A 52,154-nucleotide genomic window follows, 5' to 3' on the forward strand; every position below is an offset into this window, starting at 1 on the left:
GTCTGATGTAATCAACCGTGCGAACTTGGGAATGGAAGTGATGCACGAGCGCAACGCTCACAACTTCCCGCTTGACTTGGCTGCTGGCGAAGCTGCACCTGTGGCGCTGTCTGCACCTGCAATCAACGGTTAAGTTTTAGTTGATTGAATGCGAAGCCCTCCAGCGATGGGGGGCTTTTTCGTGTTTAAATTGCTTCGTTTGGGACAAGTCAACTAAAGAGCTATGGCTTATCCTGGAAGGCAGTGGTTTGCAAAATGTATTAAGAATGTCTAGCTGGCAGCGATCGTTAATTTTCGGGGGTATCGGTGCAACCCTTTCCCTGTGGTTTTTAGAGAATTTGACACATACTTTGGGCGATTGGCTTCCCGCGATCGTCATTGGTAGCGGAATTGCTTGGGTGGCATTGAAATTTCAGAAAGATGACACTCCGAAAATTCAGGTTGAGCCAGTTACACTGAATCGAGTGCAAACCGAATTAGTTGAAGCAAAGAACTTATTGGATTTGCTGGCGATCGAGTCTCAGGATTTAACGATCGATGGCAGCGCTCAACAATTATCGGATTTGCGATCACAGATTCACCACATCACTTCAGATCTCAATCGAGATGAAATTCGCTTTGCAGTATTGGGCGGAAAATCGGTCGGTAAAACGATGCTCGTGAATCTATTACAAAATCGCTGGGCTGAGGGAATTTCACAGAAGTTAGTTTTACAAGATACGCCAGAATTGTTTGCTGCAACGGATGGCGGAATTATTGCAGAAAGAGATGCTTGGAAATTAGCACGATCGTCAGATGTCGTTCTGTTTGTGACGAATGGTGATTTAACGGCAACTGAACTTCAAGCAATTCAGAAAATAACGGCGGTTGGAAAACGATTACTTCTTATTTTTAATAAACAAGATCAATATCTACCAGAAGCACAGCAGATGATTTTGAATCATTTGCGCGATCGAATGACAGGGATTCTTGCGCCTCAAGATGTGATTGCGATCGCAACGAATCCGAAATCGTTAAAGATTAGACAACACAGAGCGGATGGCACAGTTAAAGAATGGTTAGAGAAGCCAGATCCGCAGATTTCGCCATTGCTCGATCGATTAAATCAAATTCTTTTACACGAAGGACAGCAGCTTGTTTTATCAAGTTCGCTGAGTAATGTGACCGCAGTTCAAGCTGAGGCGAAAACGGCATTAAATCGAGTGAGACGCGATCGAGCAATGCCGAAAATCGATCAAGCTCAGTGGATTGTAGCGGGAACGGCGTTTGCGAATCCATTTCCAGCATTAGATTTGTTAGCAACCGCTGCAATTAATGGGCAAATGGTACTCGATCTGAGCAATCTGTATCAGCGCAAATTCACGTTAGAGCAAGCGAAAACAGTTGCGGCAACGATGGCGAGTGTGATGGTGAAATTGGGACTTGTGGAAGTTTCGACACAAGCGATCGCATCGATTCTAAAAACGAACGCGCTCACTTTTGTTGCAGGTGGATTGATGCAAGGTGTAAGTGCTGCGTATTTGACTCGAATGGCTGGATTGACACTGATTGAATATTTTGAAGGTCAGCCGAGTGGAGAGATTAAACAAGACGTGCTGCAACAAGTGATGCAGAAAGTTTTTGAGCAAAATCGACGGTTGCCCTTTCTGCAAATATTCGTGAAACAGGCTGTAGATCAATTGGTGAAACCTACGATTCAAGCTACTCCTGAACCTGAAGTAGCTCGACCTCTGGATGGCTTACCTGCTCCTCAAGAAGCGCCTCTAGAAATCGGTGCAAAGCTCGAAGAAAATGCGAAACCGCTTCAACCTTTAGCAATTCCTGAACCTGTCTTGGTTGCGAATGAGACACCTCAACTCATCGAGGGCAGAACATCATAGCTGCCAAAGATTTTGAGGGTTTCAGTGCAATTTGCTAATTCTGCGAGTGCAGATTGCATTGCAGCTTCGCAGGTGTCCGCTTCTAAATCCATGAAAAAGACATAATCACCGAGCGATCGCTTAGTCGGTCGCGATTCAATTCGACTTAAATTAATTCCTCGTTCTGCAAAAATCTGAAGCGGTTTGACCAAGACTCCAGGCTGATTTGCGCTCACACTAAAGGCTAGAGAAGTTCGACTGCCACCTTTTGAAGCATCCAAACTGAGAACGAGAAACCGAGTGCAATTTTCGGGATGATCATTAATCGGTGAAGCGAGGATTGGCAAACTGTACAATTGCGCTGCTCTCTGTGAGGAAATTGCTGCGATCGTTTGATCCGCCCCTAAATGCTGTAGTGCTTCAGTCGTCGAATTTGCAGCGATTAATTGAGCATTTGGAAGATGACGATCGAGCCAGTTTTGACATTGAGCCAGGGCTTGAGGATGAGAATAAACTGTTTGAATTTCGTCTAACCGTTCTGCGATCGACAACAAAGCATGATGAATTGGCAGCACGATCGCATGTTGAATTCTAAGTGTATCGAGTCGCCAAAGCGCGTCCATTGTCATCGTTACACTTCCCTCAATCGAGTTTTCGACTGGAACCACAGCGAAATGCGCCTGTCCTTTTGCAACCGCTTCTAGAGATTGTGCAATGCTGGGATAAGGACAGAGAAACGCACTATCATTCGCGGTCTGAGTCAGCCAAGATAAGTATTTTAGTGCTGCTGCTTCTGCATAAGTCCCATGCGGTCCTAAATGCGCGATAGTCTGTGTCATTGTCAATTCCCTAACTTTCAAAACTCTAGTCCTGTTTTATAATCTGCTGAGTTTTGTAAAACAGTAATCTTTTAATCAACTAAATATGTTTATATTTCAAAAGGTGAACGAACAGTTAGAATAAGCCCCTTAAAATTAGTTCATAATTAATAAGAACCTCCTCACAAACTTTCCCTGATGGATATTCGGTTTTCTGCCTCACTGGGAGTTGATCTGGTTGTTCCAGAGCAGCCTATTCATATCACAAATTATTTACGGCAACCGCAACGAGTCGTGAATGCACTCGCCGCATCAAGTCAGATTGAACCAATGGACGACGATGTGTATCGGCTGAAGATGCGGCAGCTCAACTTCATGACGTTGTGCATTCAACCTGTGGTAGATATGCGGGTTTGGTTAACGGAACCTGCAACGATCAATTTAAAGTCGATCGCGTGTGATGTGCGCGGAATTGACTATAACCGAGACAAGTTTTCATTGGATTTAAACGGAAGACTTTCACCCGCCCAACAGCATGGCGTGACTTATCTGAAGGGACAGGCTGATTTGGTTGTACAGGTCGAACTTCCGCCACCGTTCACATTTATGCCGCGCCCTTTGATAGAGACGGCTGGAAATGGTTTGCTGATGAGCGTTTTATCCACGATTAAACAGCGTTTGATGCAGCAGTTATTGAACGATTACCGCAACTGGGTCGCTTTGCAGATGGAGAACAATACGTCAACTGATCCGATCGCAGTTAATCCTCTAAATTGAACGTTAATTGCTCGATCGCTCTTTGCACAGGCGCGTAAGTTCGACGGTGATAAGGCGTGATGCCGAACTGGTCGATCGCTTCTAAATGCTGCTTTGTTCCATAACCTGCATTGCGTTCCCAACCATAATAGGGATAACGTTTTGCAAGTCGCTGCATGAATCGATCGCGTCTTACTTTCGCCACGATCGACGCACACGCGATCGCATAACAAGTCGCATCGCCGTCAATCATTGCAGTATGTGACCCTAACTCTGCTTGTTTGATCGGACGACCATCAATCAAAGCGTGATCGTAAGGTGCAATTCGAGACAAGGCTCGCTGCATTGCCAAGTAGGAAGCACGAAGAACGTTGATTTGTTCAATTTCTTGGACAGTTGCAATTCCGACTCCGACTGCGATCGCGGTCTCTTTAACTTGAATGAAAAGCCGCGATCGAGCCTGAGCAGACAAAAGTTTAGAATCTCGAACGCCTTCGATCAGTCTACACTCAGGCGGCAAGAGAACAGCGGCGGCAACAATCGGACCTGCAAGGCATCCCAAACCCACTTCATCCACACCTGCAACACGAAGCAGTCCTTGCTTCCACAAAGACTGCTCCATTTCAAGGGTCGGATTCTGAGGCACGTTAATCGTTCGCGGTTGCAGACGATCGCCGCCGTCTTCTTCTCACTGGGGCTTCTTCCTCTGGTTCAGCAGATTCGACGGCTACTTCTTCCAGTTCAGGCTTTTCCACTTCGGCTGCAATCTTAGGAAAATCCTCTTTGACTGGAGATTCTTCGACAAGTTCTTCGACAGGCTCTTCGACAGCAGGAACGTCAATCGTCGGTAACGCTTCAACCGGAGCAGTTTGAACCGCTTCAGGTGGAGGAGCTTCACCGGGAAGAAGAACCGACACGAGTGCAGACTTCGGATTCTTCACTTCTTGACTCGATAGAATCAGCGGCGAAATTCCCATCCAGGCGTAAACGTCCTGCTCGTCTGGAGTCATTTCGACATAGACGACTTCAGGCGGTTCAGCCGGAGTCTTGTTAAATCGATCGCGTCTTTGGTTGCGATTATTGCGCCGATCTTCGTAGCGGTTTTCGCGGGGGGCTTCTTCGACGGGAGGATCGATCGCGGGTTCAGGCGTGAATTCGGTCGATCGAGAAACCAAGGTCGGAGCGGGAATCGATCCATTCGGACGACTGCCTGATTCTTCCCAACGGCTCGGTCTAGCGGGCGTTTCCCGAACGGGGGCATCATTGCGCGGAAACTCAGCGCGGGGAGCTTCTTCACCAATTCGAGGACGACGCTGACGCGATCGTGTTCTTGTCGATCGACCGCGTTCTTGATAGCTCGGATGATGCAAGAGTTCGAGATCAGAATCGCCACCTTCGTTTTCTAGATCGTCTCCTTCCCAGAAAGATTCGGTTGCAGGAGCAGGATCGCGCCGGGGTTCAGTGCGTCGAGGGGTGCTGTCATATCGAGCAGCAGGACGGGTATCCAGGCTTTCACCTTCCTCAGCCTCACTTTCTCCGGGTAGGTGAACGACGTGTCCTAAACCGCCACAAGTCGGACAGGGACGACCGAATAATTCGTAAATGTTTTTCCCTTGGCGTTTCCGGGTGAGTTCGACTAAGCCGAGTTCGGAAAGCTGAGAAATTTGCGGTTTCGCTTTGTCCGATCGCAGGGCTTTATTGAAGTGCTCCAGAACTTGCAACTGGTCGCGGCGAGACTCCATATCGATGAAGTCTACGATAATCACACCTGCAATATTTCTAAGGCGTAATTGTCGAGCGATTTCGGTTGCGGCTTCGCAGTTCGTCCAAAGAACGGTTTCTCTTGCGGTTGCCGATCGAGTAAATGATCCAGAGTTGACATCAATTACGGTCAAAGCTTCGGTTCGCTCAATGATGATGTAACCGCCAGAAGGGAGATCGACTCTCGGTTTGAGCGCTTCTCGGATCGCGGCATTGACGCGGAAATAATCGAGGATAGAAATGCGATCGCGGTGATGATCGATCAGAATTCCTTGGGGAGGTTTGCCGCCGCCCCAGTTTAATAACTGTTGTTTAACTCGTTTTAATCCCGTGTGAGAATCGACAACGATTCGGTTGACATCAGAACTGTAGACATCCCGTAGAACTTTTTGAATAAAATCGTCATCGCGATTTAGGAGCGCAGGCGCACGAGTCGAACCTGCTTCTTGTAAAATCGCTTCCCACTGTTTCTGGAGTGCTTCTAAGTCCTCCATGATTGCCTCTTCGGGCATTCCTTCCGCTTCAGTACGGATCACAATTCCCATGCCAGCGGGCTTAATCAGAATCGCTAAGGCTCTGAGACGATTCCGCTCATTTTCGTTGCGAATTCGGCGGGAGAGATTCACTCCGCGACCGTTTGGCATCAGGACTAAATAACGACCGGGCATCGAGATATTTCCGGTGAGGCGCGGACCTTTATTTCCGGTCGGCTCTTTCATCACCTGGACGAGAACTTTTTGCTGTGGGGCAAGCAGTTCTGTAATCGAACCTGCCGATCGCTTTAGTCTTAACGGTCCTAGATCTGAAACGTGAATAAATCCATTTCGTTCAGAATCGCCAATATTGACAAACGCGGCATCGATTCCGGGTAAAACGTTTTCGACAATCCCTAAATAAATGTCGCTCACCTGATGACTTCCGGTGGCAACGATTAATTCTTGGATTTGATCTTCTGAAAATACAGCAGCGATTCTATGCTGCTCAGCAATCACAATTTGCTTTGGCATTCAATTTCCTCAAAACTGGGGATGCGATCGAAGCCTTTGAAGTTTTGCTCCGATCGCAGGGGAAAAAACACAGGAACGTGAAATCTCAATCACGATGAAGTCTGAGTAGTGTTCGACGTGAGAGGGTTTGAAAAAACAACCTCAAACCGATCCTCACTCTGACTCTGAACAGTCAACGAGTGAACTCCGATCAAACAGGCAGCGATCGTATATATTTCGTCCGCTGCATCTGGATGAAGAATTACGAAAATCTGGCTAACAGCCTGAACGAGTCTCTAAGACCAACGCCCGACAGCATTTACGGGGTTCCCTAGCTCGCCACAAACTGTGATGCAAAGCATTATAACGTGCGAATTTGCATCCGTACCAATTTTCACGATTTGATTTTATGTAGGGTGACTACGGAAAGTTTGATTACGCCAAAAACAATTGACTGCGATGAATCGCTAATAGATGTAATTCTTGTCCAGAAACTTGTTCAAGAATCGTAACCATTTGCTCTGGACGTAATAGCGTTCCATCGTTCTGACAGCTACCGATGTATCGCAGAGTGGCTTTCTGTGCGGTTGACTCAAGCAATTGCAGATCAAATAAGCGATCGCGGATATCTAACGGATAAGTTTTGCCCTTTTTGGTGGTTTGCTCTAACCAAATTTCCGATTTCGCCAAAGTTTCATCGATCCAACTCTGCCAATTTGCTTCAGTTTCAGACCCGACCTCGATTCGGTATTCTGCCTTTTGGAGTAGGACAGCGGCGGCGGGTTGTTGTGGATTGACTTCTTCAATTGAATAGATTGGGATTTCTGCGGGAAGTTGGGCACTCAGTCGATCGCGGAATTCTTCAATCTCCATCGATCGAGTTAATTCAAAATCGACAATTTCACCGGAACTGCTGACCCCAAGGGGTAGTGCACTCGCGGGGACAATTCGGGGCGAGGGGTGAAATCCGCCTGTGAATGTCACCGGAATTGATGCGCGACGAACGGCACGATCGAACAATCGCATCATGTCCAAATGACTTAATAATGCCATTTCACCTTCTTTACCCATTCGTACCCGTAGGCGTTGCGCCCGTGTCTGATCTGGCTCAAAATGTCCAGTAAATTCGGGAATTTCAAGCGGTGGAATCACGATATTGTGACCAAAATCAACGCCACAAACGCCACAGTGAGAACAACCCTCGAACGAACAATCAGGAACGATCGCGGCTTCAAGTGCTTTTTGCAAATCTTCCTTCAGCCATTTCTTATCGATCCCTGTATCCAAATGATCCCAAGGCAACGGCGCATCAAGCTCACTCGATTCATCCGACTCGAAAATATTCCATTCCCCGTTTTCGACTTGGCGATATTTCCATGTGACTCCCGCTTCCTCGATCGCTTGTGTCCACGCCCCAAACGCTTTCTCAAGACTTTCCCACCATGAATCCATTCCCGCACCGAGTTCCCAAGCGCGTTGAACGACCGGGGCTAAACGTCGATCGCCTCTTCCGACAAAATCTTCCATCGCCGAAATCCGAGTATCGGTGAAATTGATTTTGACTCCTTTTATCGATCGAAATGCTTCTCTCAGGAGTGCCTGTTTGCGCTTAAATTCCGTTGTCGAAACCGAGTGCCACTGGAATGGCGTATGCGGCTTTGGTGTGAAATTAGAAATGGTTACGTTGAAATCTAACCGTCTGCGCCCTTGTTTCGTGCATTCCCGACGCAACCAGCGAATTGTGTCTGCAATTCCTAACACGTCCGGATCAGTTTCGCCTGGAAGCCCAATCATAAAGTAGAGCTTAATCTTGTCCCAACCCTGCTCGAATGCCGTTTTTACGCCTCGTAGCAATTCTTCATTGGTTAGACCCTTGTTGATAATGTCGCGCATTCGTTGGGTTCCAGCTTCGGGCGCGAATGTGATTCCCGTCTGACGAGTCCCACCGATGATATTGGCAATATTTTCGTCAAAGCGATCGACTCGCTGACTCGGCAAAGACAACGAAATATTTTCCCCTTTCAGCCGATTCTTAATCTCAACTCCAACCGCAGGTAAAGCGAGATAATCCGAGCAACTGAGAGACAGCAGCGAAAATTCGTTGTATCCGGTCGCTCTCATGCCTTCCTCGATCGCGTCTACAACCTGTTCGGGTTCGACATCACGAGCAGGACGAGTCAGCATTCCCGGTTGGCAGAATCGACAGCCTCTCGTACAACCGCGACGAATCTCGATCGTCAATCGATCGTGAACCGTTTGCACATACGGAACTAGCCCGATCGAATAAGCGGGAATTGGAGTTGCAACCCGTCTGAGAATTCGTTTGGGCACGTCTGGACGATTCGGGTGAACTGAGCCGTCTGGAGCCATATCGTAAAATCTGGGCACGTAAACGCCCGGAACTTGAGCGAGATCGAGCAATAATTCTTCGCGGCTCAATCCTGCGGTTTTACCTTCTTCGATTACTAAGCCGATTTCGGGCAAGAGTTCTTCCCCGTCTCCTAACGCCACGAAATCGAAGAAATCTGCATATGGCTCAGGATTCGAGGTTGCGGTCTGTCCGCCTGCAAAAATTAGGGGATCATTCTCCGATCGAGCTTTCCAAGTCAGCGGAATTCCAGCCAAATCCAGCATTTCAAGAATATTCGTCGCTCCAAGTTCGTAACTGAGACTAAATCCGAGAATATCGAAATCAGTCAACGGGCGACGAGATTCGACTGCAAATAAAGGCGTTTTGGTTTCTCGGAGTTTGGCGGCGAGATCGGGTGCAGGGAGATACGCCCGATCGCATAACTGCCGAGGTTGTGTATTCAGAATACTGTAAAGAATGATGTGACCGAGGTTTGAGGCTCCCACTTCGTAGATTTCGGGGTAGGTCAAGACCCAGCGAACGGTCGCATCAGTCCAAGGTTTGTGAACGGCTCCGAGTTCGTTGCCAAGATATCGAGCCGGACGCAGAATATCAGTATTGACGAGAGTTTCAACTGCAATTGTCACGGTTCACCTTGCCTTTCTTGAGCGCGATCGACTTTCCAGTATAGCGACCGATGGCGGAATGAAAAGCAAGGTGAATCAACGAATTCAAGCGATCGCCAGTTCAAACGCGGACAAACTCTCGAAAATCTCGAATACTCGATCGAGTTGTGTCAGTTCAAATACGATTCGGATCGACACTGAAACGGAACAGAGGCTTAATCTTTTTCCATTTGCTTGCGCTAAATTCAGAGTCGAAACCAGAGCCATTAAACCTGCACTGTCTAAAGATTCGACCTGGCTCATGTCGATTAGAAGAGCGCTATGTCGTTCAGAGAGAATCGCGGAGTGAAATTGATGTTGGAAGTCTGTGGCAGTTGCAGCGTTGAGAGAACCGCATGGGCGAATGATGGTAGCTTGTGGACGGACGAGCAAACTCTGCATAACTTTACGATCTCAAACAAGTTTTTCCGGTGGACGCTCTGACGATAACTGCCCTGACTTGAGAACGACTAGGGCAGGTTCGCGGTTTCGCAGAAACTTTATTCGATCGAGCACCTTATTTAAATTTTTCGGTAAGTAGTTTCACTAATAATGTGTGCAAATATACATAATTCTAATCGTGCAAATCTCGTAAAAGTCCTGAAACGTCGTTTAGTAAGGTTTCGTTGTTTGTAACATTAAAAACCCTAATTTTTACAGTGCTTTATTCTCAAACACTTCTGGACGTGCCTGCCAAATCTGCTGAATGAACTGATGTAGATGACGGTGAGATAGCGGATTTCGCTCTTTCGATTCGGCTCCTAACCGGGCTAAAACAGGCAGAACCTCCATATCCAAGGCTTCTCGGAACAAAACGGCAGGACACATCAGATCAGACCCGTCTTGGAGATCTTGCAACGTTAATCGATCGCCATCTGTCCAGTCTCCGTCTGATGTCACTAATGCGATCGGGCGAACCCAACACAGTCCCCTCGATTCCACAAATTGCACCACTTCAGCGTAGAGACGAGCGCCATTGTGTTCGAGAAAAACGATCTGGGAAGAGTGAAACTGCTGAAAATCGGCAGCCATAGACTTTATGAAGGATTTATCAAAGCATTTTCTAATTCTAAGTTTTGGGAGCGATAACCTGCTAGTGTCCCATCTGATTGATTGATCGATTTTCGACGATTTGGATAGAATAGGTAGTAACGCGCATCGTGAAGAAACGCTAAGACGTGATCACGTGCCCGTGTGCTAAAGGCATCCAATCATTACTTGTCTGCCCGGATCTGGAGTTGGACTGAATTCTGTCAGTCTACGATCGAAATCATTAAAATCAATAGGGCGAAACCCCTTGTCTAAATTGTCCCCTAATCGCTAACGGAGAGGATAGAACTGTGTCTGTTGAAACTATTGAAAAGCGTTCAACAACCCGAAAACTTGCACCGCGCTACCGAGTTTTACTGCATAACGACGACTACAACACGATGGAATATGTGGTGCAGGCGTTGATGGAAACGGTTCCGAGTCTGACTCAGCCCCAAGCCGTCAATGTCATGATGGAAACTCACAATAGTGGAGTTGGGTTGGTGATTACGTGCGCTCAAGAACACGCTGAGTTTTATAGCGAAACTCTGAAAATGAAGGGCTTGGATAGTACGATCGAGCCTGACGAATAAAGTTAGAAGCCGCTTGAAATTTAATTTTGCTGCAATTTCTCATCGCCCAACTCCTGTCCGGATTGGGCTATTTGTGTTGATGTTATTTTTAGTATGGCTGCCTCTGAAGATTCCGATCGAATGGGCAGTCAGCGTTTTTTATGGCGTGAACGATGCGGCTCGGAACCTAGCTTCAATTCTGACTCTCATTGGTCTGTATGTAGAATTTATCTTTCTCGTAAAGTTCTGGGGACGATCTGTTTACCGTGAGCCGCTGTTTCGAGTGTACGGACTGAGACAGCCGCGCCAAACGATTCAGAATGTTCTGCAAGGATTAGCGATCGGGCTTGGTAGCTTGCTTTTGATGTTTGCAATTCAAGGAATTTTGGGTTGGGTACAGTGGCAAATTCCTTCGAGCACCTTTCTGCGACTCGCTCTAGAAGGTGGACTAATGGCGATCGCAGTTGGATTCGCTGAAGAATTATTATTTCGCGGCTGGTTGTTAAATGAACTCGATCGCGATTATTCTCCTCAAATTTCGCTTTTAGTCAGTAGTTTTGTTTACGCAGCAGTGCATGGGATTCGTCCACAGATTTTTGCCCTCGTAATTCTGGGAGCGATTCTAGTTTGGGCAAAACGAGCCACACGGGGACGATTGGGATTATCGATCGGCTTTCATGCAGGAATCGTTTGGGGCTATTACCTCGTGAATGTAGGGCAATTGATAACATTCACGAATCGGGTTCCAGCTTGGGTCACAGGAATTGATCGCAATCCGTTAGCGGGGATCATGGGAATTTTGGCACTGAGTACGATCGCGTTTTTTATGCGATCGGCGGCGGTGCAAAATAGAAGCATTGAGTTGAGGCATTGAGATGAAGCGCGATCAAGTCTTGGCGACGTTGAAAGAACATGAAGCGACCTTGAGAAAAATGGGAGTGCGATCGCTTGCCATCTTCGGATCAGTGGCGCGAGATGAGGCTCGTCCTGATAGTGATGTTGATTTGCTAGTCGATCTAGAGCCACCGTTAACGTTTGATTTGTATATGGATGTCAAGTTCTATCTTGAAGACCATTTAGGAACCAAAGTTGATTTAGTTACCCGTACAGGATTGCGGTCACAGATTCGTGAAAATGTTGAGCGCGAGGCGATCTATGTCACGTAGTGTTCGCTTGTACCTGCAAGACATCGTGGATAGCTGTACTAAAATTCTGCAATATGTCGAAGGATTGACGGTGGAAGAATTTTTCGCTGATGTTCGCACTTACGATGCAGTCATGCGAAACCTTCAGATCATCGGAGAAGCGACCAAGAACGTTCCGAACCAACTGCGGGAAAAGTACCCAGAAGTAGATTGGCGAAAAATAGCAGGACTACGGGACATTATTACTCATGCCTATTTTCAGGTTGATGATGAAGTGATCTGGACGGTGGTACAGCAGAGAATCCAACCGCTTCAAACACAGATTCAGAATTTGTTAGTGCAAGAATTTGATGAACAATAGAAGAGGCGAGTTATTGGAAAAAGAATGGGACAGTACGATCGCTTAATTCTGATGGCAGAGGATGAACTGACGCAGTACAGCACAGATGCCCGAAAGATCGAGAAATTGCGGCAAAAAATTGGGTTGTCCGTCTCAGCAGCAGAACAAAAACAGGTCAAAGAGCAACTTTTAGCAGAGATGCCGACTGATCCGATTAATAAACTGATCGCAGATCAGCGTCAAACCGTCGCATTACCGTTCTGGGGAATTGCAGGATTGGGGCTACTGTTTGGGATTTCAATGTCGCAGCCGTTGGATTTTATTGCCACGATCGTAGGAGGCGCGATCGCATTTCAGGTTCAGAAAATCGGCTGGCAACTTCAGGCAAAACGCCTCGTTCTTCAAACGCTAGAAGATATCGAAGAACGAGTGAAGAAGCCGAATTAATTTGAATTTGAGAACTTCGAGCCAGATTCGGAGTTCTCAAAACGCTGGACAAATTCACATCGATTTGATACTGTAAATAACTACGGGCGATTAACTCAGTGGTAGAGTGCATCCTTGACAGGGATGAAGCCACAAGTTCGAATCTTGTATCGCCCATTCAGTTTAGATCTTTTCAAACCACCACGTGTGGAGCGCGAAGACGAAGAATAGAATTCCGCCGATTAGTGTGACGGTACGTTCTGAAATCCGAGACGCGATCAGGCGACCTCCGAATACTGCGATCGCACAACAAATCGCATGTCCTAAAATCGAACCGATCGTTACCCCGATCGCGTTATTTGATGCCGCTAGAACCATTGTATTAATCTGAGTTCGATCGCCCCATTCCGCGATAAACGTCAGTGTAAAAGCTTCCAGAGAAATCGCAAACGGAGTTTTCTTCCGAAGATTCGCCTCCGCCTGAGAAACCGCTTCAAGTGCTTCTTTCTCCGCATCAGACGTACAATCACCACTCGTTGATAAAGAGGTCTGGCGACACTCGATCGGCATCTTACTCGCATCGTAGAGCATCTTGAAACCGAACACGATAAAAAGCACGATCGTGCCGTAGTGAATCACAGGTTTGGGTAGAATTGTTGCAAAATGCCCAACCACAACAGAAATCAGGGTCATCGCTGCCAACGCCAAAATTGCGCCCAAAAAGACGTACCGACGAGAATGCCGCATTGCCAGACACATAGCGATAAAGAAGGTTTTATCGCCCAATTCTGACACGGTGATCAGTAATAAACCTGCTGTGAATGCTGTTAACATAAGCTCCTCTCAGATCGGTGTAGGGATGAACTGAGTGAGCTTGATGCGAGAGAGGTAAACGACTCCACCAAGCTCACGTCACTTCGTGAACTTCGTGAAAGTCTCGCTTACAAAGAAGTCTGTCTTTGTCGCTTGAACCAGGCTCATCGCCAGTATGTTGATTCAAGCGGGCTGAACGAGTCAGCAGCTACTCCCCTTCAAACTGTGTTTATCATACCTGAGAAAGAGGCAGTTTACGATCGCTCTTTTGCTAATTTTTTCTTTGCTTCTTGCCAAAATTGTTCGAGTTCTTCGAGAGAGTAGTCCGATAATGGTCGATCGACCACCGCTTCCATTTGGACTAAACGCTGAATAAAGCGATCGTTCGTTCCCTGAAGGGCTTCCGCTGGATCAAGATCTGCCCATCTCGCTAAGTTGATAATTGTGAATAGTAAATCTCCAAGTTCTGCTTGTTGATTCTCTTTGCCTTCATGCTGAAGTGCGTGTTGAAATTCGGCTAGTTCTTCGTGGAACTTATCCCAAACACCGTCGATCGATTCCCACTCGAATCCTGCTTTCGCCGCTTTCTGAGAAATTTTCATACCCGCCATCAAAGGAGGCAGCGATCGGGCATATTTTCTCAACTTGTCACTTAACGTCGGTTCTTCACCATTCTCAGTTGCTTTAATCCTTTCCCAGTTCTGATGCACTTCATCAATGCTCTGAACTTCTAAATTATTGAAAACGTGAGGATGACGACGAATCAGCTTTGCGGTGATATTTTGAGCAACCGTTGTGAGATCAAATTGTTGTTGATCTTTTGCAACTTGAGCTTGGAGAACAACTTGGAGGAGAAGATCACCGAGTTCATCTGCGATCGCAGCTTCATCTCCACTCCGAAGCGCGTCTACAACCTCATACGCTTCTTCAATCACATAAGGCATCAAACTTTGTGGTGTTTGTGCTAAATCCCAAGGACAGCCCCCTTCTGGGTTTCTCAGTTGCGCCACCACCTCGATCAATTCTTGTAGCGCTTTTAAGGTTTCAGACATTGAAGCATTCATAGATTGTTCACCCAACACTTTAGCGCTTTCGTCGCTTGTTCCAGCGTTTGATCGTAGACCCAATCCAATCACTTAAACTGTGACTCATTGCACCAAGTTCTAATCCAATCATGAGCGCTAAACATTCGATCGAGGCTTTTTGAACAAGTGCGATCGAGGATTGAATTGTTAATGCGATCGTCGATTGTGCAGCGGTTTGCCATTGAGCGGTCATGCCGAGAAACTGTTGAGCGATCGCACTAATGAAAATTCCGGTAATCGCAAATAGAGTAATCCAAATTCCGAGATAAAGAATTCGTCCGATCGTACCGATAATTGCACCATGAGAAAAGATCGATCGATGTCTCATACTTCGGCGGTAAGGCAGCCAAATCCAGCGCAGAATTCCCCAGCGTTTGTACTGTTGCGAGTAGATATCTAGATCGGGACCAAACATCAAGCCAGCAAAAAGGAATCCACCGGAAACGAGTAAGGTGAGATTGCTGCTTTGAGTCAGCCCGAACGTAATGAGAGCTACGATCGGTAAACTCCAGAGAGTAATGCTGTCATGAGTACGACCAGAAGGCATCGCAAAAAATTAAAAATAAATCTGGATCAAATCGTAATCGAGAATCAATTATCTGTTATATTAATCAAGCGCGGGCGATTAGCTCAGTTGGTAGAGCGCCTCCCTTACAAGGAGGACGTCGGGGGTTCGAGTCCCTCATCGCCCATTTCCAGCAAATCATCTCTCTTTGTGTAGGGGTTTCTTCGCCCTAAGACAAATACCCTTATGCCTGTAGGTGATTTGGAAACTATTTTTATGACCTCCATGAATGCCAGCGATCTCGATCAAGCGATCGCCAAGTTTCAAAGTTTGCCCGCTGACGATCAACTCGCTTTATTAGGTCTTCTATTTAAAAATCTTTCTGGCTCAATTCCTGCAACTGCATTCAGTAGTACAAATAGCAGTGAGATGACCGGATTGATTCAAGAAATTCAGGCACAGTCCACTGACGAACAAGTGCAAACGCTAGGCAGCTTTCTTAGAAGCAAGGCGGGACCAGGTGATGAAATTGCACTCGATCCAAATCCAAGCAAAGCCATGCTAGAACTGATTCCTGGTAACAAACAGCCCACTAATTCTGGAGGCGATCGCTACAAGGCAATGGATGGCAATACTCGTTTGGCATTCTGGTATCAACTCGGTCAGCAGTTAGCTAGTGGCATTCCAACAGATGCAACTCTATCCTCGGAAGCAACTCAATTGTTGATGGAGCTACAACCGCTGAGTCCAGAGGAGCAAGCAAGTTTTGTGAGTCAGCTTGCCTAAGAGGATGTTTGAGAAGTACAAAAAGCGGCTTTACTGCGTTGCGAGTTCGCCCGGAGATTCATTTCCGGGCGGGGGAATGCGATGAACGATTGCTTTTCAAACATCCTCTAAGATTAATGCTGTGCGATCGTGCTTCGGTGCGATTGCTGTTCCTGTTACAGAACTTTAACCAAATTGTGGAAACTTCGTTACGAAATAAAACATCCAAAGAAGCGATCGAATAGAACAAGTTAAGCTTGCGACAGCTTTTCATTTGTTCCTAGAAGAAATTATCAAGGCTTCGATATGCGTGTTTTATTGCTCTATCCTGTCTTTCCACAAAGCTTTTGGTCGTTTGAAAAAGCACTAGAGCTTGTCGGTCGAAAAGCCATGTTACCACCGTTGGGGTTGATTACGGTGGCTGCGATTTTGCCGCAAGCATGGGAATTTAAATTGGTCGATCGCAATCTTCGCAACGTCACTGAAGCAGAATGGGAGTGGGCAGATTTAGTGCTGATGTCTGCCATGATTGTGCAGAAGCAGGATCTTCTCACACAAATTCAAGAAGCAAAACGACGAGGAAAGCGAGTTGCGGTTGGAGGTCCTTATGCAACGGCTCTCCCAAATGAAGTGGCTGAAGCAGACTATCTGATTTTGGATGAAGGAGAGATTACCTTACCGAAGTTCATTGAAGCGATCGAGCGAGGCGAAACGAACGGAACCTATCGCTCAGACGGCGATCGACCAGATGTAACGATTACGCCGATTCCTCGATTTGATCTGCTGGATTTTGATGCTTACGATAATATGTCAGTGCAGTTCTCACGCGGTTGTCCATTTCAGTGTGAATTCTGCGACATCATTGTTCTCTATGGGCGCAAACCCCGGACGAAAAGCCCAGAGCAATTGTTAGCAGAACTCGATCGGTTGTATGAACTGGGCTGGCGACGCACGATTTTCATGGTCGATGATAATTTCATTGGCAACAAACGCAATGTGAAACTGCTGCTCAGAGCGATGCAAGACTGGATGAAAGAACATAATTATCCATTCCATCTCAGTACTGAAGCTTCTGTCGATTTGGCACAAGACGACGAACTGATGGAATTGATGGTAGAAGCCAATTTCAATGCGGTGTTCTTAGGAATTGAAACACCGGATGAGGCTAGTTTATCGCTCACGAACAAGCATCAGAACACTCGGAATTCGTTGTCTGATGCGGTCGATGCGATCGCTCGAAAAGGTTTGCGAGTGATGGCAGGCTTCATCATTGGATTTGATGGAGAAACCTCTGGAGCAGGCGATCGAATTGTGCGATTTGTGGAACAGACCACGATTCCGATCGCAATTTTCTCGATGCTGCAAGCTTTACCGGATACTGCACTTTGGCATCGTTTGAAACGGGAAGGTCGCTTAGTCGAGAACAATGCCAATTTGAATCAATCGACTTTGATGAACTTTGTGCCGACTCGTCCGCTTGAAGAAGTTACTCGCGAGTATATTGATGGATTTTGGCGACTGTATGATCCGGTGAATTATCTCGATCGAACTTACCGACATTTCCTCAAGCTAGGTGCGCCAAGACATTCTAAAAAGCTCAGAAAACTCACTTGGAAAGTACTTCAAGCATTTTTAATTGTCTGCTGGCGACAAGGTGTTATCCGAGAAACACGGTGGAAATTCTGGCATCATCTGGTTAGCATTCTCAAACAGAATCCAAAGGTGGCAGAACATTACCTTGCTGTCTGTGCGCTGAATGAGCATTTCTTGGACTATCGCGAAGAAGTTCGTACTAAGATTGAGGCTCAGTTAGCAGACTATCTCGCCCGACAACAACTGAATCAAAGCTTAGAATCTGTTCCTTCAGATGCCCAAACAGTCTAATGGCTTTTCTTACGTTAGTGAGATGAACTGCCGACAGCATTTCCCGAACTATGCCATTAGTTTACAGGTGTAATAGGACATCGATCGTATAACAAGCTAGACGCATTGCCGCGAGCGATATGGTTTTGGCAATGCGTTCTTGTTTGGGCGATTCATGGTCGCAGAAACTGAGATTATTCAGGCGTTTGAGCCTGCTGTCTGAGTTGCTGAATATCTCCGATCGATAATCCGGTCATTTGCGCGATCGACTCATCATCCATCATCGCAAGCATCCGTTGAGCAATCTCTAATTTTGCCTGTCGTTCTCCTTGTTGGAGTCCTTGCTGAATTCCTTGCTGAATTCCTTGTTGGAGTCCTTGCTGAATTCCTTGTTTGATTCCTTTCTCGATCGCACCTCGCTGATCTTGAATGAAAAAGATTTGATGTTCTAACTCGTCCAATTCTTCTGGAGTTAGCGTGGCTTGATTTGCCATCTCAAATGCTTGTTGAATTTCTCTCACCTCGCCCATATTGTCTGGGACAGTGCGTAAATCTGGAGCGTGTTGAAGAAAGTAAATCCATTTGTCTGTCAGCGTTTCTAACTCTTCTAAGGTACGGGTGAACTTTGGCAATTCGACAAACACAAGCTCGATATCCTCGATCGGATGATTCACTAAATATTCTTTTTCCTTAAGAACGAAGTGGGAAATCGGATTGTCAATGTCTTCAAATAGTCTAAAATCTGTGATCGTGAGTGCAATCACCGGATTTAGGCTGGAGTAAGGTTCGCCTGCATTGAGTTGAATAGAATAAGATTTCGCGGCGTTGTAAAGGATTCGTTTCTCAAACCCTTCAACGTTCAACACTTGCATCTCAATAATGACGGTTTCACCGCTACTGAGTAGGGCTTTCACATCGAGATAAGTGTCTTTAACGCCACGAAGCTTGGGTGCTTGATACGGATTTAGAATCGTCAAATCTTGAACGATCGCTTCCCCTTTATAGAGCATGGCGTTCAAAAAACTGATTAGAATTCCGTGACTTTGCTCAGATCCGAAGATTTTTTTGAAAGCGAAGTCTGTTTTAGGATTAATGAAAACCACGATCGCGCTCCCGATACGCTCTGCATCTAGCTTAACGTGCGCGATCGAGGATTGAATTGTTCTGGTTTTACAAGTGGCTTACCCACTGCCACACGCGGTAATCGATGCTTGAATCCACAGAGAATTTCCCAAGAAATTGTTCCTAGCAAATTCGCCCAATCATCCGCCAAAATCTTCTCGTTGCCGTCTTGACCCAATAAGGTGACAACTTCTCCTTCTTGCAAAGCGGGAATGTGACTGACATCAAGCATCAGTTGATCCATCGTGATCGAGCCGATCTGTTTAGCGTGTTGTCCCCGAACAAGCGCAGTCATTCTATTGGATAAATTTCGAGGTACTCCATCTGCGTAACCGATTCCAATTACGGCAATCTGGGTTTCTCGATCGGCAATAAATCGATATCCGTAACTCACACCTGTTCCCGCTTGAATCGTTTTAACTTGAGTCACACGAGCTTTCACTTGCATTACAGGTCGCAAATCTAAAGAGGATCTTAGATGTTCGGCGGGATAAAGTCCGTACAGTAAAAGTCCGGTTCGTACCATGTCATAGTGCAAGCTTGAATCAACGATCGTACCTGCCGAATTTGCTAAATGAAATTTCGGATGTTTGCCATTCAAGTCATAGCCACAAGCACGAATCGCGGTTTCGTATCGCTGCTGTTGTTGTTGGCGAATCGTAGGATCGTGGTCTTCAGCGGTGGCAAGATGCGAATAGATACTTGCGATCGACAAATTCGGCAGTCCTTTGACCAATTTCACAAACTCGATCGCATTTTCCCAAGACGTTCCGAGGCGAGACATTCCGGTATCGAATTTGAGATGAATCGGCAAAGTACGACGAGCAGATTCCGAATAGACCAAAGCTTGTTTCGGTGTACACAGCGTCGGTTGGAGATTCCAATGCTCGATCGCTCGAATTTGTTCAGAAGTATGTGTCGCGCCTAGAACCAAGATCGGCGCTTCAATTCCCGCTTCTCTCAGTTCAATGCCTTCAGGAATCGTTGCGACTCCTAGCCAACTCGCGCCTGATTGCAGAACGGTTTGCGCTACAGTCACGGCTCCATGCCCGTAAGCGTCCGCCTTCACAACCGCCATCAATTCTGTTTTAGGTGAAATTAGGCTGAGAATCTGCTGGACATTATGAGACAGTGCCGCCAGATCAATCTCCACCCAAGCGCGTTCTCGCTGCATCAGCGCAATACTCGAACTTTGATCCCAACTCAACATTCTTTACACTCCTCGATCACACCAATTCAATCGACTCCAGCTAGACGGATGAGGTGGGGAGTGGGGGGTGGGGAATGGAGTAGAAGAATAGTCTTGAGGTTATCTCCCTACTTCCTACTCCCCACTCCCCACTCCCTACCCTTCTCACCGCAACTAACTCCTACCTCTATTTCAACAATTCTTTCAAAATCGGGAAATCTATGAGATAGCTTTATTCCTGATCCTGAAAATGCCGACACCCCAATCTTCAACTCGTCGATTGACTTCACTTTATATCGCTTCACTCGGTACAGTGGCATTTCTCGCCCTTCTCGGTCAAGCGATCGTGCAATCGATGTTATCCCAACAAACGCGCGATTCAAAAGTGATTGAGATTGCCACGCATCAAAAGATTTTAAGTTGGCAACTCCGGGAAGCAGCATTGGCGCTGAAAGTAGAACGCGATCGCGAAAATGCACTCAAGATCCGGGAAATTCAAGATATTCTAACCGCGTGGAATGCTGCCGATCGCAATGTTCAAACGGCGATTCAGAACGCGATGATCTTTAATCACGATCGTTCTGAAATTAAACGTCAGGCGGAAGCGCTGGCTCCTTCTCACCTAAGAATTCAAACCGCTGCTCGATCGATTATTGCCTCGGAATCTCGTCGTCCCAATCTTCAACAAACGCTCAACGATCTGCGAGAAATTCGAGAGGCAGGAAAAGAATTCTCAGACGGCATTAACCAACTGATTCTCACCTACAATCAGCAAGCTCAAGCGGGAATTGCACAGTTACGAATGGTTGAATTTGGACTATTCGGATTATTGCTTTTGATTCTGTTGCTTGAAGGAATTTTGGTATTTCGTCCTGCTGTGGATAAGCTGCAAGTGGCTTTAAATGAATTAGCGATCGCGCTTACCACAAGTCAAAATACCGCCGCCGAACTCGCAGCCGAGCAAGCCCAATCCGAGCGTTTATTGTTGAATATCTTGCCAAGCCCGATCGCGGAACGACTCAAATCTACCCCGGAAACGACTCAGCCGCATATTGCTGATGGATTTAGCGATGTCACGGTTCTGTTTGCCGATATTGTCGGCTTTACGGATATTTCTGCTCGGACTTCTCCGCAAGAACTCGTTTCGTTGTTGAATCAGATTTTTTCTCGGTTCGATCGTTTAGCAGAACATCACGGATTGGAGAAGATTAAAACGATCGGGGATGCTTACATGGTGGTGGGTGGGTTGCCGCATCCGAATAAAGATCATGCGATCGCGGTTGCGAATATGGCGATCGATATGCAAGATGCGATTAATCAATTCAATCGGGATACCGGAGAAGCTTTTAGTATTCGGATTGGTATGAATACGGGAGCCGTGGTTGCTGGAGTGATTGGCATTAAAAAATTCATCTACGATCTCTGGGGCGACACCGTCAATATTGCCAGTCGAATGGAATCTCACGGGGTCGCGGGTGGAATTCAAGTCACCGAAGCAACCTATAAACGATTAACCGATACGCATATTTTTGAGGCGCGCGGAGTCATTCAGGTGAAAGGGCGCGGAGAAATGGCAACCTATTGGTTGAAAGGCAAAAAGCAACTTGTTCCCACCGTTTAAACGACAAAAACTTTTCACCTGAGCTTACAAGAGACATAACCCAAACCAATCGCTTAACCTCGCACAAATCCCCGAATCGATCAACAAGTTTCGTACTAAGTTGCAACCCCCGAATCGAATGGATATGTTAGCATCAGTGCAAATAAGCGCGTCTTAAACAATCCGAATGGGAAAGGTTCTGGTGCTCAATGCCTCTTATGAACCGCTCAATATTACCAGTTGGCGGCGAGCAGTTGTCCTGCTTATCAAAGGCAAAGCTGAGCAAGTCGAGCATAATGGAAAGTTTGTTTATTCGGGGTTTCCACTCCCCACAGTGATTCGCCTGCGCCATTACGTGCGCGTTCCTTACAAGGAGATTCCGCTCACTCGCAAGAATCTCTTACACCGCGACGGGCATTCCTGTCAGTACTGCGCCTATACCGGGGACGATCTGACGCTGGATCACGTGATTCCTCGATCGAGAGGCGGTGGCGATTCTTGGGAAAATATTGTCACGGCTTGCGTCCGCTGCAACGTCAAGAAGGGCAATCGTACCCCAAAAGAAGCCGCAATGCCATTGCGGAATCCACCTCATCGCCCGCACAGCAGTCTCTACTTTGAAGTGACAAAGCACGTAAAGAACGGTGTAAACCAGGAATGGCAAAAATATGTCATCGGGGGAGTGCGCGAAGAATAGGCTTCTGGTAGGGATTTCCTGATCCAGATCGGGATTCTCTCTATCAAATGAGGGAAACTAGATAAATCGCTCTGCCGTTTTTTGAAGTTTTTTGCGAAGATCAGGAAGTGCCTTCGATCGAATTGTCTCGATCGATCAGGCTGGTTCTATTTTTCGCACAATTTCAAGTATGCAATCTGATTCGACTGTGCCATTCACTTCACTCATTACAATGGAACCAGACTCTGGCATTTCTGGGCTGAATCCAACTGAATTCCATCCGATCGAGGTGTCTTCTAAACCCTCGTCGAATGGCGCGAGTTATGACCATCGAGGACGCTTCCCCTACGATGTGATGCGTTCTCCCGAACAAGAACAAAAAATTGAGGCTTTTCGCCAAGTTCTAGAACGGCATAGAGGCGATCGACAATTAATCATCCTACAAGACTTTCCTGATCCCGATGCACTTTCTTCCGCTTGGGCGTACAAATTAATTGCTCAAAAGTTCGAGATCCAGGCTGAAATTGTCTACGCTGGAACACTTTCGCATCAAGAAAACATCGCGCTGGTGAAGTTAACCTCGCTTCCGCTGCAACGATTAACGACCCAAACCGCAAAAACAAAAGATTTCTCGCTCTATAAAGGCTGTGTGCTGATTGACAACCAGGGAACAACGAGCCAGTTGCTTACGTCCGTTCAGCAGGCGAATATCCCGATTACGGTTGTGATCGATCACCACAGTATGCAGGACGAACTCAAGGCTGAATTTGTCGATATCCGCTCCTACACTCGTGCGACTGCAACGATTTTGACGCAGTATATTCAAGCGGGATTGCTGAAGTTTGATACCAGTACGACTGAACACGTGAAATGTGCTACCGCGTTAATGCACGGATTACGATCGGATACGAATCGCTTAATGCAGGCACAGGAAGAAGATTTTCTCGCGGCTGCATTTCTGAGTCGCTACTATGACGCGCAGTTATTGAATGCGGTCATGCAGTCGTCGCGATCGAAGCAAGTCATGGACGTGATTGAACGATCGCTGAAAAATCGCACCGTTCATAACAACTTCTCGATCGCAGGTGTGGGCTATTTGAGATATGACGATCGAGATGCGATCCCGCAAGCCGCAGATTTCCTCGTGACTGAAGAGAACGTCCATACCGCAGTCGTTTACGGCATTGTCCACGACGAAGATGAAGAACTCGAATTTGTTGTGGGATCGCTCCGAACGAACAAACTAACGCTCGATCCCGATGAATTTATCAAAGAAGCGTTTGGGCAAGATGCTCAGGGGCGCTTTTTTGGCGGCGGTCGATCGCAAGCAGGTGGATTCGAGATTCCGATGGGATTCCTCTCAGGCTTCACTGAGAATAGCGAATACGCCAAAACCAAATGGTCGGTGTTCGATGCTCAGGTGAAACAGAAATTGCTGCGACTGGTGAACCCAGAGCAAAACTATCCGAAAGGAGTCAATTAATTTAAAGCAAGAAGCTGATCGAGTGAAAAATCGAGTAAAGATCCAGATAGCTCTATCTCACTCGATCGCTATGAAGCTCTACATGATTCGACACGGACTCGCAGGACAACACGGTGACTATCCCAACGACGACGAGCGCCCCTTAACTTCAGAAGGTAAGCGTAAGACCGAACAAGTCGCGAAACGGTTTCGGGAGTTGGGATTGAAGTTTGATCTGATTCTGACGAGTCCGCTTGTTCGTGCCAAACAAACGGCTGAAATTCTCGAAGCGGCTCACCTGACTAATGATTTGAAAGTCGAGGGCTATCTTGCACCAAGTGGAGACATTCAAACTTGGTTATCTTGGCTTGAGTCGTGGCGTAATGCGGAGAAAACCCTTGCATTAGTTGGACATGAACCTGGTTTAAGTAACTGGACAGAATTGCTGGTTTGGGGATCAGTGCGCGATCGCATTATTCTTAAAAAAGCAGGGGCGATCGGCATTGAAGTTCCAGACGGCGGAACGATACTTGCGAACTGCCAACTTTTTTGGTTAACTCCCCCCAAATTCTTATTGTGAAGCTAGATTAAGTTCGTAAGAAATTGTAAGAAGGTGTAATTCGGTGCTGCAACCATCACTTACGATACGGATGACGGTGAAGATCCGCAAAATTTCGTTTTAGAAAAATTACTTTAAGCTAGAATTTTTTTACTTCGTATTTTTGTCCACGGTCTACTTGCTCCGCGCTCTTTGATTTCAGTCTGTTAAACGCTCTTTTCATAACGTAGATGCTCTCTTCCCAAACTGAACCAATCCCAGCGAATCTGAAACGGTTACTCGCCCCCCACGGTATCGGATATCGCATTAAACTTCTTTCCCAACTCCTTGGACGTAGATTTCAGGAACGCCTTGATCCTTATCGATTAACACCCTTTCATTGGGTCGTTCTCTGCTGTTTGTGGCAAGAAGACGGTCAAGCAACTTCAAGTATTGGAGAACGGTTACAGCAGGTCGGCGGCACTTTAACCGGGGTTTTGGATCGAATGTGCGATCGCGGTTTGATTCGGCGCGAGCGAGATATGCAAGATCGGCGGATTTGGCGGATTTGGCTGACGGATGCAGGACGGCAACTGGAAGAAATTTTGCCGCCGATCGCAGTCGAAATTCGGGAGGCATCATTGCATGGTATTCCGTATGCAGAACGCGAACAATTTTCGGATATTGTCGATCGAATTATTGCCAATTTTGCGAATACAACTCCGGTGAATTCTCCGGAGGGTTGGCAGTCGCTTCTTGCGCCTCATAATCTGGGTTATCGCATCAAAATCATTGCCCAACTTGGAACCCGTCGATTTCAAGAACGGCTCGATCCATTTGAACTCACGCCGTTTCACTGGGTCGTTTTGTGCTGTCTCTGGCAGGAAGATGGACAAGCAACTTCTGGAATCGGCGAAAAGCTTCAGCAAGTGGGCGGAACGCTGACAGGGGTGCTTGATCGAATGTGCGATCGAGGTTTGATTCGTCGGGAGCGGGATACGCAAGACCGACGGATTTGGCGAATTTGGCTGACGGAGGCGGGAGAAGAATTGAAGACCACTTTGCCTCCGGTGGCGATGTCGCTGGCTCAGGTGATGATGACTGGCATTTCTCCTGAAGAGCAAGCGGCACTGTCGGAATGGGTGAATCGTGCGATCGCCAATTTGAGTACGCCTTAAATCATCAAAGTTTTGAGAATACACGGATATCGATTGAGGCGAATTCCGATCGGATAAATTAAGAACTCCGAGCGTTTGCTTGGCGAATCGAATTTGCAGCTTTGACATACTCACCGGGCTGAAGCCACGGTGATTCTTGACGCTTCACCGACTGACGCTACCGAGGTAGTCTTACTCTGTCTCTGCGTCCGTTTAGAGTCTCCCAATGCCCTATGGCGACTTGATTCTATATTCTTGGCTGCATTCTCATCTCGGTCGTGTTCAGTGCCACAATTCAAGCATCGAACCGACCGAACTTTTAGATCCAGCTTGCCCCATTTGAAACCGCAGGCTGAACAAATTTGGCTAGTTGGCTCCCATCGATTAATGATGTGAAACTCCCTACCAAACTTTTCAGATTTAGCCTCACACAAATCTCTAAACTCTCTCCAACCTTGCAGACTAATGGATCTGGCAAGCTTGCGATTCTTCACCATTCCAGACACATTCAAATCTTCTAAGACGATAGTTTGATTTTCACTAACAATCTTGGTAGACAGCTTGTGTAAGAAATCTTTGCGAATGTCTGCAATACGATTGTGCTGTTTAGCGATTTGAATTCGAGTTTTGTTTCTCCGGTTTGAGCCTTTCTGCTGACGCGCTAATTTCTTCTGAAGCTTGCGAATTTTACGATCATGCTTGGAGTAGTTAGGACTCTCAGCTTTAGAGCCGTCAGACATCACAGCAAAAGTTTTGATCCCTAAATCAATTCCGATACTTTGGTTTTTGGTATCGACTTGAACAGGTTCAATCTCTACAACAAAGCTGAGAAAATAGCGGTTAGCACAGTCTTTAATGACTGTGACTGAGCTAGGTTCTGACGGCAATTCTCTAGACCAAATTGGTTTTAAGTTGCCGATTTTGGCTAAAAACACCTCTCCTTTTTTGATAGAGAATGCTGCTTTAGTGAACGTTGCAGACTGATCATTAGTCTTTTTCTTGAATCGGGGTTGACCGACCTTTCTACCTTTTCGCTTTCCTTTGAGCGAGTCGAAATAGTTTTTGTAGGCTACTTCCAACTGCTTAAGGGATTGCTGCAAGGGGACAGACGAAACACTGTTTAACCATTCTCTTTCAGTCGTCTTTTTAGACAGCGTGAGAGATTTAGATAGCGCGTTGTATCCAGGGTATTTGCTGGACTTGCTGAAAGCTAAGGCATCGTTCCAAACTACCCGCACACAACCAAACAACTGAGCTAGGCTCTGTCGCTGTTGGTCGGTCGGATAGAAACGGTATTGATATCTCGCTTTCATTGCGCGTGTTAGAATTGGTCTGTAAATGTATTCTAACTTGGTCTACAGGAAATGACAACCAACTTACGCAAGGAGAGACACAGTATTTCAAGCCTTAAGATCCACTTGGTCTGTGTGACCAAATACCATAGGGCTGTATTTACCTCTGAAAGTCTTGCAGTGATTGAGAAATCGTTTAATGAAGTGGCTAAGAAAATGGATTTTCAGATTCTTGAATTCAATGGTGAATCTGACCATACACACGCTCTAATTGAATATCCACCTAAGCTGTCTATCTCTCAGATGGTGAACGCACTGAAAGGAGTGTCTAGCCGTCGATATGGTCAAGCTGGATATCCTAAACCCTACGGGAAAGATGCTCTATGGAGTCCTAGCTACTTTGTTAGCTCTGTTGGAGGTGCGCCAATTGAAGTCTTAAAGCAGTACATTAAGGAGCAAGAAAAGCCGTCCTTCTAGGACGGGGTTTTAGACCCATTCTTCTGATAAAGGCAAAACCCGCAGCGGCGGGTTAAGAACTTGCTGTTAGTCCGCTAGTCCGCGTTCGGCGAATTTCGTTTGTATCGTCGCGAATTCGATTCGCCGGACTTATTTGATTCACGCTCCAGCCCTTTCAAGGTGTTATTTCCAGGTCAGATGAAAACCCTGTAACCCAGTAATCTCGTTCCACAATTGAGCAATTACAATACTTTTTCAACAGTGAAAACAAGTTGAAATTCATCTGCTCTCGTTTCGATCGCCAGGATGCTCTAGATTCGTTATAGTACATTGGCTCACCTTGAAAGGGCTGATTCACGCTCCTAACCTGGGCGATAGTTCCGTGCTGACGGATCGAATTCGCGATTTGAAGAACGTCCTGGATCGTATCCTTCATTTCGCACACGACGACGCAAATCGCCCATATCTGGCGAAGCTTTCACCGCATCTTCTGGCGTAATTCGACCCAGAAGGATCAACTCACAAAGCGCTTGATTCATCACCTGCATTCCCTCATTCCTGTCTGTCTCCATCAACTGGAACGCATCCATTTCATTGCCTTTTAGCAAGTAATCCTGCATTGCAGGTGTATTGATTAAAATCTCATGGACTGCGGTTCTACGCCCGTCTGTTGTCGGTAATAGCTGCTGGGAAACAACCGAAATTAGGGATTCCAAAATCTGGATTCTCATAGCAGGTTGTTCATCAGGAGCGTAGATATTTAACAAACGATTGATTGTAGAAATTGCGCCTTTTGTGTGTAGCGTTCCTAATACTAAATGTCCTGTTTGTGCAGCTTTCAGAGCAGTATCGATCGTAATTCGATCGCGCATTTCCCCAATTAAAATCACGTCCGGATCTTCTCGCAAGACTGCCCTCAAAGCCTGCTGAAACTCATGCGTATGTAATCCGACTTCTCGCTGACTGATCAAACAATTTTGAGAGGTGTGAACATACTCGATCGGATCTTCGATCGTGACAATGTGCCGCTGATCGGTTTCATTCAAATGACGCAGCATTGCCGCGATCGAGGTCGATTTTCCTGAACCCGTTGGACCTGTAACGAGAATCAATCCTTGCTGATGGCTGACCAAATGTTTCAGCACCGAAGGTAATCCCAAACGATCGATCGTTGGAACTTCGAGTGAAATTAAACGGAGGACGATCGCGCCTCCGGTCAAACTCTCGAAGCAATTTACCCGACAGCGGAGAAACCCTGGATAATAAATGGCGGTGTCTAATTCTTTTTCTTGATAAAAGCGATCGCGCTGTTCGGGAGTCAGAATTTCGACCAAAAACTGATCAAACATCTCTAGAGAAATCGCAGGTTGAGACTGACGAATCATCTGTCCGCGAACTCGGTAACGTGCGGGTTCTCCGACTCGCAGGTGAATATCCGATGCCTGTTTCGCATACGCATCCTTCACCAATTGTCGAATCGTGATCGAAGGAGTCGATCGAACAGGAGGTCGTTTTGAAAGGGGTGGAGGAGCAGGCGGAGTCACCATTGCAGGGGGTTGAACCGACTCAGAAAAATCTACTTGTGTCATAGCTCAGGCTTCCATAAGCGCCAAAATCGTCAAGAATAGGCAAATCGATGCGGGGGCACTGCGAGAAATACTCTGATTTTTACGACTGTAGTGGAAAATCTGATTCGTATAAATGCTGACATCCAAGATTTGCAAAAAGTTTTTGGATCAGTAATCTACGCACCCTGTGATCGCTTCTCCTAAAAATTACTGAAGTGCTTGATATCCGTAGTTCTTCCTCGGTACTGTCTGGTGCATTCTGAAATTACTTGTCTTTGTAAAGCTTTTACAGATCATGCGTACCGTCACCCGGATTACTGACTGGCTCGAATCTCATTGGATTAACCCTGCTTATAGCGGTTGGTTACTTGGCGCAATGGGAATTTTCTTCTTTCTCGCTGCCACCAATTCAATGTCGGGTTGGCTGTATGTCATGAGTGGAGTCGTCTTTGCGCTGATGACGATCGCTGCTTTTCTATCGCGCCAATCCTTGAAAGGACTCACAATCACTCGCCGTCCAATTCAACCCATTAGCGCGGGAGAACCCTTAACGATCGAGCTTTTGATCCAAAATTCAACTCGTCAACGAAAGAGCCTGATTCAAGCCGAAGATCGGATTTCTTCAGTACTCGGATCGCCTACTCAACGAGTGATTGAGATGATTAATCCAAACCATTCCTATTACTGGGTGTATCAGCATTCCGCCACTCGACGCGGCATTTATCGCTGGCATGAAGTTCACCTACGATCGGCGGCTCCGCTTGGATTGTTCTGGTGTCGAAAAACGGTTCACGTGAATGCGATCGCGCTAATCTATCCAAAGGTTTTCCCGCTGCAACGTTGCCCTTTGATCGATCAACTCGGACAGCAAAATAGTATGCAGCTTCAATCCCAACGCGCAAAAGCGGCAACTGAAGGAATGACTCGATCGCTCAGACCCTATCGTTGGGGTGATCCGATGCGGATGATTCATTGGCGCAGTAGTGCCCGCTACGGGGAATTACGGGTACGAGAATTAGAAACGTTCACAACGGGGCAAGAGATTGTGATCGCGATCGATAGTGCTACAAACTGGGAACCTGAAGCCTTTGAAGAAGCAATTAGCGCAGCGGCATCTCTATATTTTTATGGCGATCGACAACGATTGACGATGCGGCTCTGGACAGCAGGAACCGGATTGATTCAAGGACAACAACCCGTTTTAGAAACGTTGGCAGAAATTCAAGCGAATGAAGAATCAAAAGCGCAAACTTTACCCGAAACCACGATCGTTTGGCTCACTCAGAATCCGAACAGCTTGAATACATTACCGAATGGCAGTCGATGGCTGTTGTGGGGCAATAAAACGCCTGGTTCAACTCATTCGGGAATTGTGGTGGAAAAAACTCGATCGTTGCAATCTCAATTACAAGACAACCTTTAGCGAAACACGCTCAAACCTAATTCCTGAGCTAATTTCTCAACTAAGAACAGTCCTGCAACCGAATTTCCAACCTTATCGATCGCAGGACTGTAACACGCGATCGCGCCTTGTTTTGGAACGATCGCCAACAGTGCCCCGCTCACCCCCGATTTCATCGGTAATCCCACTCTCACCGCGAATCTCCCTGAAACCTCATACAATCCACAAGTCAGCATCAATGCTGAAACCATTTGCTGATGAAGTGGAGCGATTTTGTCGTGCGGTTTAGCCAGCAATAAACCCAACTGAGCTAAATCCTCGATCGTGCCTGACAAACAACAAAGCTGATTGTACGTATCGAGTGCGAGATCCACACGATCGAGCAATTCCCGCTGAACTAGAATATCTGCGATTGCGCGATTCGTTTGATTCGGCAGAGATCGTACAGAATCCAAAGCTTTCTCATCCAAAACAAATCGAGTTTGAGCGCGATCGTTCAACCATCTCCGAAATGCTTCACATCGCTCCGACCCTGATGTTCTCGGCATCAATCCTGTAAGTGCGATCGCACCACTATTAATCATTGGATTGCGCGGATGTCCGTCATCGCTCTTCAACTGCGCGATTGAATGAAACGGCTGATCCGAGGGTTCCGTTCCTACGTGTTGAAAAACGCGATCGCTGCCGACTTGTTCGAGTAGAAACAGCAGCAAAAACGGCTTAATCACGCTCATCAGCACAAAGGGTTGCGCGAAATCACCCGACACAAGGGTTTGATCTGCGATCGTATGAACTGCCAACAATCGCGGATCGACCTTTGCCAATTGAGGAATATAGTCTGGCAATCGTCCTTGCAGCGTGAATCGTCGGGCTTGAGCCACCCACGAATCGAGATCAGCCTGTGTAAGATGCGCCAGTGCCATGAAGAACCGCAGAAAGGAAATCCAAACTGGAGTATATCCTTTCTCAGACCCGGTTAAATTCTTCAGTCCGTTCGCTGTACTCGATCGGCAACACAACCATCAAATTATCGTTCGGGCGTGGAATGTAATGCGATGAGAGAAAGAGTTTGTCGCCTTCCTTGTAGCTGTGCATTTTCTTCGCGGCTTCTAATCCCGCTTCCACGGAAATTTTTACTTCGGACACATCGCCACGAACCACGATCGTCACATAAGCGCCGCTGACTTTTTCCATTTCGACCAGTGTGACTCGTGCAGCTTTGACCATGACATCCGCAACAGCTAATGCGGGCGGCAATCCACGCACTTCGACCATCCCAACCGCTTTCCCCATAACCGTGAACTCCCTTCCATTTGCGCGTAGTATCTAGATTATTGCAGTTTGTCTATACTTTGGCGAATGGTCGATCGTTGATCGTCGCTTTTCACTCTAATCACGAATGCTTATGAAAGATTAAAATCATCTCATGGAAAGCCAACCGAGAGAAATTCGCTATTACGTTACGGAAAATGGAGAAAGCCCGTTTGTAGAATGGTTGGCTTAGAGATTCAAATAGCAAAACTCTACTGGAGAGATTATGAGTCAAATCAAGATTGATCGGAGTAAGAGCTACCGAGAGTTTCTGCTGACCAGTCTGAATCAGGATGTGGAACACGCGGCAGGTTACATCGAAGCGGCGTTAGAGGAGCGAGACTCTGATCCTGCATTTTTGGCTAAGTTGCTTCAGTCTGTAATGGAGAAGGTGGTGATGGCAAAGTATTTAGAAGAAGCCATACCACAGGAGTTACAAGAGAAGCTTGCAAAGTTCAATCAGACGATCGAAGTTTACGACTTTATTGAATTGCTGGATATGTTGGGGTTTGAAGTCGCAGTTCGTCCTAAGTCTTAACTCGGATTGAATGATGAGTAGAATTGTTCTGACAGCACATGGATCGCTGGGTGATTTGTATCCGCTGATTGGATTAGCGATCGAATTGCGCGATCGCGGTCACGAGATTATCTTTGCAACGGTGAAAGACTATCGATCGAGAATTGAAGCGATCGGTTTTGAGTATCGTCCGATGCGTCCGGATCATGTCCGGATGGATGACGAGAAAATGTTGGAATTAATGATGGATCTGCGTAAAGGTCCAGAACGAGTGTTTCGGGACTATTACTTGCCCAGCATTCGGGATATGTATAGTGATCTAACCGCAGCAGCAGAAGGCGCAGATTTGATTGTTGCAGGTGAACTGATTTACGCGGCTCGAATTGTTTCGGAAGTGATGCAGATTCCTTGGGTGCTGTGTGTGCTTGCCCCATTATCTTTCTTCTCAATTTATGATCCCTTGGTCTTGCCCGCATACGAAGGCTTAGACAAACTCCGCATCTTTGGAACGGGTGCTAATCGAGCCGTGATTAATTTTGCAAAGTTCATCAGTCGCAACTGGGGTGAACCGCTGCATCAACTTCGACGGGAATTAGGATTGCAGCCGATCAAACACCCGTTTGTGGGTCAGGATAAGTATTCGACAGAGTTGAATTTAGCATTGTTTTCTAGCGTGTTGGGCGCACCTCAACCGGACTGGAATTCAAAGATGCTACAAACTGGGTTTGTGTTTTTTGATGGGCAAGCAGAGCTAAATCCGAAACTAGAACAGTTCTTAGCAGCGGGAGAAGCACCGATCGTATTCACCCTTGGATCTGCGGCAGTACACACAGCAGGCAACTTTTATCAACAAAGTCTTGAGGCGGTTCGACAGCTAAATCGTCGTGCGGTGTTTTTGATCGGCAAGAATCCACCACCAGAGAACTTACCCGAAACTGTGATTGCGATCGACTATGTGCCTTTTTCCCAAATCTTTCCCAGAGCCAGCGCGATTGTGCATCAAGGTGGAGTTGGCACAACTGGGCAAGCGCTTCGAGCAGGGAAACCGACGATCGTGGTTCCGTACAGTCATGACCAACCGGACAATGCATTACGAGTAGAACGTTTAGGAACTTCAAGAACCATTAAGCGCGATCGTTATTCTGTTTCAAAAGTTGTTGAAGCTTTGACCGACTTGAACAATCCGAAGTATGCGATCAAAGCGGCGGAAGTTGGGGAAATTGTGCGATCGGAAGATGGCGTGAAAGTCGCGTGTGATGCAATTGAAAGCCAGTTAGCTGCAATCAGTTTGTGATCGCTTTGCTGCGGGTAGCACCCTCTGTCTGTCCCCAAACTTCAGGTAAAACCTTCACCCAAGAAGCCGGAACCGAAACTATATCGAGCGTTTCACCTGATTGAAATACTTCGATCGTGTAACCCAATTCTTGATGCACTGTGGAAAACGGCAACTCATCTACAATTACGCCGCGATCGCCCACCTTTATGGCACTTCCTGGTACATCTTGCAGCAAAATCGCCCAATGAAATAATCTATCCATGCCAACTTATTCTCCTTGCTCTGAATAACTAGCTTTGTCTGGATACAAAGTAATAAACCGAACGATCTGTGAATTTGTATCTTGCTGCCAAACTGTAATGACGTTGAGCAATCGATTATTTAACCCTCGCCATTGGCTCTTGACAAGAAATCGCATTCCCCACTCTGTTTCATTAATTTCTGAAATTTCCGCACCTTCCACTGCTTTCACTATATCTTGACGCAATTCTTCCCAGGTTTGAAGAGTATAGCCTGCACCTGCAAGAAACTCAGATTTGTCATCTTTTGCTTGATATACCAGCAAATAATTTGTGAGTTTTTGGTCTTGAATAACCAAGCCAGATGGCATCTTCATTCATCAGTATCCAGTATTGGTCGCTCAACGATGCTGTGTTCAGAAGTCTCAGTCACAACTTAAAGTCTCTGGAGATTCTTCGCGATTATTTAATCTTTACTGAATATAATCTATTGCAGATGCACCTATAGTGAATCCAAGACTAGAGCGAGAAAAGCTACCTCGCTTGCATCAGTGGTGCAGCCTTGAAAACTAAAGTGTTTAGACGACTCTCATCCGTAGGAATAACGTTATGAATCGATCGACGATCGCAGCTTCCGCATTGATTTTTGGCTTAGTGTTACCCGTCACTCAGCTTTCTGCTTCTGCAACCCCGTTTCAAATCAGTCAAGCGATTAAGCAACCGCTACCGCCAGCTTCAGCACCCGTCAGAACTCCCACATCTACGATGCAGTTTGGCTTGGAAGATGGCACGCCTGTCAAGCTCAAATTTAGACAGACCGTTTCTTCTAAAGACACAAATTTAGGCGCAACGATCGAGTTTGAAGTGGTTGAGGATGTGCTGGTTAAAAATAGAATCGTGATTGCAAAAGGAGCGATCGCGAAAGGGAAAGTCACGAAAGTTCAGGGCGCGGGAATGTTGGGTCGCAAAGGAAAGTTAGAAATTGCGCTGCAAGAAGTGACCTTGGTAACGGGTGAACGAGTTTCGATCCGGGGCAGTCAACAAGCAGGAGGAGGACACGCAGGCGGCATTATTGCGGTGGCTGCTGTGATCAATCCGTTGGCATTGTTGTTCAAGGGAAGACAGGCAGTGTATGAAGCGGGGACAGAAGTTCCTGCGTTTGTCGATGGTAATTTTGCTTTGGATCAGACAAAGTTCAAATAGGGCGAAACTCCTGAGCGGTAGTGTTAGACCCTGCTCAGGAGAAAACTAGATCTCGCTGCATGAATTAAAGGTGTCCGCCGAATGGAATTCGAGTATGTTCAAAATTTGGTGTCGGTAATGTGTCGCTCCGATTGAGTCCGCCCGGCGCTAAACCGACCGGGCTAATGAGAGAAAGGAGGCTGAAGCCCCCTCGAACAGACCTTTCAGCCCGCTTCAGCGGGGTTTCCTCTATTAGCCCGGAGGTTCAGCTCCGGGCGGGATAAGGGATGAACAGACACACCAAAATTCACAACTCCTGGAATTCATCACGGCAGCCATGCAGGAGAAAACTTTTCTAGTCCACCGCGATCGGGGATTGAACCAGATCCACAAAGCTCACTTGTCGTAATCGATCGAGTTCTGCAATTCGCTGTTTCTCAACATAAGCTTTTTGTTGATAGAACTGTCCGAGATCGGGTGTCGTACTTAGATCCGTTTTCTCCCAGAGATCAAGAAAGTGCCGATAGCGTTTTTCACACATCACTCGTTCAATTCCCGCAGTTGCCGATCGAATCACTAATGGCGCTCTCAAAATATCGCGCTTCGTTTTTTCATCGAGTTCAAACAGGGAGAAGACTTGAGACATTTCACGCGGGAAATCGTGAGTTCGATCGCGCAATGCTTCAAACAAGTCACCATCAAGACTGTCCTGCTCAATGTCGCAAATTTGCCGCCAGAGGAATCGGTGATGGGACATGCTGAATTCGAGATCTTGAGAATCGATCGCGGTTCTCACTTGGATGCGGTATTCAGGCGCGTGAAGGTAGAGGCGCAATAGCTGAGATTCACATTCTTCGAGGAGATTACGATCGCTGGGAGTTTGCCATTTCTGCGATCGACCATGCCATCGCTGTCCCCGCACTTGAAGCCGTAAGTTCTCTTCAATCTGCTGAGTTAAACGACTATTTCCCTGACTTAGTAGCTCTGCACAGTAGTGAATGTAGTGTGTTCTAAGCGAGGGATTTGGTAGATTTCCAAGTAAAGATACGATCGCTGTAACTGCTTGTTGGAATTGATCAGATTGCTTTAGATCTTGATTAAGGATCGCTTGTTCAATTTGCCAATCAAGCCACAGTGGAGAACGATCGAGCAAATCCTGATAGTCTTTTGGCGCATGATTCTTAAGATAATCATCTGGATCTTTCCCATCAGGAATGTTCAGAATCCGAAGCTGAACTTCTCCTTGATAAGCCAGATTTGCAATTTCCCCGATCGCTCTTTCTGCGGCTTGCACTCCTGCTCGATCGGCATCAAAGTTAAACACCACTCGCTTCGATTCGGTGTAGCGTAATAGCTGTTTTACTTGAGCTACACTCAGAGCAGTTCCAAGAGAAGCAACCGCATTCGTGATTCCAGCAGCATGAAGCGCAATCACATCAAAATAGCCTTCAACCACTACGGCTTGATCTTGTTTCGCGATCGCGCCTTTCGCTTTGTCCAATCCGAACAGCGTCTTTCCTTTATCAAACAAGTCCGTTTCAGGAGAGTTCAAATACTTCGGTTGTTCATCGCTCAACGTCCGTCCACCAAACCCAATCACACGACCTTGCGAATCATGAATTGGAACCATTAAACGATTGCGGAATCGATCGTAGTATCCTTCTCCCGATTTACGCGGAATCAACAATCCAGCTTTTTCCACCAGCACAACTGGGTAGCGTTTTTGCTCAACTAGATATTTAGAAAGGGTTTCCCAACCAGCGGGAGCATAACCGAGTTGGAACTGTTGGATTGTAGCAGGAGAAAGTTTGCGATCGCGTTTCAAATACGCCAATGCTTCCGCGCCCTGTGACTGCTGCAAAGCGTGTTCATAGAACTTTGCGGTAATTGCCAGAATTTCGTATAGCTGTTCTCTGACCGATTGTTGTCGCTGAAACTCCTGACGATCCTCAGCTTGCAGCGTTTGAACGGGCACTTGGTACTTATTCGCCAAATCGAGAACGACTTCGCTAAAATTGCGTTTGCCCAACTCCATGAGAAACTTGATCGTATTTCCGCCTGCACCACAACTAAAACAGTAGTAAAACTGTTTGCTCGGACTCACCGAGAAGCTGGGAGACTTATCATCATGAAACGGACACAAGCCAACAAAATCTTTGCCCTGTTTCTTCAGGACAACGTGTTCCGAAACAACGTCTACAATATCTGCGCGTTGTTTGACTTGCTCGATCGTATCCGGGTGCAGGCGGGGAACGTTCATGATCAACTTTTGGTTGGTACACCTATTCTAGCGAGAGAATGAAATTCTTGGAAACGCTGTAAATAGGTTTTAGTTTGTTCATTCTACGCTATCCCTAGCGTTTGTCCAGCAAGTTTAACACTCAGGATCTTTTCATGCAACTCACTACGACCAGACTCCAAGCACAAATCCAATTTATTGTTGAAATCGACAAGCTGAAGCACGTTTTTCGACAAACGCTACTGATGGATAAATCCAGACGCGAAAACGATGCTGAACATTCCTGGCACTTGGCAATGATGGCGATCGTGCTTTCTGAATATGCTGATTCGCAAGTCAATTTACTCCGCGTTCTCAAAATGGTGCTGATTCACGATTTGGTTGAGATCGATGCGGGCGATACCTTTTGTTATGACGCGATCGCACTTCAGGATCAAAGCGATCGAGAACAAAAAGCCGCCGATCGATTGTTTGGAATGTTGCCAGAAAATATCGGTGAAGAACTGCGAACGCTCTGGGAAGAATTCGAGGCGAAGGAAACATTAGATGCTCAGTTTGCAGCGGCACTCGATCGACTTCAACCGTTATTGCATAACTACTACACGCAAGGCGGAACCTGGAAAATGGCGAATGTGACTGAGGCGCAGGTAAGGAAACGGATGGCTCCGGTGTCGATCTGTTCTCCGGTGTTGGGTGAGTTTGTGGATAGTTTGATCGAAGATGCGATTCGACAAGGATTTATTTTGAAATCTGAATTGTAAATTTTCCTGCTGAATAACAGATTAACTTTAGTCTACAGCCATAAAATAGCGAGTCTTTGTACCTTCACGCTCAATACTTATCGCATATCGAGCGAGTATCTCTTCTGACCACATTGGATTCACTTGATCTGCCCAAGCGGGTCTCCTAATTTGAAATTCAGTCTCATCATTAATCCAAGGTGGAGCAGGAGAGTTGAAATCCTCACCATTCAGCGGACGACTCTTCCAAAAAATGCTTCCGTTCCCAAATCGTCCTGAATCAAGAAATTTGCCTTGCTCATCTAAAACCTCTATCCAGCTTCCACTATTATCCCAACCGTCGTCGATAAAGCCACGGATTAATAGAATAAAAGCGAACTGTCCTTTAATCGGAATTTTCAGGAAATATAAATCGCTAAGACTGTATTGCGAATACCAGAGATGGCGTTCAAAAGTGTCAGAGATGCGTTTTGGAGCTTCCTGCTCAATTCTTTTGATTTCTACACAATCAAAACCAACACTCGTTACAATTCCCAGTAATTCAAGACTGGCAATTAGATAGGTGTTATAAAGCTCTGCAAGACCTTCTAATTCACACCAATCTATGAATCTCCTACCTGATTCACACCAATCTACAAATCTTGTTTCACAGAACTCACGAACTTGAAGTTTCCACTCTGATTGCATCGTCTAACTACCTATGCTCTAAAAGCTATCTTGCCCTGATACTTACTCGTCATTCATACCGAACTCAACTTCATGATCGCTCTTCTATCATTCATCAGTTTGGCTCTTCCGAACTTCTGCTAGGCGACTCGATGCAGCTTGAGCCTCTGCCAATAGAGCATTCCAATTATCCGGAGGACGATCGTTCTCTAGCATGGTTCTAAAAACACGGTAAGCATCCGTTTTACTGTCATAAGCGCGTTTTGAGTTTTCGTCATTCACCCATGCGAACACAATAATCTTGCTTTCCAGGTGATATCGAAAGAACAAACGGTACTGTTGGAAAAACTTCGCTCTAAACCAGTGCTTATACTCGTTTCCTAGAGTTGTACCTTGACGATACTCACTACGAGTTGGATCTTGAGGAATGACATCAAAAGCAAGTTTTAAAATTGCAGTTAAGCGCTTTGTAGCATTCTTCTTTTGATAATTTTGGGGATCTTTCTGGCGGAGCAGTTCGACTTGTTTCTCAAGTTCTTCAAGCTGATCCAGAAGGAGAGGATGAGCAAAAATACTCCACCCATTGATTACGATCGTATTATCAGAAGACAACGCTACTCATCCTCATCGAATAGAGGCGCATCTAAATCGACTTCTACATCAGTGGTTAATGCGCGAAGACGATTCACTAGCTCAGGAGTCACGGCTCGAATTTGTTGCGGATTCTGACGCATATCCTCAGCCAAGAATTCTAAAAACTGCTCCAGTACTGGATCGGTTTCTGGTTGATCAGCACGAGAAATAACCACCTGACCGTCAGCCTGGATCGTGTATTGAATCTTGTCTCGCTTTTCTAACCGCAGTGCTTTTCGTACACTATCAGGAATCGTCGTTTGATAGCGATCCGTAAGTGTGGATTCTGCTTGAAATGCTGATGTCTCAGCCATAGGTGTCTCTAAATTCAATTCATTCTATGGTAATGCGATCGCATTACTTCTTCAACCCAACGACCTACCGGATCAGTCTGAGAAAGAAACAGTTAATATGTTCTACATTTTGTCATCAGGATAAATTGTTTTCCTATTTGCATTAGCATTTAGAGGTATTTTGCAAGAAAGAACCTCGATCGCTGTGCAGCTAAAACAAGTCCTAATCGTTCATAAATCTGGCGACCCATTGAGCAAAAAATGGGCGGAAACTTGCGCTCAAGCCCTGGAAAAGCGCGGATGTCATGTTCTTCTAGGTCCAAGTGGTCCAAAAGATAATCCATATCCCGTGTTTTTGGCATCGGTCGCACCGCCGATCGATTTAGCTGTGATTCTCGGTGGAGATGGAACAGCGCTGTCTGCCGCTCGAAATTTGGCAGCCGATCACATTCCGATTTTGGCAGTGAATGTGGGCGGACATTTGGGATTTTTGACCGAATCGCCTGATGACTTTAACAGCGAAACGATTTGGGATCGATTGGAAGCCGATCGATTCGCAGTTCAGAAACGGATGATGCTTCAGGCAACCGTCTATGAAGGGAATCGGACGAATTTGGAGCCGATGAGCGATCGCTATCTTGCACTCAATGAAATGACGATTAAACCTGCTTCTGCCGATCGCATGATCACATCGATTTTAGAAATGGAGATTGATGGTGAAGTCGTGGATCAGTATCAGGGCGATGGTTTAATTGTATCAACACCGACTGGATCAACCTGTTACACAGTAGCGGCAAATGGTCCAATTATTCATCCGGGAATGGCAGCGATCGCAATTACGCCAATCTGTCCCTTAAGCTTATCCAGTCGCCCGATTATCATTCCACAGGGATCAGTCGTGAGTGTTTGGCCCTTAGCAGACTATGACTTGAGTACAAAGCTCTGGATGGATGGAGTGTTAGCAACTTCGATTTGGCCTGGTCAGCGCGTTGATATTCGGATGGCAGAAGAAGAAGCGCACTTTATTGTGCTGAGAGAGGACTATTCCTACTACAAAACACTGCGTGAAAAACTACAGTGGGCAGGCGCAAGAATTCGCTACAACAACAATCATCGGAACTAAGAGAGTCTGAGAAGATTGAGATAACCTGAGACCGCACGATCGTGACTAAACAATGCTGCCCGTTGTTCAAGCTCTGTTTTTGGAATCGGGTGATCTAGACTCTCTTGCATCGCAACCGAAAGCGCGATCGCATCTTGCATCGGCACTAATCGACCATACTTGCCCTCTGCCAAAATCTCTTTTGGTCCAAACGGGCAATCCGTCGAAATCACCTGACAACCACATCCCATTGCTTCAATTAGAACTGTAGGAAGTGCTTCCCAACGTGAGGATAGAACAAACACCGTTGCTTGTCGCATGAATGGGTAAGGATTCGGCTCAAATCCAGGTAAATCCACGTCCGCTTCAATGCCCAACGCTTGAATCTGTTGCGTGTGCGCAGCACGAAGTTGCCCATCTCCTAAAATCACTAAACGTGCCTCACGAGTTCTTCTGACCCTTGCAAAGGCATCAATCAGCGTTGCAAAGTCTTTTTGAGCCGTGAACCGTCCAGCAGCGAGAAACACAGGAGGTTGCTCTGGCTTGAACCAAGGGTGATCACACGGTTCTAACGATCGCTGATACAAAGATTGATCAATCACCGGATTTTCAATCACATGCACGATCGAATCTTTCAGTTTGAGATCGGTTTTAAGTTGCGTTGCCATCGCTTCACCCACAGAAACCACAGCATCGGCATGAGGATAAAACCACTGCATTATCTTCTTGATCGTGCGACTCTGAGGAACATCGATCGATAAATTTTGAAATAATGGTAGATGTTCTACTAGAACTAATTGACAGCGAACTCCGGATAGCTTTTTTGCAAGTACTACGATCGAGTTAATAAAGACTAGATGTGAAACTAATGCGATCGGGCGTTCTTTCCGTAGATATTGAATCAGCGGCAATAGTAATTTGAGAGAGCCTTTCGTAGAGTTATTGATCTGAACATTCAGCGAAATCACGCGAACTGATTCGGGAATTCGATCGACAAATGCACCTTCGAGTGATGCCACAACTAAATCGAGTTCGACACCTTGTTCTGACAAGCTAGTAAGCAGATTAAGAACAATGCGTTCTAGTCCGCCACCTTGTAGATCTCGTGCAAGAAAGGCAACTCGTTTCATCGTCTTGTCCAGTAGAGGTGGAAATGTCTGCGGAGGGCGAAGCGAATTAATCGGAGAGGGACACTCGATCGCACTACGATCGCAGGTCGCAAGTATTTACCTAGTAGTAATCGGATAATTCCTTTGAGCCTTGCTCTGAGTCGAATGCTGATCAATTTAAAGTGAGGATTAGTTTGCTCAACTAGAAATGGAGGAAGAAATGCGAGTTTGCCGTAAAGTAAATCGGCGTGATGAATGCCGCTCAATCCATTGAGACGATGTTCCGGATTCGCTTTTCCACCGTGTTCGCCATAATTGCGAAATGGAATATAGTTCTTGAAGCCTTCTCGCCGTAAGTAATCATCAATTTTGGAATCAAAGTTGTGATAGCTTGTGCCATATTGTTCGGTGATTTCTTCAACGAAACTTTCACACAAACTTTTCGCACCTTTAGGAGTGACAATATAAGCGACTAATGCAGTTGAAAAGCCTTCTCCATAACCTTCGGGAGTGACAGAGTAAAGCTGCGATGCACAGGTATATAACCAAATCAATCCCACTTTTTCTTGAGCTAAATTAAATGGGACTGGAAGGCGACCCATTCCGACTACAGGCACAAAATCCGCTTCGACAATCAAAGTAGGTTGTGTAGCTTGAGCCGCTTTTTCCCAAGCTTGTCGATGATTCAACATACAGCGATGAATCGAAGCAAAACCTTGATATTCAGGCTTGTCTTGTTGTCGCACGACTTCACAGCAAAATCCCTCCGCCGTAAGCGCTTCTTCGAGTTGTTCAGTCGATTCTTTGTAAGCGATGATTAGGGCTTTGTCGATCGCAGTTTTTAATGAATTCATCTCTGTGTGGCAACTCGACTAATGATCGATTTGGACAGCGGAACAGGAAGCAGCAGAATCACGAGAATTTTCAGCCAAGCTTTCCAAATCGTTTTATACAAATCAGGATTATATTTTGTAGCAAGACGAAGATAACGAAACGCTAAAATTCCGTTCGATCGCTTAGAAGGGAAGTTTAAAAGTTTCGTAACGTAATAGGTGTAAATCGTTGCAAGCGTGTACTTTTTCAAGTGTTGCAATGATTCAGGCGCTTGTTTGAAAGCTCGATCGATAATCGTTAAACACGCCTTTTCTGATGCAGGAATGTTGAACGAAGAAGAACCTTCATGAATCCGGTAATGAATTTGATAATCTGGAACACAAACAGATTTGAATTGAGCCGCAAGCCTGATATAAAAATCCCAATCTGCGGCTTTGGGAAAGTCTGGATCGAAATGGGGAATTTGCTCGATCGCGCTTCGTCTCACTAAGATATTTGAGCCGCTTTCTAGACAATTTCTCACTAATAATTTGTGATAGATATTCGTGTCATTTCCATACCTGGTTCCTCGATACAAAAGCTTGCCGTCTTTATCAATGAAATTTGTCCAACTGTAGGCAAAACCCGCTTCTGGATGATCTTCGAGCGCTTGCCATTGTCGCTCTAATTTATCCGGTGTCCACAAATCATCCGCATCTAGAAACGTGAGATATTCACCTTTCGAGACTTCAATACCACGATTACGAGCAGTCGGTAGACCCCCATTTGAATAAGAGAATACTTTAATTCGTGAATCTGGAATGCTTTGAACAACTTCTACAGTTTTATCAGTTGCGCCATCATCCACGACGACAATTTCAAAGTTTCCAAATGTTTGATTGAGGACGGATTCAATCGTTTCTCGAATCATTTTCTCAGCATTGTAGGCTGGGATAATGACAGAAATAATGGGTGATTCTTCGATAGTTTGTGTCATTGTTTTCTAGCAAGAAGAGTGCGATTCCAAAGATAGAATGGACTGATAAAACTGCTAACTAGCAATTGCTGTTCACAAGCGATCGCTAAATCTTTCGTTTCAGGATGCTTGAGTTTGTGAATGATGATTTTTCTAAAGTCATTCAGCAAATACACGGGAAAGACAAAGGGACGCTGCCAAGGTTTCCAACGCAGCATTCGAGTGTAATGGCGCACCAGTCCAATCCCTTTGATCAATTTGAGCAAATACGATCGCTCAGTTCGCCACTGTGGAATTTGGTGATACAAGTGCATTTCTGGGTTGTACCAAATCTCCCGCCCAGAATTTTGAATGTGCAAAATTGCTTCAATATCTTCGCTGGCAAGCATTTCAGAGCTAGTGCGTCCAACTAAAAAGGGTCGCTCTGGAACGACATCCAGCCAAACTTGACGCTGTACGACTAATCCTGCACTCGGCGGCAGGACGCGATCGTATCGATGCGGCTTCGATCCCCGTTCTACGATCGCTAGAAAGGGCGCAATCTTCCGAACCTCGGCGGGTGGTTCAACTTCATACGCGGCGTGATTCTGCCCACCGAATGCACCAATTTCTGGATGAGCTTGAGCAAATCGATGAGCTTGAGCAATCCAGTTTTCATCTGGCAGCGTGTCATCATCGAGAAAAGCAATCCATTGTCCGGTCGCTTCTCGAACTCCTTTTAATCGCGCAAATGCCGCTCCCTGTTCAGCCTCGAAAATGTACCGAACTTCAGAATAAGTAGAAATGACTTGTTGAGTATTATCACGGCTATTGTTATCGACGACTAATACCTCCCAAGCGATCGAGTCGGTCTGACATTGCGATCGCAAACAGTCGAGAACGCTGCCAATTCGCGCTTCTCCGTTGTAAGTGCAGATAACAACACTGAGATCCATGAGGTCTATCCAATGCTTCGCCCTCAGTATGGACAGAGAAAATGCTGCACTAACTGACCGGAATTCTGACGAGAGAATTGTAGGAATCAATACACAATTGAGTTTATCTCTGAAAATGAAAGTTCAAGTTCTGTTGATGGGTTTCGCTGCAAGTCTGTTCGCTTTGATGCCTGCGATCGCGAATCAAACTAGACCTCGCCCTGTTGAGTCGTTTACGGTTGTGGGAGCAGAGCCGTTTTGGAATGTTGAGATCAACCGATCGGGTATCACTTACACTACGCCTGATCCGAAAAAAGTTTCGTTCCCGTATGTGGCTCCACTGAGTGCAGAAGGACGACCCGCTGATACTGTCCGGGTCTATCGTCTGCGTGGAATGACGGGCGGAACTTTGATGATTCGCAAAGGTGCGTGTAGCGATACGATGTCTGATCGTAAATATAACTATTCGGCAACGCTGGTCTTAGGTGACACCGTGAAGGAAGGTTGCGCGATTAAGAAATAACTTATCGCGTTTCGGCTTGGAACTGTGGTAGAAACTCTACGCAGTTCCAATTTTTTTTGCCATTTTTTTATTTGTGCAACAACTGATTATTTTCACACGCTATCCCGAAGCGGGCAAAGCTAAAACTCGCTTGATTCCTGCTTTGGGAGAGGTAGGTGCTGCCGAATTGCATCGAAGAATGACCGAATCGACGATCGCTAAAGTTCGCAATCTCGAAAACGTTTCTATCTGCGTTTACTTCACAGGTGGAACGATTCAACAGATGCAGGATTGGTTAGGTGATGATTTGGAGTATCAACTTCAACCTTCAGGAGATTTAGGCGATCGACTAATTCATATCTTTCAAACGATGTTCGATCGAGGTGCGCGATCAGTCATTGCCATTGGAACAGATTGTCCGGATCTAACTTCTGAGATATTAACACTCGCATTCACACAGCTAAAAACCCATCATTTATCAATCGGTAAAGCAACTGATGGCGGATATTACTTGATTGGATTAGATCAATTAATTCCAGATGTTTTCCAAAATATTGCTTGGAGTACTGATGTAGTATTTCAGCAAACATTAGAAATTGTGAAACGATTAGATTTATCGATCGCATTTCTCCCCGTATTGAATGATGTCGATCGTCCTGAAGATTTGCAGTATCTACAATGAAAATCTCGATCGTGATTCCAGTTCTGAATGAAGCGAAGTCACTTTCGAGCATTCTCCCAATTCAAGCGACTGATGTTGAAATCATTGTCGTAGATGGAGGCAGTGAAGATGAAACCGTTGAAATTGCCAAATCATACGGTTTTAAAGTGTTGCACTCGTATCTGGGACGAGCGATTCAGATGAACGCAGGAGCCGAAATTGCAACCGGAGAAATTCTGTTATTTCTTCACGCCGATACACAGTTGCCAGAAGGATTCGATCGCCTCATTCGCGAAACCTTATTAACCTCAATTGCAGGTGCATTTGAATTAAAAATCGATTTAGATTTACCAGGATTGCGCTGGATTGAACGGGGTGTGAATTGTCGATCGCGCTTTCTTCAAATGCCTTACGGCGATCAAGCCCTCTTTCTGCGGACAGAAACATTTCATGCGATCGGCGGTTTTCCTGAGTTGCCGATCATGGAAGATTTTGAATTTGTCAGAACATTACGACAAAAAGGACGCATTGCGATCGCTCCTCATGCAGTCGTGACATCCGGGCGACGTTGGAAGAAATACGGCGTTTTGAGAACAACAATCGTCAATCAAATTGTAATTTTGGCGTACTTAATTGGAGTGTCACCGTCCCAAATTCGTCACTGGTATCGTACCGGACTCAAATCGATTCGCTACACTAAGCTTCAGTAGCGTTGTGATGAACCGATGGCAACTCGTAAAGATACAATTTTCGAGCAGTACTTAGCTCCGATCGCACAATTGTTAGTTGATCGAGAAGAAATGCGCCGAGTGCATCAGAGCATCGATTGGGCATCAGAATGCGATCGCTTGACTGATCCGAATTTGGTCTATCCGAACTACTACAAAACGCAGAATTTTCACGGGATCGAAGGCGGCTATTTAACGATCGGGGCTGCAACTTCTTATGATCCAATCACTCAACTAGCGCTTCCTCCGAACGAAACTTGGGTGCGGCAACAAGTGATTGATGCGATTCAGGGTCAACCGTTACGCATTCTCGATCTTGGATGTGGAACAGGTTCAACGACAGTTTTGCTAAAACAAGCATTTCCCAGTGCAGAAGTCTTTGGATTAGATTTGTCGCCGTATATGTTGGCAGTTGCCGATCGTAAAGCGAGACAAGCGAATCTCAACATTCACTGGATTCACGGCAAAGCAGAACATACAAAATTTCCAGATCGTTCATTCGATTTAGTCACAGCATCGCTGCTCTTTCATGAAACCCCACCATCAATCTCAAAGTTAATTCTGCAAGAATGCTTTCGATTGCTCAAATCAAGTGGTGAAGTTGTCATTCTTGATGGCAGTCAGAAAACACTCAGACAAACAGAATGGCTAACACAAATCTTTGAAGAGCCGTATATTAATGACTATGCCCAAGATAGTATCGAGGCTTGGATGGGAGCCGCTGGACTTGCAGCCGTTCATAGTCAGGAATTTTGGTGGCTGCACCAAATTACACATGGAACAAAAGCATTAACCAGCACTGATTTTGAGGAATTTGATCAGTTTGATGGAGAATTCGCGGTGTCCTAGACATCCCGTGGGTGTAAGGTAAAAGACGGGACGATCGCGCCTTATTTCTGATGCTGAAAGCTGTTTTATTCGATTTCAATGGTGTCATTATCAATGATGAACCGCTCCACGACAAACTTCTAGAGCAACTCCTGATCGAGGAAAATTTGCGCCCCAAACCTGGAGAATTCCGAGAACTCTGCTTGGGACGTAGCGATCGAGTGTGTCTCCAAGAAATGCTCGAACGGCGCGGTCGAGTGGTTACGCCCGATTATCTAGATGAATTAGTCAGTCGAAAAGCTCAAGCGTATCTGAAGGAAATTAGCGCGATCGACAAGCTACCGATCTACAGCGGCATTGAAGATGTGATGTTCAAATTACCGCAGTGTAAATTTGCGATCGTCAGTGGTGCGCTTCGATCCGAAATTGAACTGGTGCTGGAACGAGCAAATCTACGATCGCGTTTCTCGGTGGTTGTTTCGGGCGAAGATATTACTGTGAGCAAGCCCGAACCAGATGGTTATTTATTGGCAGTCGATCGCTTAAATCAGGAATTTCCAGAACTTCAATTAACAGCAGCGGAATGTTTAGCGATCGAAGATACTTTTGCTGGAATCCAAGCTGCCAAAGCTGCCAAAATCCCAGTCGTGGGCGTGGCGAATAGTTACCCGTTCCACATGCTGCAACGCTGCGCGAATTGGACAGTGGACTACTTGATTGATTTAGAAATCGATCGAATTCAAAACACGTTTGCGGCTGTTCCTGCTTAATTCCCAATACAATTAAACCAACCCTACTGCAAGAGGTCTGCCATGTTAGAGCACAACCCATTGCAAATTCTTCCTACCGAATTCGACTTGCCCGACTCGGACGATCAGCCTGTGGACAATGAGCTACAACTTCTTATCCCGATTCTCCTCAGAGCAATCCTCGCTTTACTTTGGGCAGATCGCAACGATTGGTTTTTCGGGATTAATCTAGGGCTGTACTACGACCCGAAGCAACCCGCGATTGGTCCTGATGCCTTTCTCAGTTTGGGTGTTCCACGAGTCAGACCCAGCGGAAAATTGCGCCTCAGTTATTTGCTTTGGGAAGAAGGAGTGATGCCGCAGTGGGCGTTAGAAATCGTCTCGCAGAAGTATGGCGGCGAATACGATGACAAGATGCAGGATTATCAAAATTTGGGAGTTCTCTACTACACCATTTACAACCCGAATCATTGGCGACGAGATCGACATGAACCGTTTGAGGTCTATCGCTTAACCAATGGTCGATACGTGCGACAAACCGGAAATCCGATTTGGATGCCAGAAATTGAATTAGGAATTGGCGTGGAATCGGGGACGCACGAAGGCATTACACAAGACTGGCTGTATTGGTACGACGAACAAGGAAATCGATATCCCGCACCCGAAGACGCGATCGCACTGGAACGTAACAGAGCAGAATTCGCCGAACAGCAACTTAGAGTGGCAGAGCAACAATTGGAAGCAGAACGTCGATCGCGTCAAGCCCTTTTAGAAAAATTGCGGCAAATGGGAATTGATCCCGAACAGCTATAAAAAAACTCCGACCATTTGCACGATCGAAGTTCTATTCTAAAAATCTATCTAGCCTGTCACCGTTTCGATTAGGTTCCAGCCTTGATTCTCGCTTATCGCTTGATTCACGAGATTGTACATTTTGCGACAGTGATTATCGACTTGAAGAGGAAGCTCCTCGTTTTTAATCACAAAGTTCATCTTCGTTTCCTTTTCGGTCGCTGTTGTTTTATCAATCAGCACCTCAACCGTAACAAGTTTTGGAAATGCCACATTGCCTGGGATTTCCCGCGCCATCAAATAGTCCTCAGTCGCGTAAATCACATCCAGGTTGCAGGATTTCAGCGTCTGATTCAACAGCGGCTGGAGATTCTGCAAGGGGACTCCAACAGTGAATAGACAAGTGTAACGAGCCATAGCAAACCCCAATCTTGTGACAAGTGAATCTCACTTTCTTCCTTTCCAACCTACGCTAAAACGATACCCTGGTCTAGGTGAGCGCCCGTAAATCTTAATCTGGCTTTCAGACCGTTATAGAGCACTGGTTTGCGTAGTCTGCATCAAGCGTGACGCTTCAGTGGCATTTTGCCCTAGCCCATTTATAGCGGATAACCCCGAAATTGATCTATTTCGCGGAGATCGAATAGAAAATCCCTGATTTGAAATACTCTATAGGGTCAAGGCGACATTTGAGAAGGAAATGGACGGTAAATTAATTGTCTTTGAAGGAATTGAAGGCTGTGGCAAGACGACGCAGCTTGAACGATCGCGTCAATGGTTGACGACGATTCAAGCTGCTGATGTGATCCCCACTCGCGAACCTGGTGGAACACCACTGGGAGGGGAAATTCGCAAGCTGCTTTTACACAGTGATGAGGAGCCGATTTACGATCGAACTGAGCTACTCCTCTATGCTGCCGATCGTGCTCAACACGTTGATCATTTTCTTCGCCCACATTTAGAGCGAGGCGCGTTGATTTTATGCGATCGATACACCGATTCGACGATCGCGTATCAAGGCTACGGGCGTGGATTGGATCTCGCTTTGATTAATCAACTCAATCAGGTTGCAACTGGAGGCTTACAAAGTGATTTAACAATTTGGTTAGATATCGAAGTCGAAGTTGGATTCGAGCGGATGAAGCAGCGGGGAAAGCGCGATCGAATCGAACAAGCCAGCATCGAATTTCATCAGCGGGTGAGAATGGGATTTGCGAAACTGGCAGAAGAAAATTGCGATCGCATTGTTCGGATTGATGGCAGTGAAAGCGAATTACACGTGGCAGAACAAGTCAAAGCTGCAATCAGTCAAGCTTTAACTCGATGGAACCAATGATGCGTGATCCGACTCCTGAAGAAATCGTCAAACATTTGCGACGTGCGAATCAGATTGCCATTAGAGCGCGACAGTTCGGACATCATCCATTCGGTGCAATCTTAGTCGCTCCGGATCACGAAACGGTTTTGTTTGAGCAGGGAAATGTCGATTCGGTGAATCACGCTGAATCGGTCTTGGTACGAACTGCTTATCAAAATCTCAGTGCTGAATATTTATGGAACTGTACGCTTTACACGACCGTTGAACCCTGTGCGATGTGTGCTGGAACGCTGTACTGGGGGAATATTGGGCGATTAGTGTATGGAGTAGCAGAGACGCGATTACTTGAATTGACAGGAAATCATACAGAAAATCCGACTTTGAATCTGCCTTGTCGATCGCTCTTTGCTACAGGTCAAAAACCAATTCGAGTGTGGGGCGAAATTCCCGAAGTTGCAGAAGAAATTCTCGCAGTCCATCGCGATTTTTGGACTTAGCGCAGATCGATAAAATCTTCTCGTACCCAGCCTGTTGCTTTGGATGGAAATTCTACGAAATACCAGATTCTTCCATCGTCGCCACGGGCTTGTTGAAGTGCAACAACTTGATCGCCCACTAAGCCATAACTCGGAGAACTCGCACTGGTTGAAGGAGCTGATCGTAGATTCACTCGACTGCCCGCAGTCTGTCCAGTGATCTGAGCCGATCGCGGAAATTCTGCGGTTTTTGGTGGCTCATCAAGTGGGCGAGTCTGTTCTCCTTGCACCCAACCTTCTGCCCCAGACGGAAACCGGACAAATAGCCAAAGTTCGCCGTCGCTTCCTTCCATTTCTCGTGTGACCGTGACGCGATCGCCTGTTAATCCATACTGCGGCGAATCCGATCGAGTATTCGGTTGCGAATACACTCTCACTTGTCCGCCTGCAATTCCTTCTAAGATGACGGGATAAGACACTGAAGGCTCAGAAGGCGTTGGAGTCGCGATCGGGGAAGGACTCGGAGAAGGACGAACGGTTGGAGTCGCGATCGGAGTTGGAGATGGACTCGCTTGAACCGATGGACTGGGAGTCGCAATCGGGCTTTGAGATTCAGCAACAATTGGAGTCGGAGCAGGAGCGCGATTAAGAAATGCGGTTGCTGCGATCGCGGCTGTGAGCAATCCTCCGCCTGCTACGGCTGCAATGGTCAGTCTAGTACGATCGGAATTTTGAGGCATATCAGGCATCACTGTAGATGGACGGGAACCCATAACGGCTGTCTGAGTTTCAGACGGTTGAACGGGTGGGAGAGTTGCTTGCACAGAAGATTCTAAAGTCGATCGCACTTGAGCCGCGCTACTCAATCGATCTCTCGGATGCGATCGCACCATTTGATTCAGCACAGCAGAAAACTCCGGGCTTAACTGCGTTGCGCATTGTTGCCAAAGAATTTCCCCAGTTTGTGGATCGGTGTCGAAGGTTTGGGGCATTCGACCTGTTAAGAGATAAATTGCAGTCAGACCTAAACTGTAGAGATCGCTGGAAGGAATGGGTCTGCCTGCGGCTTGTTCAGGCGGCATATATCCTGGAGTCCCAATCACAATTGAACTGGTGGGATTGCCTCTAGAGTTGTAAACCGTTCCCATTGTTTCTCGAACCGCTCCGAAGTCGATCAGAACAGGTGCACGATCTAGGTGACGCAGAATGATATTTTCTGGTTTAATGTCCCGGTGGATCATGCCTTGATTGTGCATCAATTCCAACACGGGCAAGAGATTGATCAGAATGTTCCGAACTTCGCTTTCGCCCAATTTGCCTTGCTGTATGACTCGTGCTTCTAAGGTTTCACCCTCGATCCATTCTTGAACCAGATAAAACTTTCCCTCATGGCTAAAATACGCATAGAGTTTTGGGATTTGCGGGTGATCTTCTCCCAACCTTTCTAGAATTGCTGCTTCTCGCTGGAACCGTTCTTGTACGACTTGGTAAACGGCGCTCTCTGTTGCCATTGGCTTGAGTTGTTTAATCACACAAATGCGTTTAGAAGGCATCTGGAGATCTTCAGCCAGAAAGGTTTGTCCAAACCCGCCTTCGCCCAACATTCGTACAATCTGATATCGATTCGCAAGCAACATAGGAACGGTAAATCTTGAAGGACGAAAAGCCCTGGTGTAGAGAGATGTTTTCCAACTATACAAGCGATCTGAAGGTCGTAACGGAAAAGTACGATCGCACTCTCTAAATTTCCCCGCCAGAATCTACCAGCAATTCTCATTATGAAAAATCAACTGGAGTTGGGCGGGACTTCTAACTCCAGTCCTTCAATCATAAAGGTCAGCAAATGATCCCAATTCTCGAACAATAAGTAGCGAGTTAAGGCACGCAGAT

The 52,154-nt window shown here is 46.3% G+C and carries 57 protein-coding genes, 2 tRNA genes and 1 pseudogene; 33 read left to right on the top strand and 27 right to left on the bottom strand.

Features of this window, described 5'->3' with window-relative positions; genetic code table 11:
* Together ACQ4M5_RS35220 and ACQ4M5_RS35225 are read left to right on the top strand one after the other, a co-directional pair.
* Positions 1 to 133: pseudogene (locus ACQ4M5_RS35220) on the top strand (photosystem II q(b) protein); the annotation flags it as partial.
* A 133-nt stretch (positions 134 to 266) separates the two neighbouring features.
* Positions 267 to 1,880 carry a YcjF family protein gene (locus ACQ4M5_RS35225; protein WP_430680454.1) on the top strand — a complete coding sequence of 538 codons (1,614 nt, stop codon included), beginning with the start codon at positions 267 to 269 and terminating at the stop codon, positions 1,878 to 1,880.
* Here ACQ4M5_RS35225 and pheA read toward each other — a convergent pair.
* Positions 1,853 to 2,698 (bottom strand): prephenate dehydratase, encoded by an 846-nt coding sequence (pheA, locus tag ACQ4M5_RS35230; protein WP_430680455.1) that lies wholly within the window; start codon positions 2,696 to 2,698, stop codon positions 1,853 to 1,855. The two genes, ACQ4M5_RS35225 and pheA, sit on opposite strands and share 28 nt — an antisense overlap.
* A 177-nt stretch (positions 2,699 to 2,875) precedes the next feature.
* On the opposite strand from pheA, the gene ACQ4M5_RS35235 reads away from it, so the two are divergent.
* A complete protein-coding gene (locus ACQ4M5_RS35235) occupies positions 2,876 to 3,454 on the top strand; it encodes a DUF1997 domain-containing protein (protein WP_430680456.1) in 579 nt (192 codons plus the stop codon).
* Here ACQ4M5_RS35235 and ACQ4M5_RS35240 read toward each other — a convergent pair.
* The 5 genes from ACQ4M5_RS35240 to ACQ4M5_RS35260 all read right to left on the bottom strand — a co-directional run bounded on the left by ACQ4M5_RS35240 (position 3,438) and on the right by ACQ4M5_RS35260 (position 10,227).
* The gene (locus ACQ4M5_RS35240) at positions 3,438 to 4,079 is read right to left on the bottom strand and encodes a ribonuclease HII (protein WP_430680457.1); all 642 of its coding nucleotides are present in this window, start codon (positions 4,077 to 4,079) and stop codon (positions 3,438 to 3,440) included. The genes ACQ4M5_RS35235 and ACQ4M5_RS35240 overlap by 17 nt on opposite strands.
* Before the next feature lies 1 nt (position 4,080).
* A complete protein-coding gene (locus tag ACQ4M5_RS35245) occupies positions 4,081 to 6,201 on the bottom strand; it encodes an Rne/Rng family ribonuclease (RefSeq protein WP_430680458.1) in 2,121 nt (706 codons plus the stop codon).
* A 414-nt stretch (positions 6,202 to 6,615) separates the two neighbouring features.
* On the bottom strand, positions 6,616 to 9,177 hold the full coding sequence (locus ACQ4M5_RS35250) for a TIGR03960 family B12-binding radical SAM protein (RefSeq protein WP_430680459.1): 2,562 nt from the start codon (positions 9,175 to 9,177) through the stop codon (positions 6,616 to 6,618).
* Positions 9,178 to 9,261: 84 nt separating this feature from the next.
* Positions 9,262 to 9,597, bottom strand: a complete 336-nt coding sequence (locus tag ACQ4M5_RS35255) for an STAS domain-containing protein (RefSeq protein ID WP_430680460.1) — start codon at positions 9,595 to 9,597, stop codon at positions 9,262 to 9,264.
* 252 nt (positions 9,598 to 9,849) lie between these two features.
* Positions 9,850 to 10,227 (bottom strand): hypothetical protein, encoded by a 378-nt coding sequence (locus ACQ4M5_RS35260; protein ID WP_430680461.1) that lies wholly within the window; start codon positions 10,225 to 10,227, stop codon positions 9,850 to 9,852.
* 308 nt (positions 10,228 to 10,535) lie between these two features.
* On the opposite strand from ACQ4M5_RS35260, the gene clpS reads away from it, so the two are divergent.
* From clpS to ACQ4M5_RS35290, 6 genes are all read left to right on the top strand, one after another.
* Positions 10,536 to 10,817 carry an ATP-dependent Clp protease adapter ClpS gene (gene clpS / locus ACQ4M5_RS35265; protein WP_430680462.1) on the top strand — a complete coding sequence of 94 codons (282 nt, stop codon included), beginning with the start codon at positions 10,536 to 10,538 and terminating at the stop codon, positions 10,815 to 10,817.
* Positions 10,818 to 10,830: 13 nt separating this feature from the next.
* On the top strand, positions 10,831 to 11,670 hold the full coding sequence (locus ACQ4M5_RS35270) for a CPBP family intramembrane glutamic endopeptidase (protein WP_430680463.1): 840 nt from the start codon (positions 10,831 to 10,833) through the stop codon (positions 11,668 to 11,670).
* Position 11,671: 1 nt separating this feature from the next.
* Positions 11,672 to 11,962, top strand: coding sequence for a nucleotidyltransferase family protein (locus tag ACQ4M5_RS35275; protein WP_430680464.1), 291 nt, complete (start codon positions 11,672 to 11,674; stop codon positions 11,960 to 11,962).
* Complete coding sequence (locus tag ACQ4M5_RS35280; protein ID WP_430680465.1) at positions 11,952 to 12,302, top strand: HepT-like ribonuclease domain-containing protein; 351 nt, start codon at positions 11,952 to 11,954, stop codon at positions 12,300 to 12,302. Before ACQ4M5_RS35275 ends, ACQ4M5_RS35280 begins: the two co-directional genes overlap by 11 nt.
* A gap of 24 nt (positions 12,303 to 12,326) precedes the next feature.
* A complete protein-coding gene (locus ACQ4M5_RS35285) occupies positions 12,327 to 12,728 on the top strand; it encodes a hypothetical protein (protein ID WP_430680466.1) in 402 nt (133 codons plus the stop codon).
* Positions 12,729 to 12,812: 84 nt separating this feature from the next.
* A tRNA-Val gene (locus ACQ4M5_RS35290) sits at positions 12,813 to 12,884 on the top strand.
* A gap of 6 nt (positions 12,885 to 12,890) precedes the next feature.
* On the opposite strand, the gene ACQ4M5_RS35295 is transcribed toward ACQ4M5_RS35290, so the two are convergent.
* From ACQ4M5_RS35295 to ACQ4M5_RS35305, 3 genes are all read right to left on the bottom strand, one after another.
* Complete coding sequence (locus ACQ4M5_RS35295) at positions 12,891 to 13,541, bottom strand: TMEM165/GDT1 family protein (RefSeq protein WP_430680467.1); 651 nt, start codon at positions 13,539 to 13,541, stop codon at positions 12,891 to 12,893.
* Positions 13,542 to 13,774: 233 nt separating this feature from the next.
* Positions 13,775 to 14,584: a nucleoside triphosphate pyrophosphohydrolase gene (gene mazG / locus ACQ4M5_RS35300; RefSeq protein ID WP_430680468.1), complete on the bottom strand. Its 810-nt coding sequence runs from the start codon at positions 14,582 to 14,584 to the stop codon at positions 13,775 to 13,777.
* Between the two features lie 19 nt (positions 14,585 to 14,603).
* Entirely contained in the window at positions 14,604 to 15,152 is a 549-nt protein-coding gene (locus tag ACQ4M5_RS35305; RefSeq protein WP_430680469.1) for a metal-binding protein, read from the bottom strand.
* A 72-nt stretch (positions 15,153 to 15,224) separates the two neighbouring features.
* Here ACQ4M5_RS35305 and ACQ4M5_RS35310 point away from each other — a divergent pair.
* The 4 genes from ACQ4M5_RS35310 (at position 15,225) to ACQ4M5_RS35325 (ending at position 17,759) form a co-directional block, all read left to right on the top strand.
* Positions 15,225 to 15,297 (top strand) — tRNA-Val (locus tag ACQ4M5_RS35310).
* Positions 15,298 to 15,386: 89 nt separating this feature from the next.
* On the top strand, positions 15,387 to 15,896 hold the full coding sequence (locus tag ACQ4M5_RS35315) for an orange carotenoid protein N-terminal domain-containing protein (RefSeq protein WP_430680470.1): 510 nt from the start codon (positions 15,387 to 15,389) through the stop codon (positions 15,894 to 15,896).
* Between the two features lie 8 nt (positions 15,897 to 15,904).
* The gene (locus ACQ4M5_RS35320) at positions 15,905 to 16,120 is read left to right on the top strand and encodes a hypothetical protein (protein WP_430680471.1); all 216 of its coding nucleotides are present in this window, start codon (positions 15,905 to 15,907) and stop codon (positions 16,118 to 16,120) included.
* Positions 16,121 to 16,181: 61 nt separating this feature from the next.
* Positions 16,182 to 17,759, top strand: coding sequence for a B12-binding domain-containing radical SAM protein (locus ACQ4M5_RS35325; RefSeq protein ID WP_430680472.1), 1,578 nt, complete (start codon positions 16,182 to 16,184; stop codon positions 17,757 to 17,759).
* Positions 17,760 to 17,932: 173 nt separating this feature from the next.
* On the opposite strand, the gene ACQ4M5_RS35330 is transcribed toward ACQ4M5_RS35325, so the two are convergent.
* Together ACQ4M5_RS35330 and alr are read right to left on the bottom strand one after the other, a co-directional pair.
* The gene (locus ACQ4M5_RS35330; protein ID WP_430680473.1) at positions 17,933 to 18,841 is read right to left on the bottom strand and encodes an Rpn family recombination-promoting nuclease/putative transposase; all 909 of its coding nucleotides are present in this window, start codon (positions 18,839 to 18,841) and stop codon (positions 17,933 to 17,935) included.
* 26 nt (positions 18,842 to 18,867) lie between these two features.
* The gene (gene alr, locus ACQ4M5_RS35335; protein ID WP_430680474.1) at positions 18,868 to 20,070 is read right to left on the bottom strand and encodes an alanine racemase; all 1,203 of its coding nucleotides are present in this window, start codon (positions 20,068 to 20,070) and stop codon (positions 18,868 to 18,870) included.
* A gap of 229 nt (positions 20,071 to 20,299) precedes the next feature.
* On the opposite strand from alr, the gene ACQ4M5_RS35340 reads away from it, so the two are divergent.
* From ACQ4M5_RS35340 to ACQ4M5_RS35360, 5 genes are all read left to right on the top strand, one after another.
* Complete coding sequence (locus ACQ4M5_RS35340; protein WP_430680475.1) at positions 20,300 to 21,670, top strand: adenylate/guanylate cyclase domain-containing protein; 1,371 nt, start codon at positions 20,300 to 20,302, stop codon at positions 21,668 to 21,670.
* Between the two features lie 166 nt (positions 21,671 to 21,836).
* On the top strand, positions 21,837 to 22,346 hold the full coding sequence (locus ACQ4M5_RS35345) for an HNH endonuclease (protein ID WP_430680476.1): 510 nt from the start codon (positions 21,837 to 21,839) through the stop codon (positions 22,344 to 22,346).
* Positions 22,347 to 22,557: 211 nt separating this feature from the next.
* A complete protein-coding gene (locus tag ACQ4M5_RS35350; protein ID WP_430680477.1) occupies positions 22,558 to 23,808 on the top strand; it encodes a DHH family phosphoesterase in 1,251 nt (416 codons plus the stop codon).
* A gap of 70 nt (positions 23,809 to 23,878) precedes the next feature.
* The gene (gene sixA / locus ACQ4M5_RS35355) at positions 23,879 to 24,367 is read left to right on the top strand and encodes a phosphohistidine phosphatase SixA (RefSeq protein ID WP_430680478.1); all 489 of its coding nucleotides are present in this window, start codon (positions 23,879 to 23,881) and stop codon (positions 24,365 to 24,367) included.
* Positions 24,368 to 24,576: 209 nt separating this feature from the next.
* Positions 24,577 to 25,503, top strand: coding sequence for a MarR family winged helix-turn-helix transcriptional regulator (locus ACQ4M5_RS35360; RefSeq protein ID WP_430680479.1), 927 nt, complete (start codon positions 24,577 to 24,579; stop codon positions 25,501 to 25,503).
* 110 nt (positions 25,504 to 25,613) lie between these two features.
* Here ACQ4M5_RS35360 and ACQ4M5_RS35365 read toward each other — a convergent pair whose 3' ends face one another.
* Positions 25,614 to 26,795 (bottom strand): RNA-guided endonuclease InsQ/TnpB family protein, encoded by a 1,182-nt coding sequence (locus tag ACQ4M5_RS35365; RefSeq protein ID WP_430680480.1) that lies wholly within the window; start codon positions 26,793 to 26,795, stop codon positions 25,614 to 25,616.
* 51 nt (positions 26,796 to 26,846) lie between these two features.
* On the opposite strand from ACQ4M5_RS35365, the gene tnpA reads away from it, so the two are divergent.
* Positions 26,847 to 27,251, top strand: a complete 405-nt coding sequence (tnpA, locus tag ACQ4M5_RS35370) for an IS200/IS605 family transposase (protein ID WP_430680481.1) — start codon at positions 26,847 to 26,849, stop codon at positions 27,249 to 27,251.
* 341 nt (positions 27,252 to 27,592) lie between these two features.
* Here tnpA and ACQ4M5_RS35375 read toward each other — a convergent pair whose 3' ends face one another.
* Positions 27,593 to 28,819 (bottom strand): type IV pilus twitching motility protein PilT, encoded by a 1,227-nt coding sequence (locus ACQ4M5_RS35375; protein ID WP_430680482.1) that lies wholly within the window; start codon positions 28,817 to 28,819, stop codon positions 27,593 to 27,595.
* Between the two features lie 274 nt (positions 28,820 to 29,093).
* On the opposite strand from ACQ4M5_RS35375, the gene ACQ4M5_RS35380 reads away from it, so the two are divergent.
* Complete coding sequence (locus tag ACQ4M5_RS35380; protein ID WP_430680483.1) at positions 29,094 to 30,221, top strand: DUF58 domain-containing protein; 1,128 nt, start codon at positions 29,094 to 29,096, stop codon at positions 30,219 to 30,221.
* Here ACQ4M5_RS35380 and glsA read toward each other — a convergent pair.
* Both glsA and ACQ4M5_RS35390 read right to left on the bottom strand, forming a co-directional pair.
* Positions 30,218 to 31,123, bottom strand: a complete 906-nt coding sequence (gene glsA / locus ACQ4M5_RS35385) for a glutaminase A (protein WP_430680484.1) — start codon at positions 31,121 to 31,123, stop codon at positions 30,218 to 30,220. The two genes, ACQ4M5_RS35380 and glsA, sit on opposite strands and share 4 nt — an antisense overlap.
* Before the next feature lie 43 nt (positions 31,124 to 31,166).
* Positions 31,167 to 31,493, bottom strand: a complete 327-nt coding sequence (locus ACQ4M5_RS35390) for a carbon dioxide-concentrating mechanism protein CcmK (protein WP_430680485.1) — start codon at positions 31,491 to 31,493, stop codon at positions 31,167 to 31,169.
* A gap of 244 nt (positions 31,494 to 31,737) precedes the next feature.
* Between ACQ4M5_RS35390 and ACQ4M5_RS35395 the strand changes: the two genes are divergently transcribed.
* Together ACQ4M5_RS35395 and ACQ4M5_RS35400 are read left to right on the top strand one after the other, a co-directional pair.
* A complete protein-coding gene (locus tag ACQ4M5_RS35395) occupies positions 31,738 to 32,049 on the top strand; it encodes a hypothetical protein (protein WP_430680486.1) in 312 nt (103 codons plus the stop codon).
* 13 nt (positions 32,050 to 32,062) lie between these two features.
* Positions 32,063 to 33,322, top strand: a complete 1,260-nt coding sequence (locus ACQ4M5_RS35400) for a glycosyltransferase (protein WP_430680487.1) — start codon at positions 32,063 to 32,065, stop codon at positions 33,320 to 33,322.
* Here the strand turns inward: ACQ4M5_RS35400 and ACQ4M5_RS35405 are convergent.
* Complete coding sequence (locus ACQ4M5_RS35405; RefSeq protein ID WP_430680488.1) at positions 33,312 to 33,566, bottom strand: hypothetical protein; 255 nt, start codon at positions 33,564 to 33,566, stop codon at positions 33,312 to 33,314. The two genes, ACQ4M5_RS35400 and ACQ4M5_RS35405, sit on opposite strands and share 11 nt — an antisense overlap.
* A gap of 6 nt (positions 33,567 to 33,572) precedes the next feature.
* Entirely contained in the window at positions 33,573 to 33,920 is a 348-nt protein-coding gene (locus ACQ4M5_RS35410; protein WP_430680489.1) for a DUF6883 domain-containing protein, read from the bottom strand.
* Between the two features lie 232 nt (positions 33,921 to 34,152).
* Between ACQ4M5_RS35410 and ACQ4M5_RS35415 the strand changes: the two genes are divergently transcribed.
* Complete coding sequence (locus ACQ4M5_RS35415) at positions 34,153 to 34,746, top strand: hypothetical protein (RefSeq protein ID WP_430680490.1); 594 nt, start codon at positions 34,153 to 34,155, stop codon at positions 34,744 to 34,746.
* Positions 34,747 to 35,080: 334 nt separating this feature from the next.
* Here the strand turns inward: ACQ4M5_RS35415 and dnaG are convergent, their stop codons facing one another.
* Positions 35,081 to 36,985, bottom strand: coding sequence for a DNA primase (gene dnaG / locus ACQ4M5_RS35420; RefSeq protein ID WP_430680491.1), 1,905 nt, complete (start codon positions 36,983 to 36,985; stop codon positions 35,081 to 35,083).
* Positions 36,986 to 37,119: 134 nt separating this feature from the next.
* On the opposite strand from dnaG, the gene ACQ4M5_RS35425 reads away from it, so the two are divergent.
* Positions 37,120 to 37,725 (top strand): HD domain-containing protein, encoded by a 606-nt coding sequence (locus tag ACQ4M5_RS35425; RefSeq protein ID WP_430680492.1) that lies wholly within the window; start codon positions 37,120 to 37,122, stop codon positions 37,723 to 37,725.
* A 27-nt stretch (positions 37,726 to 37,752) separates the two neighbouring features.
* Here ACQ4M5_RS35425 and ACQ4M5_RS35430 read toward each other — a convergent pair whose 3' ends face one another.
* From ACQ4M5_RS35430 to ACQ4M5_RS35440, 3 genes are all read right to left on the bottom strand, one after another.
* Entirely contained in the window at positions 37,753 to 38,391 is a 639-nt protein-coding gene (locus ACQ4M5_RS35430) for a hypothetical protein (protein ID WP_430680493.1), read from the bottom strand.
* 87 nt (positions 38,392 to 38,478) lie between these two features.
* On the bottom strand, positions 38,479 to 38,982 hold the full coding sequence (locus tag ACQ4M5_RS35435) for a type II toxin-antitoxin system YhaV family toxin (protein WP_430680494.1): 504 nt from the start codon (positions 38,980 to 38,982) through the stop codon (positions 38,479 to 38,481).
* A gap of 2 nt (positions 38,983 to 38,984) precedes the next feature.
* Entirely contained in the window at positions 38,985 to 39,317 is a 333-nt protein-coding gene (locus tag ACQ4M5_RS35440; RefSeq protein ID WP_430680495.1) for a type II toxin-antitoxin system PrlF family antitoxin, read from the bottom strand.
* Between the two features lie 160 nt (positions 39,318 to 39,477).
* Between ACQ4M5_RS35440 and ACQ4M5_RS35445 the strand changes: the two genes are divergently transcribed.
* Positions 39,478 to 40,419, top strand: a complete 942-nt coding sequence (locus tag ACQ4M5_RS35445) for an NAD(+) kinase (RefSeq protein WP_430680496.1) — start codon at positions 39,478 to 39,480, stop codon at positions 40,417 to 40,419.
* Here the strand turns inward: ACQ4M5_RS35445 and ACQ4M5_RS35450 are convergent.
* The 4 genes from ACQ4M5_RS35450 to hpsE are packed head-to-tail and all read right to left on the bottom strand — an operon-like array spanning position 40,416 to position 44,231.
* Positions 40,416 to 41,528 carry a glycosyltransferase gene (locus ACQ4M5_RS35450; protein ID WP_430680497.1) on the bottom strand — a complete coding sequence of 371 codons (1,113 nt, stop codon included), beginning with the start codon at positions 41,526 to 41,528 and terminating at the stop codon, positions 40,416 to 40,418. The genes ACQ4M5_RS35445 and ACQ4M5_RS35450 overlap by 4 nt on opposite strands.
* Positions 41,525 to 42,361 (bottom strand): LPS biosynthesis glycosyltransferase, encoded by an 837-nt coding sequence (locus tag ACQ4M5_RS35455; RefSeq protein WP_430680498.1) that lies wholly within the window; start codon positions 42,359 to 42,361, stop codon positions 41,525 to 41,527. The genes ACQ4M5_RS35450 and ACQ4M5_RS35455 overlap by 4 nt, the downstream gene beginning before the upstream one ends.
* The gene (locus ACQ4M5_RS35460) at positions 42,358 to 43,317 is read right to left on the bottom strand and encodes a glycosyltransferase family 2 protein (RefSeq protein ID WP_430680499.1); all 960 of its coding nucleotides are present in this window, start codon (positions 43,315 to 43,317) and stop codon (positions 42,358 to 42,360) included. The genes ACQ4M5_RS35455 and ACQ4M5_RS35460 overlap by 4 nt, the downstream gene beginning before the upstream one ends.
* Positions 43,314 to 44,231, bottom strand: coding sequence for a hormogonium polysaccharide biosynthesis glycosyltransferase HpsE (hpsE, locus tag ACQ4M5_RS35465; RefSeq protein WP_430680500.1), 918 nt, complete (start codon positions 44,229 to 44,231; stop codon positions 43,314 to 43,316). Before hpsE ends, ACQ4M5_RS35460 begins: the two co-directional genes overlap by 4 nt.
* A 115-nt stretch (positions 44,232 to 44,346) precedes the next feature.
* Between hpsE and ACQ4M5_RS35470 the strand changes: the two genes are divergently transcribed.
* The 6 genes from ACQ4M5_RS35470 (at position 44,347) to ACQ4M5_RS35495 (ending at position 48,491) form a co-directional block, all read left to right on the top strand.
* Complete coding sequence (locus tag ACQ4M5_RS35470) at positions 44,347 to 44,733, top strand: COG3650 family protein (protein ID WP_430680501.1); 387 nt, start codon at positions 44,347 to 44,349, stop codon at positions 44,731 to 44,733.
* A gap of 73 nt (positions 44,734 to 44,806) precedes the next feature.
* Positions 44,807 to 45,394 (top strand): TIGR04282 family arsenosugar biosynthesis glycosyltransferase, encoded by a 588-nt coding sequence (locus ACQ4M5_RS35475; protein ID WP_430680502.1) that lies wholly within the window; start codon positions 44,807 to 44,809, stop codon positions 45,392 to 45,394.
* On the top strand, positions 45,391 to 46,083 hold the full coding sequence (locus tag ACQ4M5_RS35480) for a TIGR04283 family arsenosugar biosynthesis glycosyltransferase (RefSeq protein WP_430680503.1): 693 nt from the start codon (positions 45,391 to 45,393) through the stop codon (positions 46,081 to 46,083). Before ACQ4M5_RS35475 ends, ACQ4M5_RS35480 begins: the two co-directional genes overlap by 4 nt.
* Before the next feature lie 15 nt (positions 46,084 to 46,098).
* Positions 46,099 to 46,950, top strand: a complete 852-nt coding sequence (locus ACQ4M5_RS35485; RefSeq protein ID WP_430680504.1) for a class I SAM-dependent methyltransferase — start codon at positions 46,099 to 46,101, stop codon at positions 46,948 to 46,950.
* A gap of 50 nt (positions 46,951 to 47,000) precedes the next feature.
* Entirely contained in the window at positions 47,001 to 47,699 is a 699-nt protein-coding gene (locus ACQ4M5_RS35490; protein WP_430680505.1) for an HAD family hydrolase, read from the top strand.
* Positions 47,700 to 47,741: 42 nt separating this feature from the next.
* Complete coding sequence (locus ACQ4M5_RS35495) at positions 47,742 to 48,491, top strand: Uma2 family endonuclease (protein ID WP_430680506.1); 750 nt, start codon at positions 47,742 to 47,744, stop codon at positions 48,489 to 48,491.
* Between the two features lie 48 nt (positions 48,492 to 48,539).
* Here ACQ4M5_RS35495 and ACQ4M5_RS35500 read toward each other — a convergent pair whose 3' ends face one another.
* Entirely contained in the window at positions 48,540 to 48,887 is a 348-nt protein-coding gene (locus ACQ4M5_RS35500) for a hypothetical protein (RefSeq protein WP_430680507.1), read from the bottom strand.
* Positions 48,888 to 49,170: 283 nt separating this feature from the next.
* On the opposite strand from ACQ4M5_RS35500, the gene tmk reads away from it, so the two are divergent.
* The gene (gene tmk, locus ACQ4M5_RS35505) at positions 49,171 to 49,806 is read left to right on the top strand and encodes a dTMP kinase (protein WP_430680508.1); all 636 of its coding nucleotides are present in this window, start codon (positions 49,171 to 49,173) and stop codon (positions 49,804 to 49,806) included.
* Entirely contained in the window at positions 49,794 to 50,285 is a 492-nt protein-coding gene (locus ACQ4M5_RS35510) for a nucleoside deaminase (RefSeq protein ID WP_430680509.1), read from the top strand. The genes tmk and ACQ4M5_RS35510 overlap by 13 nt, the downstream gene beginning before the upstream one ends.
* On the opposite strand, the gene ACQ4M5_RS35515 is transcribed toward ACQ4M5_RS35510, so the two are convergent.
* Complete coding sequence (locus ACQ4M5_RS35515) at positions 50,282 to 51,901, bottom strand: protein kinase domain-containing protein (RefSeq protein ID WP_430680510.1); 1,620 nt, start codon at positions 51,899 to 51,901, stop codon at positions 50,282 to 50,284. The two genes, ACQ4M5_RS35510 and ACQ4M5_RS35515, sit on opposite strands and share 4 nt — an antisense overlap.
* Positions 51,902 to 52,154 lie beyond the last annotated feature (253 nt).

Origin of the sequence: Leptolyngbya sp. AN10 (assembly GCF_050565645.1) — a bacterium.
Classification (GTDB): domain Bacteria; phylum Cyanobacteriota; class Cyanobacteriia; order Leptolyngbyales; family Leptolyngbyaceae; genus Leptolyngbya.

What these genes read in the sequence shown, in the direction of transcription:
- ACQ4M5_RS35225 (WP_430680454.1), top strand. Translation starts at nt 267, where the DNA reads ATGTCTAGCTGGCAGCGATCGTTAATTTTCGGGGGTATCGGTGCAACC.
- pheA (WP_430680455.1), bottom strand. Translation starts at nt 2,698, where the DNA reads ATGACACAGACTATCGCGCATTTAGGACCGCATGGGACTTATGCAGAA.
- ACQ4M5_RS35235 (WP_430680456.1), top strand. Translation starts at nt 2,876, where the DNA reads ATGGATATTCGGTTTTCTGCCTCACTGGGAGTTGATCTGGTTGTTCCA.
- ACQ4M5_RS35245 (WP_430680458.1), bottom strand. Translation starts at nt 6,201, where the DNA reads ATGCCAAAGCAAATTGTGATTGCTGAGCAGCATAGAATCGCTGCTGTA.
- ACQ4M5_RS35255 (WP_430680460.1), bottom strand. Translation starts at nt 9,597, where the DNA reads ATGCAGAGTTTGCTCGTCCGTCCACAAGCTACCATCATTCGCCCATGC.
- ACQ4M5_RS35260 (WP_430680461.1), bottom strand. Translation starts at nt 10,227, where the DNA reads ATGGCTGCCGATTTTCAGCAGTTTCACTCTTCCCAGATCGTTTTTCTC.
- ACQ4M5_RS35275 (WP_430680464.1), top strand. Translation starts at nt 11,672, where the DNA reads ATGAAGCGCGATCAAGTCTTGGCGACGTTGAAAGAACATGAAGCGACC.
- ACQ4M5_RS35280 (WP_430680465.1), top strand. Translation starts at nt 11,952, where the DNA reads ATGTCACGTAGTGTTCGCTTGTACCTGCAAGACATCGTGGATAGCTGT.
- ACQ4M5_RS35285 (WP_430680466.1), top strand. Translation starts at nt 12,327, where the DNA reads ATGGGACAGTACGATCGCTTAATTCTGATGGCAGAGGATGAACTGACG.
- ACQ4M5_RS35295 (WP_430680467.1), bottom strand. Translation starts at nt 13,541, where the DNA reads ATGTTAACAGCATTCACAGCAGGTTTATTACTGATCACCGTGTCAGAA.
- mazG (WP_430680468.1), bottom strand. Translation starts at nt 14,584, where the DNA reads ATGAATGCTTCAATGTCTGAAACCTTAAAAGCGCTACAAGAATTGATC.
- ACQ4M5_RS35305 (WP_430680469.1), bottom strand. Translation starts at nt 15,152, where the DNA reads ATGCCTTCTGGTCGTACTCATGACAGCATTACTCTCTGGAGTTTACCG.
- ACQ4M5_RS35315 (WP_430680470.1), top strand. Translation starts at nt 15,387, where the DNA reads ATGACCTCCATGAATGCCAGCGATCTCGATCAAGCGATCGCCAAGTTT.
- ACQ4M5_RS35325 (WP_430680472.1), top strand. Translation starts at nt 16,182, where the DNA reads ATGCGTGTTTTATTGCTCTATCCTGTCTTTCCACAAAGCTTTTGGTCG.
- alr (WP_430680474.1), bottom strand. Translation starts at nt 20,070, where the DNA reads ATGTTGAGTTGGGATCAAAGTTCGAGTATTGCGCTGATGCAGCGAGAA.
- ACQ4M5_RS35340 (WP_430680475.1), top strand. Translation starts at nt 20,300, where the DNA reads ATGCCGACACCCCAATCTTCAACTCGTCGATTGACTTCACTTTATATC.
- ACQ4M5_RS35345 (WP_430680476.1), top strand. Translation starts at nt 21,837, where the DNA reads ATGGGAAAGGTTCTGGTGCTCAATGCCTCTTATGAACCGCTCAATATT.
- ACQ4M5_RS35350 (WP_430680477.1), top strand. Translation starts at nt 22,558, where the DNA reads ATGGAACCAGACTCTGGCATTTCTGGGCTGAATCCAACTGAATTCCAT.
- sixA (WP_430680478.1), top strand. Translation starts at nt 23,879, where the DNA reads ATGAAGCTCTACATGATTCGACACGGACTCGCAGGACAACACGGTGAC.
- ACQ4M5_RS35360 (WP_430680479.1), top strand. Translation starts at nt 24,577, where the DNA reads ATGCTCTCTTCCCAAACTGAACCAATCCCAGCGAATCTGAAACGGTTA.
- ACQ4M5_RS35365 (WP_430680480.1), bottom strand. Translation starts at nt 26,795, where the DNA reads ATGAAAGCGAGATATCAATACCGTTTCTATCCGACCGACCAACAGCGA.
- tnpA (WP_430680481.1), top strand. Translation starts at nt 26,847, where the DNA reads ATGACAACCAACTTACGCAAGGAGAGACACAGTATTTCAAGCCTTAAG.
- ACQ4M5_RS35375 (WP_430680482.1), bottom strand. Translation starts at nt 28,819, where the DNA reads ATGACACAAGTAGATTTTTCTGAGTCGGTTCAACCCCCTGCAATGGTG.
- ACQ4M5_RS35380 (WP_430680483.1), top strand. Translation starts at nt 29,094, where the DNA reads ATGCGTACCGTCACCCGGATTACTGACTGGCTCGAATCTCATTGGATT.
- glsA (WP_430680484.1), bottom strand. Translation starts at nt 31,123, where the DNA reads ATGGCACTGGCGCATCTTACACAGGCTGATCTCGATTCGTGGGTGGCT.
- ACQ4M5_RS35390 (WP_430680485.1), bottom strand. Translation starts at nt 31,493, where the DNA reads ATGGGGAAAGCGGTTGGGATGGTCGAAGTGCGTGGATTGCCGCCCGCA.
- ACQ4M5_RS35395 (WP_430680486.1), top strand. Translation starts at nt 31,738, where the DNA reads ATGAGTCAAATCAAGATTGATCGGAGTAAGAGCTACCGAGAGTTTCTG.
- ACQ4M5_RS35400 (WP_430680487.1), top strand. Translation starts at nt 32,063, where the DNA reads ATGAGTAGAATTGTTCTGACAGCACATGGATCGCTGGGTGATTTGTAT.
- ACQ4M5_RS35405 (WP_430680488.1), bottom strand. Translation starts at nt 33,566, where the DNA reads ATGGATAGATTATTTCATTGGGCGATTTTGCTGCAAGATGTACCAGGA.
- ACQ4M5_RS35410 (WP_430680489.1), bottom strand. Translation starts at nt 33,920, where the DNA reads ATGAAGATGCCATCTGGCTTGGTTATTCAAGACCAAAAACTCACAAAT.
- ACQ4M5_RS35415 (WP_430680490.1), top strand. Translation starts at nt 34,153, where the DNA reads ATGAATCGATCGACGATCGCAGCTTCCGCATTGATTTTTGGCTTAGTG.
- dnaG (WP_430680491.1), bottom strand. Translation starts at nt 36,985, where the DNA reads ATGAACGTTCCCCGCCTGCACCCGGATACGATCGAGCAAGTCAAACAA.
- ACQ4M5_RS35425 (WP_430680492.1), top strand. Translation starts at nt 37,120, where the DNA reads ATGCAACTCACTACGACCAGACTCCAAGCACAAATCCAATTTATTGTT.
- ACQ4M5_RS35430 (WP_430680493.1), bottom strand. Translation starts at nt 38,391, where the DNA reads ATGCAATCAGAGTGGAAACTTCAAGTTCGTGAGTTCTGTGAAACAAGA.
- ACQ4M5_RS35440 (WP_430680495.1), bottom strand. Translation starts at nt 39,317, where the DNA reads ATGGCTGAGACATCAGCATTTCAAGCAGAATCCACACTTACGGATCGC.
- ACQ4M5_RS35450 (WP_430680497.1), bottom strand. Translation starts at nt 41,528, where the DNA reads ATGAAACGAGTTGCCTTTCTTGCACGAGATCTACAAGGTGGCGGACTA.
- ACQ4M5_RS35455 (WP_430680498.1), bottom strand. Translation starts at nt 42,361, where the DNA reads ATGAATTCATTAAAAACTGCGATCGACAAAGCCCTAATCATCGCTTAC.
- ACQ4M5_RS35460 (WP_430680499.1), bottom strand. Translation starts at nt 43,317, where the DNA reads ATGACACAAACTATCGAAGAATCACCCATTATTTCTGTCATTATCCCA.
- hpsE (WP_430680500.1), bottom strand. Translation starts at nt 44,231, where the DNA reads ATGGATCTCAGTGTTGTTATCTGCACTTACAACGGAGAAGCGCGAATT.
- ACQ4M5_RS35470 (WP_430680501.1), top strand. Translation starts at nt 44,347, where the DNA reads ATGAAAGTTCAAGTTCTGTTGATGGGTTTCGCTGCAAGTCTGTTCGCT.
- ACQ4M5_RS35480 (WP_430680503.1), top strand. Translation starts at nt 45,391, where the DNA reads ATGAAAATCTCGATCGTGATTCCAGTTCTGAATGAAGCGAAGTCACTT.
- ACQ4M5_RS35485 (WP_430680504.1), top strand. Translation starts at nt 46,099, where the DNA reads ATGGCAACTCGTAAAGATACAATTTTCGAGCAGTACTTAGCTCCGATC.
- ACQ4M5_RS35490 (WP_430680505.1), top strand. Translation starts at nt 47,001, where the DNA reads ATGCTGAAAGCTGTTTTATTCGATTTCAATGGTGTCATTATCAATGAT.
- ACQ4M5_RS35495 (WP_430680506.1), top strand. Translation starts at nt 47,742, where the DNA reads ATGTTAGAGCACAACCCATTGCAAATTCTTCCTACCGAATTCGACTTG.
- ACQ4M5_RS35500 (WP_430680507.1), bottom strand. Translation starts at nt 48,887, where the DNA reads ATGGCTCGTTACACTTGTCTATTCACTGTTGGAGTCCCCTTGCAGAAT.
- tmk (WP_430680508.1), top strand. Translation starts at nt 49,171, where the DNA reads ATGGACGGTAAATTAATTGTCTTTGAAGGAATTGAAGGCTGTGGCAAG.
- ACQ4M5_RS35510 (WP_430680509.1), top strand. Translation starts at nt 49,794, where the DNA reads ATGGAACCAATGATGCGTGATCCGACTCCTGAAGAAATCGTCAAACAT.
- ACQ4M5_RS35515 (WP_430680510.1), bottom strand. Translation starts at nt 51,901, where the DNA reads ATGTTGCTTGCGAATCGATATCAGATTGTACGAATGTTGGGCGAAGGC.